Below are 42,585 nucleotides of genomic sequence, written 5' to 3'. Positions count from 1 at the left end.
CTTTAGGGTACGAGTCGGCTCATCATTTTGAGCAACTTTACTACAAAAGTCAGCCGGCCTAATACAACGGTTGTTCCTTGATTTTGTGTCTACGCTATTGACAGAAGTGCAATTTTATCCAATTTAGGCGCAATCGGCTAAATAAGAGTCCCGAGAGACTCCTATTTGAGTGGAAAGTGCCAGGATAGCAAAAATAGCAGTCTCTAGAGGCTCTTATTTGATCAGATTTCATCCAATTAAGCTCAATCGGCAAAATAAGAGTCCCGAGAGACTCCTATTTGAGTAGAAAGTAGCAGAAAAGCAAAAATAGCAGTCTCAAGAGGCTCTTATCTAATCAGATTTCATCCAATTTAAAGCTCAATCTGCCAAATAAGAGTCTTCAGAGACACCTATTTGAGTGGAAAGTGCCAGAGCAGCAAAAATAGCAGTCTCTAGAGGCTCTTATCTAATCAGAGCACACAAGAGCCCCCGGCCCAATAACGGCCGGGGGCTCTTCAAGCGGCACACTAGCGGTGCCGCAAAGGTGCGCAGCTGCTACACAGTCGCTGCGGTCAAATCAAGCCATGCCAGCTCCTGCGCAGATAGCACAAGCTGCGCGCCGTCACGGCATGAGTGCATTTCGGCTTCGCTGCGCGGACCAATAAGCGCGCATGCCGGGAACGGCTGGCTCAGCACATAGGCGAGCGCGATTTGGATCGCGCTGACGCCTTTTTCCTGCGCCAGCTGTTCGGCGCGGCGCAGCCGCGTCCAGTTCTCGTCGCTGTAGAAGACGCGGACGAGGTCGGCGTTTTCGCGGTTCTCCGGCGTGAACCGTCCAGTGAAAAATCCGCGTGCCTGCGAAGACCAGGACAGCAGCGGAAACTGCTTGGCTTCGTGCCAGCGCAGCGCTTGCTCATCAGTAGAAACGCAGCCGGCCCAAAATGGCTCGTTCGCCTTAGCGAGGCTTAGGTTGGGGCTGCTGAAGCTGAACCCGATTAAACCATGCTGCTCGGCATAATCTGCTGCTTCTTGCAGACGTTCATGTGTCCAGTTGGACCCGCCAAAGGCGCGGATTCTTCCAGCTTCCACATGTTCATTCAGCGCTTCGAGGATAACGCCAACCGGTGTAGCTGGATCATCGCGATGAAGCGCATAGAGGTCAATATAGTCAGTGCGAAGTCTCTCGAGGCTAGTGAACAGGTCACTGCGAATCGCTTCCGCATTCACTCTGGGCCCGTTAGCATCATGATGTGCGCCCTTGGTAAAGATATTGATGTCATCGCGATTGCCCATTTCATCCAGCCAAATCCCAAGCGCTTGCTCACTCTGCCCACCACAATAGATGAAGGCTGTGTCAATCGTATTTCCGCCGATAGCTAGATAGTGCCCGAGGATATCGCTGACTTCTTGACCATTATCCAGTCTAAAAAAGTCGGATCCCATGATCAGTTTGGATACTGGTTTATCTAATCCTTTAATCTGAATGTGCTTCATATGAAATCATCCCTGCTTTCTTTTTATTAATGATTATTGATTAATCACAATTCGTGAGCGCTCTCTAGCTGATTTCAGACAAGCATCAATCAATCTCATGTTGTTAATAGCATCACTCGCAGGGAAGCGAGGTGCTTTCTCACCCCAAGCGGCATAAGCTATGTCGTCCGCTTGCAGCGCGTATTGGTTGAGAAAAGGAACCTTTTCTTCAAGGCGTTCATTTTTAACATGGACGATAAAATTGCCGGATTCCTCTGTTGGCGTCACAAACGCAGAAGGGACTTCAATACGTCCATGCGCGCCAACGATTTCGAGCGTATTACGGAAACCCGCCCACATGCCGCAATCGAATGTTAACGCGACGTTGCCGCTGAATTCAACTAAACCGGACATCATCATGTCAACATCATCATGCTCAGGCGAGAAGAAGGCGTGAGTGGTTACAGCCTCTGGTTCCCGACCCAACAGCATTCTTGCAGCACTTAGGGGGTAACATCCAACGTCATAGGCTGAACCGCCACCCCATTCACGAACGTAACGAACATTTTTACTATCACCAGGGTTACTAAAGGTAAAAGCACCATGGATGCCTCGAATGTCACCGATTTCTCCGGAGGAGATAATTTCTTTGATCCGCTCGTAGCGGGGATGGTGTCTATACATGAAAGCTTCGGCAAATACCACACCTGCTTGTTCGCATGCCGAGACCATTTCTTGAACATCATCTGCCGTAAGAGAAGCAGGCTTCTCGCAAAGTACATGCTTACCAGCCTGGGCAGCACGGATCGTCCACTCTTTGTGCAGATGGTTCGGAAGCGGTATGTATAAGGCATCAATATCTGGATCCTCGATCAATTCTTCATAACTTCCGTAAGCCTTAGGAATATCTAGCTTAGCTGCAGTTTCTTGTGACTTTTGCAAATTGCGGCTGGCAATAGCGCTTACAATTCCAGTTTGAGATTGCTTGATGCCAGGAATACAAGCCCTTATGGCTATACTGGCGCAACCTAAAATCCCCCAACGAAGCTTTGTCATTACAGCATTTCTCCTTTTGTAAAATAATTGATAACGGTATATTGTTATTATAAAACGAGTTATTTAAAATGAATATGATAATATATTGCACCCAGTATCGGAATATTGTCATTAGAAGAGGAGGCGTAAAGATGCAAAGGCAAGTCATGCTGCCAAGGCTGCAGCAATCTTCTTATTTCATTTTTCCAGAATCTGTTGGCTGGTATCGTGATTTCCCCAATCATTCTGTCTATCGATCCGAAAGGTTATGCGAGACTTTTAGCTTGCATTTCATCGTTTCAGGTAAAGGGTACGTCGAAATTGAGGGGGAACAGTATCCCATTCAAAAAGGGGATGCATTTCTGTATTTTCCGTATCAAGAACAAAGATACTACAGCTCGAAGGAAGATCCCTGGGATGTCCGGTGGTTTCATTTTTATGGAAATCATATAAAGGAGTTTATGCTGGAACGAGGATTTCTACGTACCTTGTGGACGTTAAAGCGATGGAATGAGCTTGAAGAAGCGTTTCACGAGCTGCTGCTGGAAGCAGAGACGAATAGCATTCTTCGGACAACGAATCTCTCGACATTGACGTATAAGATATTGTGCGAATTCATGAGCTATGCGGCGCCTTTAACGGGAAATCGGGGGATGGAATCCGTGGATCGCATTCTCGCCTTACTTCCCTCCATGCAGCAAAAAGCCTGTGAACCGTTCATCTTGGAAGAATGGGCGGAGCTCACAGGCGTAAGCACATACTATTTCTGCAAATTGTTTCGTAAAGCCATGTCGATGACACCGCTCTCCTTCATTACACTTTGCCGTATTCAATTTGCTAAGCAGCGTTTAATTGAAAAGGAGAACTGGCCGATCAAAGACATCGCCAAGGAATCAGGTTATGCCAGCGCGAGTTATTTCAACCAGCGTTTTCAAGAACATGAAGGAATGACGCCTAGCGAGTTTCGAAGCTTCTATTCCAAAAGCTTATTTGGATAGGCGAGAGCGAATCGGTTTCCCGTCCCAGATGATTTCGGTCACGGCTTGGCGCGCTTTCACTTCCGGTTCTTCCAGCAGGAGGAAGAAATTTTTCGTAGGCAATTCACCGAGTTGATGTTTAGCAGAGAGCATGTCCAAATAGGGACGCATGTTGTCTAATTGACCCGACATGTTGCTGCTGCCTTGCTGTGAGAATGCATAGAGTACACTGGCGATTGGCGCACGTTTCACGCGGAATTGTTCGGCAGCCCGTAAGAAGAAATCCCAGTCCCAATAATGAAATACGTCCGTATCAAAAGCACCCAAAGCGTTGATAACCTCGGGACGAAATATACAACCGGAAGAGAAGAAGGTGGAAAACCTGCGCATTGCAGGTACATCGAATTCATAAGCAAAAACGAACCGATCTGTGATGGAACGGGCGTTATTTTCATAGATATAATCGAAAATTTCTACGTCTGGATAGACGAGATCATAGCCTTCTATTTCTTGCAGCATACGCTCGATATGGATCGGGAGCAGCAGATCGTCGTCATCACAGAGCATGATGTAGTCGCCTTTCACCTCTTGCAATCCGCGGTTGCGCGCATGAACATGTTTCAAGTTTTGCGGCATATTGACGATCTGAATAGCCAGCTCTGGGTACAATTCCTGAATGAAATCGACGGAGGGGCCGCAATCGTTAACGATGATGATTTGTAGGTTTTTGTACGTTTGACGATATAATGATTCTGCGAGCTCAGCGAGTTCAATTCGGCGATTATACGTAGGGATAATGATGGACACTAATGGCTGATAGGACATGAAAAAGCGCACCTCCGAATTATGGTATTTTAAGCTTACCTCAATTTTGGTGTACTTCTCAAATATAAGTGATAAAACAAAACTCTAAGATTACGCTTACGAAGCCAGTTTTGCTAAAGCAAAACTCTAAGGAGGTTCCTAATGCTGGAGGTACCGCATACAAGTATAAGCTTTACTGATATTCATTTATGGAAAAAGGATTGCTTTCTAAGCGGTTTGATTGGCGAAATCGACGCAATTGAGCTGCTCAGCTTGGATATTTTCGATACGCTATTATTTCGTACATGTGCAAATCCCTCTGATGTTTTTGTTCTTGTTGCTGAACATGCACACCGTATTGACTGCCTGAAAGCATCTATATCGCCAGCTGCATTCAAAGAGATGAGGATTCGTGCTGAGAACAATGCTCGTGAACGGCAAGTTGCCGTAACGGGCTTTGGCGAGGTCACTTTGGAACTCATTTATGCGGAGATGCCGGAAGGGACCTGTAACAGGGACAAGATGGCTCAGATAGAAGTCGAGATCGAGGCGGAAGTTTGCTATGTGAACCCGCACGTGGCGTCATTGTTAGCTGCTTGTAAAAGCAAGCAGATTCCGGTAGCGCTGTTATCGGATATGTATTTATCCTCCGAGCAGTTGCGCTGGATTCTTTCGTCGGCAGGTCTAGATCTATTAAGCGTAGATACGCTGCTTGTTTCTTCGGAGGAGCATGAAGGGAAGTCATCGGGGCATTTATTCGCTCGCTTGAAGGAATTTTACCCTCAGATCGAGAGTCACGCAATTGTACATATTGGCGACAATATAGCCGCAGATGTGGAAGGTGCCTCCAAAGAAGGAATAAGGAGCGTACATTACAACGTCGTTCCTGAACATTTCGAAAGCTTGCATCACTGGGAATATGTTAGACACGGACATGTGCTGCCGGAATGGATGTCCTTGCGAAAGCTAGCTGAAGCCTCGGATATGACGGTTGGAATGGGCGAGTTGGACCAGGTGTTTTATAAGATGGGTACCAGTGTAATAGGACCGTTCTTACAAGCCCTGTGTGAGTGGGTCATTGATCAATGCGTGGATGAGGGCATCCGGACTGTACATCCTTTAATGAGAGAAGCTTATTTGTTAGCGCCGATGCTTGAAAATGCTGCGCGAATTCGAGGTGTTGACCTCCAGATAAAGCCGATCTATGTTTCCAGACAAGCTACTTTTTTGGCGGGACTAGAGAGCTTTGGTGATGATGAGCTAGCGTTTTTGCTAGGCATTCACGGTTTGAAAATAGGCGAGCTATTCGAGGTGCTCGATATCAGCGAGGAAGGCGTTCATTTTGAAGCGTTTTTGGAGGAAAGAATTGAGAATTGCAAGTATATAATAGGTGAAAATGGAAGCTCAATCTATGATCGAGTTGGGGGTTTTCTACGAAGTGCACCTATACAAACTAAGATTATGGCGTCTGTGCAGCGGCATAGGCAGCTTTTTGTAAGTTATTTGAAGCAAGAATTTGGTTCGCCTGAACGGTTGGTAACGGTCGATATTGGCTTTCATGGAACCATTCAGAAATCACTAGAAAAAATCGTAAGCTTATCGGGACATAAGCCGCAAATGATGCATTTGCTTGCTGTTGGCGCTAATCGGCTGGATGAGCTGAGCATGCGTGGTATGGATATCCGTAGTATGCTGCGCTCGGGCAGCGGGGGAAGTGATGAAGGGAAACGTATTGCAAGGACGCCAGCCTTTTTGGAGGAGCTCATGATGGGCGATTTCGGTTCGACACTGCGTTATGCTGAAAATGAGCTCGGTCAAATCAGGCCGATTACGGCAGAGCTGAAACGTACTGACGAAGAGTACGCGATGAAACGGGCGTGTCAAGAAGGAGCATTGGCGTTCCAAGGTTACTATGCCTATTTGCTGCAGCAAAAAGAGGGGCGTTTGCAGCGAGCATCATCACAGCCAGTAGAGTGGAGCAAGCCGCTGCACCGTGTTCTCGATATGCCGAGGCCCGAGGAAGCGAGATTGTTGGGGGATTTGACGCATCAGGACAATTTCTGTACCGAGTACATTGCACCGATTTGTGAAGATGTGGCCGAAGAATGGTTCGTGCAAGGGCCGGAGGCATTTTTGAATTGCTGTAACTATGGGCCCTCGATTTTGAATGCGAATTGGCCGCAGGGTCTTGTGACCAGACGATTTCCGTATTATTTATATAAATTCTATTTGCGACTTCAAGATGGGTTCGGCAGCCAGGTGATGCTGTTTGAAACGATCCAAAGGGTGAAAGAGGATGGTATATGTGCCATTCATCTTTATGGAACGGGGGCTTTTGCCGAGCAGGCCTTGAAAATGGCTTGGTTTCATGGACTTCAGATTCGTTACTGGATTGATCCGCATGTGGGGTTGGACGCTGCTCCTTGGGGGCGGTTTGCTTATGTTACTTTGGAGCAGGTGAGGGATGGGCGGAGTAAAGCAGAGATAGGGACAGGGACAGGTACAGGTACAGGTACAGAAATTGCTTCTCACGCTTTCTTGATCGCGACGTTATCTGATATGAAGGAATATAAGAACCATATTTTGCATGTATATGAAGGTAGTGGGGTAACGCCGATCTTTTACGAGCTTCGTCCTTAGGAAATTACACCTTAAGTTATTGAACCAAATCGATGGATGGAACATCTTAATTAGTGATCTTTTAGCTTGCAGGATGATCCTATTTTTGGTTGAAAAAGGAAGGTGAATGGGATGAAGCAAAAGTTACTAAGCTTGTTTCCCGTGCTTTATCGTTTGCGAATTGCTCAGTTGAGACTTAAGCGGCACTTCCTGAATTTAAATCCATCCATTACCTACGCGAAGCATAGAGTTGTCGATTCGCTTCCCTATACTTGCAAAAAGCACCAATCCTTACTGCGAAGAAAGCTCGGTTTCTCCGATCCTATTTTACAAGAAAACAAAATTACAAATCTAAGGATCAGCGTTGGACGTATGGATGGTATTGTGATTCGACCGGGTGAAACTTTTTCCTTCTGGAAATTAGTTGGGAAAACAACGTCGGCTAAAGGCTACATCGAAGGCCTGCTGTTATCGCAAGGTGGTGTGAAGCGAGGCGTCGGAGGTGGGATATGCCAGTTGGGCAATTTGCTGTTTTGGATGGCTTTGCATACCCCACTTCAAGTCGTGGAACGGCATCACCATAGCTTTGATCCATTTCCGGACGATCATCGGGTTCTGCCTTTTGGGAGCGGAGCGAGTGTATTTTACAATTATATAGACCTGCGTATGTATAATCCTACCCAGCATACTTTCCAGTTCCGGTTGTGGCTGACTGATGAACATTTGAAAGGCTCTGTACATTGTGACGTGCTTTTACCGCATGCCTATCATATCGAGGAGAGAAATCACCGTTTTCTTGAGAAAGATGGCCGGAAATATCGTGAAAATGAGATTTGGCGCAAGGTGATCGATAAAAGAACTGGAAAGACTGCAGCAGAGGAGCAAATGATACATAACTTCTCGGAAGTGAAATATGATTTGTTCAATACGTCTTAAGAAGGTACTAGTTGAAGTTAGTACTTTTGGAAAAGATAGTGGCGAGGTAACCTGAGTTTATAGGAAAGAACAAGGGGGACTAAACCATGCAGACCTTTTCATTCACTAAAAATTGGTTTTTGCAATTGATGATCGTTCTGTACGTAGGGATATGGATTTGGCTGGCGGTGGATCCTTATAGCAGGTATGACTGGGTACTGGAAAATCTACTGATTTGGGCAGCGCTAATTGGACTTGTAAGTACTTATAAGTTTTTTTCATTTACAAATCTGTCTTATGCATGGATTGCTTTGTTCCTGATGCTACATACGTTTGGGGCTCATTATTCGTATAACGAGAACTGGGTGGATGTTTGGTTGAAGCTAATTTTTCACTCGGAACGTGATCATTATGACCGCTTGGTGCATTTCAGCTTTGGATTGCTGCTCGCCTATCCGATTCGGGAAGCGATGAGTGCATGGACGCGGCTAGGCAGTAAATGGCTTTATGTGATTACTTGTGTCATCGTTTTGGCAATGGGGGCCTTCTATGAGCTTATTGAAATGTGGGTGGCGCTACTTGTGGCTCCTGAGATTGGAACGTTGTTCCTCGGAACACAAGGTGATCCATGGGATACGCACCACGATATGGAGCTTGCTCTGTATGGGGCGGTGATTGCTATGGTTGTTACTGCGGTTTGGCGTAAGGTGCGGGTGGGGAGTAAAGTAAAAGCAGGATTATGAGATTAAGTAGGGAAATGTGAGAGTAGGTAAATGAGATTAAGTACGAGAATAGAAAGACATGACTAATGAGGTCAAGTACGAAAGTAGTAAAGCGGGATTTATGAGAGCAAGTAGGAAATGAGCACAGTAGAAGTGACACTATTTATAGCAGAAATCGCTATCGTGGAGGCTGGTTGCCAATGTCAGTAGGAGAACAGAAAGAATTGTTTGTCTATGTGGGTTCCTATACAGATGAGCGCAATGCAAATGGGATTTCATTGTACGCGTTCAATCCTTTGAGCGGAGAAATGAGGTTGGTGGAATCGTACTCCGATTTGCCAAATGCTTCGTTCCTTGCTCTGAATGATACCCGGACGATTTTGTATGCCGTGAGTGAGACAGCAACGTACAACGGTCGTTTTGGAGGCTCCGCGGCAGCTTATGCGATAGAAGCCGGCACCGGTAGGCTGGAGAAGTTGAATCAACAGCCTACCGACGGATCTGCTCCTTGTTATGTCAGCTTGAACAAGACTAACCGAACGGTCTATGTAGCGAATTACTCAAGCGGCAGCGTGACTGTTTATCCGGTAGAAGCGGACGGGCGGCTTGGTGAGCATGCACAGTTGGTGAAGCACGAAGGCCCATTGGGGCCACGTGCGGATCGCCAAGAGGCTCCGCATGCGCACTCGATTGTACCGGCACCGAACAATCGGTATGCGATTTCAGCCGATCTGGGCCTTGATCGGCTGGTGGTTAGCAGCATCGACGCGGAGAGCGGCTTGCTTTTGCCGCATGGAGATGCGGCGATGAAGCCGGGCGCAGGCCCGCGGCATTTGGCTTATAGCGCGGACAGTCGGTACGTGTACGCGATCAATGAGTTGGACAGCACGGTTACTGTGCTGGGCTATGAGGCAGACGCGGGAGTTTTGACCGCGCTGCAGAGCATTTCGACGCTGCCGGAAGGCTTCAGCGGCGAGAGCACATGCGCGGACATCCATCTCTCCGAGGATGGCCGCTATGTGTATGCATCTAACCGCGGACACGACAGTATCGCGGTTTATGGGGTTGACCGACAAAGCGGCACGCTGTCGGTCGTGGGTTGGCAGGCGACGCTCGGGCGGACGCCGCGGAACTTTGCCCTGTCGCCGCAGGGGGAGTTCCTCCTCGCGGCGAACCAGGATTCGAACAGCATTACGGTATTCCGCATCGATGCGGAAACTGGAATGCTGCGTGAAACAGGGCAAACGGTAGCGGTATCGCGGCCGGTTTGCATCAAGTTTCTCTAGGACATAAAGAGCGAGTACCCACGCAGCGTAGGCTGTTTGGGTGTTCGCTCTTTTTTTGTCCTGCTAGGCAGGGTGCCAATAGGCGCATTTCGAGCCAATTCACTTAAGTTACATTCCTCGTGACTGCCGTAAGCACGGAAATCGACTTCTCAGCCTGCTTATACCAGCTAACCACGGCTTTTGCTCAGAAGTAGGCTCCGAAAACGCGCTTATTTCAAGTCAAGTCTAGAAATAGGCGCGTTTTCAGCGCTTATTCACTTAAGTTACATTCCACGTGACTGCCGTAAGCACGGAAATCGACTTCTCAGCCTGCTTATACCAGCCAACCACGGCTTTTGCTTAGAAATAGGCTCTTAAAACGCGCTTATTTCAGTCAAGTCTAGAAATAGGCGCGTTTTCGGAGCCTATTCATGTATGCTTCATTCCTCACTATTGCCCGACAGCTCGGAGATTGCTGAACGGCCCTGACGGGACTTCTCTACCTCACTTTAGTGATGTTTTTCATCGCTAAAGTGAGGTAGAAGACCAATTTTGCCCTCATAGTGATGAAAATCATCCTTATAGATGGCGCTTTTACGTATTTTGACCAAAGAGATGGTCTGAGACGATGTTTTTCATCGTTAAACGCATGAAAAAATGAATTCAAGTCTCGTTAGTGATGAAAAACATGCTTAATGCCTCGGAGTTACCTATTCCAACTAAAACTCACTGATATAGCAGCAAACTTAGTAAGCAGCCTGCAGCAAAGTAGGCTATATTTTTTTAGTTTTAGGGTGTAGGGTGTAGGGTGTAGGGTGTAGGGTGTAGGGTGTAGGGTGTAGGGTGTAGGGTGTAGGGTGTAGGGTGTAGGGTGTTGGGTGTTGGGTGTTGGGTGTAGGGTGTTGGGTATTGGGTGTTGGGTGTTGGGTGTTAGGTGTTAGGTGTTAGGTGTTAGGTGTTAGGTGTTAGGTGTTAGGTGTTAGGTGTTAGGTCTTAGGTCTTAGGTTTTAGGTTTTAGGTGTTAGGTTTTAAGTTTTAGGTGTTGCTCTTGCTCTTAATATCGCTCTTGTCCTTGGTCATAAATTAGGCCTCAAAATTAGTTGCACATGCAACTAATCAGGCGTATGATAAAATAGTAGCAAGTGCAACGATTCGGAAAATCACTACTATTTTGCTCAAACATAGGAGACATGTTTATGATCGAAAACAGAAATTCGATACCAAGGTGGGTCTCACTCATTTACCGTTACGGACAGATGTATATTGGTGAGCATTTGAAGAAATACGACATCGGCAGAGGGCAGCATATTTTCATCAACGCGCTGTATAAAGAAGATGGTCTCACGCAAGAAGAGTTGGCGGATTATTTGAAGATTGATAAAGGTACGACAGCAAAAGCGCTTAAAAAGTTAGAAGAGCAAGGGTACATAACCCGCACGGTTAGTAAAAAAGATAAGAGATGCAACGAAGTTCATCTGACCGAGAAGGCGCTGCTGATTAAGGGTGATGTGCGGAAGGTGCTGACGGACTGGCGAGAACGTCTAACGTTCGGTTTAACGGATGAGGAGAAACAACTGGCTTTGACTATTTTGGAGAAAATGGGAGATAATGCGTCCCGTTTCGCAGAGGAGCAGGTGGAGCCATGAATATGAAGCTTGCAAGTTCGCTGTTTATCGATAAGCATTTTCATGCTTTAACGCATCGTAATTATCGGTATCTTTGGTTAGGTCAGTGTGTCTCGCTCATTGGAACGTGGATGCAAAATATTGGGCAGTCTTGGCTCGTTCTTACGATCACTGGCTCGCCTCTTAAACTTGGGATTGTTGCGGCATGTCAGTTCCTCCCCATTCTCTTATTTTCCTTGTTTGCAGGCATTATCGTCGATAAGTTTCCAAAGAAGAACATCCTGCTTGTTACGCAAACGGTTGCGATGATTCTAGCCTTTACGTTGGCTATACTCGTCCTGACGGATACTGTAAAGTACAGCTATATCATTGTGCTAGCGCTGCTGCTTGGGCTTAATAACACGCTGGATATGCCTACGAGACAGTCGTTTAATATAGAAATCGTGGGAAAAGAAGATCTCATGAATGCCATAGCTCTCAATTCAACGACATTTAACATGGCAAGAATCGTTGGTCCAGCGATTGGTGCGGTGATGATGGCTTGGCTGGGTGCTGGGTGGTGCTTTTTGCTCAATGGGGTTAGCTTTTTGGCTGTTCTGTATGGTTTGTTTCATATTCAAGCTGCACCCTATGTTCGGAAGAAGAGCTCGCGCGATGGCATGATGAAGGAAATTAAAGATGGAATTGTCTACATTGCGAGAGATCCTTTGCTAGCACAGACTGTTCTGCTCGTAACAGTGATCGGCACGCTTGCTTTTAACTTTAATGTACTCATTCCGGTTTTCACTAAAAGTGTGCTGCACATGGGAGAGACGACGTATGGCACGTTAATGTCATGTCTGGGTGTGGGTTCTTTCGCGGGGGCTCTTACGATGTCTTTTCGCAGTAAGCAAGGGCCAATACTGAAATTAAGTATTATTGCTAGTTTAGTCGTTGCGGTTTGTTTGGTCTTAAATGGACTAAGCACTTCCGTTTGGGTCTGCGGTGGATTGTTAGCACTTACCGGATTTTTCAACATCATATTTGCAACGAATAGTAATTCTTCCCTTCAGATGCATGCCAAAGAGGAGTACCGCGCGCGCGTAATGAGTGTGTATTCACTTGTATTTGCGGGCTCCACGCCGATAGGAAGCATATTTGCTGGTTTTGTCGCAGATCGATATGGTGCGAATGGGGCTTTCGTCTGTTGTGGAGTGTTAACTGGTGTGCTTTGTCTGATTATTATTTGGAATTATAGGAAGAAAGCCGCTAAAAAATCACTTGGTGAGATAGGTACTGCCTCATAAATGAGAGGGAATGTTATTTTTTATTGCAAAAATAACCATTTTTTGGATTGTCAATTGTTGGTGTATCCGCTACAATATGATTTATATTCATGTCGTTATTGGGGAGGGAATCTTGTGCTGGGATTTTTGAAGAAATGGATGCATACACCAAAGCAGGAACCTACGAACGCTGTGGATTATAAAACGATGGAAATCGACGTTGTTATCAAGTGCTTTGTGTCGGATAAAGACAAGCCGTTTCGTGTGATTTTTAAAGTGGAGAAACAAGGCTCATTCTTTTCCAAAGATATTTTCGTGAAAAATGTGGATATTAAGACACCCTACGAACTGGTTTATAACTTCTCCACACTTGGAATGAACTATGAAGAGCTGAAGAAGTACGAAAGCACAGATCATGCTGAGTACAGCTTCGCGACTTTGGAAGAAGCCAAAAAGGTGAAAGATACAACAGTCGACTACATACGCTTTCTTATCCGTGAGCATCAACAAGAAACACTCGCAAAAATTTCATAGGATTCGACCAAAAAGGAGCTAGCGAGAATTCTCGTTAGCTCCTTTTCTGTATAACCTCGAGGCCGCAGTAGTTTGGTATAACATCGCCTTAAGGCAGGTTTCATTATTTTGCTGATTCTCCTGCAGCTGCTTCCGTTTTGTGCTGCTGCACGATTTCTTTCAGTCGGAATTGGCGAAGCTTCGTAATCGATGCAAATTTGGAATCAGCACCCCTGATTTCGAAAAACACTTTGCCATCCTGAATCTGTAGAATTTTTCTTGTATTCACATAGCAATCCGTGTTGACCTTGAAAAAGGAGCTATTTGTTGTAATTTCTTGAATTTGCTCAGTGGTCATGCGTTTTTTAATGTGATAGTTTTTCCCATGGAAAGAGACGAGCCCATGTTCTCCGACACGGAAGTACATAATATCCTTCTCCAGTGCGAAATCCTCATAGGTGTTTCTTGTTTCGAGCGCTACATTCATTTTGTAATCCCCCTTTTAAAATGATAACGCTTACATTTAAATCGTTTTCATCTTACCATATTTTAAAAGAGATTTAAAGTAGTTTTAACCGTAAAATTACCAAAGGACCTAACTCTAATGAGTTAGGTCCAATAGTTAACAGCAGTTTTTGACGAAAGAAATCGTATTTCCCCGGAAATAATTTAAACGACCACGTTACGTGCCACCCAGACGCCTGCAGCTCCAGCTTGGGCCAAGCCTCTTGTAATTCCAGCCCCGTCACCGCCACAGAACAAGCCTTGTATCTCGGTTTCGAAACTTTCACTAAGTTTAGGACGAGCGGAATAGAATTTCGCTTCAACCCCATAGAAAAGAGTATGCTCTGAAGCTATACCTGGCGTTACCTTTTCAAGCGCATGAATCATTTCAATTAAACTCTTCATTGTATTGTAAGGAAGAACAAGTCCTAGATCACCAGGAACAGCTTCGGTTAAAGTCGGCTCAAGGAAGCCTTCGCGAATCCGATCAGCCGTTGACCTGCGTCCGCGCATAATGTCCCCAAATTTCTGCACGATAACACCGCCGCTGGATAAGTCATTCGCATGTTTACATATTTCCCGCGCATATTCATTAGGCTTATCGAAAGGTTCAGTGAATTTATGAGAAACGAGCAGGGCGAAGTTCGTATTACTGGAACCTAGGGCTGGATCCTTGTAAGAGTGGCCGTTCGCTGCCATGACGCCGCTGTGATTCTCGACCACAACATGACCGGATGGATTGCTACAGAATGTACGTACTCGTGTACCCACCGATGTAGTATAAATAAACTTGCCTTCATAAAGATGCTCGTTGATTTCGCGCATAACGACATCCGACGTTTCTACGCGGACGCCTACGTCGACTTGATTGTTATACATTTTGAGTCGACGCTTTCTGAATACTTGCGTTAACCATGCAGAACCATCTCTACCCGGAGCTAACATCACTTGTTTACTATGAATTTTCAGTACCATCCTTCATACGAATGCCTTGGATGACATGTTTGTCTTCCCGTTTGAAAGTTAGGATATCTTCAACTTCAGCTTTGAACTGCATATCGATATGTGTTTTCAAATGTTCATAGATGGATTTCAAAATCATCAAGTTTTGCTCGGTTCCCAGATGTCTAACCTGAGCGCGAAGCAGCTTTAGTCCTGCAGCATAGGAGCGCTGTTCAATATCTTTTACAGCCTCAGTCGTAGGGTCCGTAATATTCTCGGTTGCTCCATGTTGTAGATTAATGCCATCCACATAACGAATCAAATCGATCACTTTGGTTGGTGCCAAATAATCCGTCATCCAACCGCCGAATTCGGTGGTGATGTTGAATTTGCCGTCGCTATAAGCGCCCGCGCCTCCGAAGCCAGCCGTAATGGAACAGGCAGGAAGACAACCAGAGAAGTCCTTTTTGCCTGCTGGGGGAGGACACAGTTTGATTTTACTTTCCAGGATCGGACAACTGCGATGGTAAATATCATGGCCTTTGTCTACGAGCAATACTTTAGCGCTAGGGTGAAGCAATGTCATTTCATAACAAGCAAAAATACCGGCAGGTCCTGCACCAACAACGATAAAATCATATGTTTTCATTGCAATCTCCTCTGGATCATTCAATTTTGGACACAAAAAAACCCAGCCACACGGGTATGCGAAAGCAAGTACCCGTCGTAGCTAGGAAGTTATGGCTCCCTCTAGAGACCCTTAAGCCAATCCTCAAGGATATACGAACGATTTATACGAATGTGGCTATTAGTTACTGACTTGATTATCATAATACGAACATTAAATGATGTCAATTAGATAATGTTCGTGTAATTTCATTTATACAACAATGGAAATCGTAAAGCTGGTTTCGGTTTCTGAGCTGATGACATGAAGGGTTCCGTCATACTTGTCCACTAGTTTTTTGACAATGCTCAAACCTAAGCCGGCGTGGAGTCCTGTTTCTTGTTTCGTAGAGAAGCCAGGCTCGAATATACTTTCTAGACGATCGCTTGGGATAGGGTCTCCGTTGTTGATGACCTTGAATGAAAGTCGATTTCCTTCCAAAATGCCAACTAAACGGACTTCTTTGTCCTCTGCCTTTTTGGAAATAGTAACGGCATCAAACGCGTTATCGATTAAATTGCTGATAATTCGAACCAAATCTGTCGCTTTAACAGCTCCAAGGTTGATCTGATTTAAATTACTGACTTCATGGAAGAATGTAATTTTGCGCTCAACGGCCTGTATAACCTTAGATTGTACAATCGCGCACAAAGCGGGCACATTAATTTGAATAATGTCATTCAAAGCGGTCGTTTCACCAATAATCTCGGTGGTGTAACGATCTAATTCCGTATATTCTTTTAAATGAACGAGGGAATGTATTGTAGCCACATGATTATTGAAATCATGGCGCTGTTCTTTCATGGAACGGAACAGTGAGCCGATATGATCAACGTAAACTTCTTGGATGCTTTCCGCGGTCGCTTCACGATTCCGATTGATAAAGCGGATGCTCAGAATGACTAGGATGAATGCGATGAGTGCGGTTGATCCGATCAGAATGAGCAGGTTCACTTGCTGTTGTTGAATTGATTTTTGCACGGTTTCATAATCGGCTGTCAGACCGATAACAACAGGGGAATCCAGTTGAAGCGGAAAGAACATTTTGAGATACGTTTTTCCATCAATCGTGGTGATAAGCTGCTTGGTTTGCTTCGATTGCATTACGGATTGAACCATTTCTTGATCCCGATCATCTTTCATAGTATAGGACCCGAACAATATTTCCCGATCTGTGAACCATGTGTAGCCTTCCTTTTTATACTGTTCCTGCTGCTTTAGGAAAATCGGTGTATTATAGACGGCAATTTCTTTGGCGCCATGGTTAGTATAGCCATGAATCATTTCATTAATAACAGCATCCACGCCGGTTTCCCGTTGATAGTCTCGGAAGAACGTATCATGCACGTAAGGGTCGAGAATATAATTCGTACGGCCATCGTAATAATAGCCCCATTTGTCAACAAATTGAGGGTTCGTCATGGACGTATTCATGGGTCCTGACCAGTAATGAGGCAGCGCTTGGCCGCTTTGTACATTCGTTTCTTTGGTGTCTAGAAGCTGATTGAACGCTTGGAACCAATCTCTGCTCCAGGTTTTGGTACTCATATTAATTTCCTTGGGCTCGGAGGATTTGTAGCCAATGATGTCATCACCGCTTCGCTTCATTAGTGTAATATGATCGATCATTAACTCCTTACTGAGAACAGTAAGCTCTTCATTCGTCACTTTCTCTATGTCAGGATCGAGTCGGTATTGTGCTGCTAAAGAGGCAGTACGCAGATTTTGACCGATTAGATTTTCAACATATTTCTCTCCCGTTTTGGAATGTTTAATGGAAATGGCGACGTTATCGGCGATAAGCTGCAGCTTGGTTTCAAGCTCAGATGTTAGCATTCTCTTCGTATAATAGTAGAATACGCTATCCGTAAGTAGTACAATAATTAAGGAAATCATTAGGATAAAGATCGAGGAGCGAAGGTGGATTTTCGGTTTTGGTTTGTGTGGTCTGTTCATGTTATCCTCCTAAAAATGGCCATATCTATCAACTATCATAGTATAAAAATACATAGATTACACACGGAACATGGAGGTATTTATGAAAGTAACATTTCTGGGTTGCGGGGACGGTTTTAGTATCGAGCAAGGGCATAATAGTGCTCTTCTTACTTTTGCAGATACGAATTTATGTATAGATTTCCCGGAGTCTAATCATCTTGGGCTGCATCAATTGGGAATGAAGCTCAATCAGATCGAGCATATTTTTATCACTCATCTGCATGAGGATCACGTGAATGGCTTGCAGAAACTCGCTTTGTATCACCGCGTGTACCCAGGCAGAATGAAGCCGAAGCTTTATGTACCTACTGGTTTAAAAGACGATTTGTGGCAAATCTTGCGCCATGGATTGGAGCTGACAACGCGGGGCAAGCGCGTGTTTGAGGACTATTTTAACGTCGAATGTGTGGATAATGCGTTTGTGGTAGCGGGTGTGAAATTCGAACTTGTCCCTACCTTGCATGTGCCAGACATGCTGAGTTACGGTCTTCTATGCAAGCCGTTTTTTTACTTTAGCGGGGATACTAGATTGGATGAAAGCTATATTCGAAGTATCGCCGATGAGGTGAAAACCATTTATCACGAATGTCATATGCAGGATGATCAGCTGCCGTCGCATACGTCACTCGAAGAACTGCTGACGCTGCCGGAATCCATTCAAGCGAAGATGATTCTAATGCATTATGTGGATGATTATTTGGAGGCGGATCAGCGAGAGAAGTTTCATCAGGTGTATAAGTTACGGCTGGCTGAGCCTTTGCTAGAGTATTCGTAGAGTGTATATCTTGCAGCTATTACAGGACCTCCCTTATAATAGTTCTTACAAGGGAGGCGGTAAATATGGCAAATCAATTTGCCGGAATAAGTAACGACTCATGCAAAGCCTTTCATTAGGGCGATCTTTGCATGGGGTGATTGGGAAGTCGTGATCGCCCAAGAAAGCTTAAATCGTTTCTAGTAATGGGGCTTTGCAACTTATTTTATTTTCATCAAAAATAAGGGGCTGAAAAGCAATGAATCAACCATTCATTAGAAACCATCAATATAATGATATTAAGAAGCAGGTCGGTCTGCTGCAAAGTACCTGTAACTCCGTTTCCGATCGGAAAGTGGTAGAGTCGGTGCGATATAACGCGCAAGCCAAACTGAACGAGGTGTTTCCGGAAGCGAATGAGCTGCAAAAGCAAGCACTGGGAAATATAACGCTACTGCAAACAGCCGAAGAGTTTCAGCGCTATTTGCGTTCCTTGGAGCCTTATTTGGCGGAATTTGCGCACGTGACGGAAAATCAGCTGAAGAAGCTTTTTCCCAAAGTCAAAAAATTGAAGGTGCCCGATTTAACGGCCATCGACTATCGGTACGTAACGTATCTCGGCTGGATCGATATCGCGACGAATAAATTGTTCCTCGTTTATCATCTGAATGGGAAACTCGTTGGAATAGAAGGGAAATATACGCCGACGAATAAGAAAGGCGTTTGCTTTGTGTGTAATCGGCATGAAGAGGTTGCGTTATTTACAGCGGTGACCAAATGGAAGCCGGCAAGCGCTACGCCTGATTACTACAGAGCAATCGGCAATTACTTGTGTGTGAACAGCGAAGCTTGCAACAAGAATATAACCGATGTTGCCGTGTTGGAGAAATTCATACAGGGCGTGTTGATTGGTCCGTAATTGCCGTGCTGTATACGAATATCGGAGCGAATTAGATTTAGGAATAAGGATCAGCGTTGGCACAAGTGCCAGCGCTTTTTTGTGTTTGCATCTGCGTTGTCCTACAGCACACTGGGCTGATTTCTCCCATATGTCATCAAAATCCTATCTTTGCAAAAAGAAATGCTGCATCATGCAGGCAATTGTAATCAATAAACCATACAGGTCAACAGAGTTCTATATACAGTTTTTTGGTGCTCGCTCTAAGATGGGGGTATGTCGCAGATGAGAGGGAGATGCTAATAAGTTGTTGAGGTTAGGAATGAGATAAGAAGAAAGTTGAGACAGAATGACAGGATATCGGAGAGGGGGAAACCGGAGTTGTGAACGGAGTATCGCTTAAAGGAATCAGCCGAAATTGGGAATTGTATGTATTAATTTTGCCTGCCCTCGTGTATGTCATTGTATTTGATTACATTCCTATGTATGGTGTTCAGATTGCATTCAAGGACTTCAATGCCGTACAGGGAATATGGGGGAGCCCCTGGGTGGGCTTACAGCATTTTGAGCGCTTTTTTCAGGGGTATTATTTCGAGAGGCTGCTAACCAATACAGTATTGATTAGTGTCTACTATTTAATCATTAGCTTTCCTTTATCTGTGATGTTCGCTCTGTTGATTAACGAAATCAGGCTGGTTATGTTCAAAAAGACGATCCAGCTCGTTACTTATGCGCCTCACTTTATTTCGACAGTTGTGCTGGTAGGCATGATGGCGATTTTTCTCTCGCCGAAGACAGGGTTGGTGAATCAATTTTTCCAATGGACAGGGGGGACCGCTATTGATTTTATGGTGGAGCCGTCATGGTTCAAGACACTCTATGTCTTCTCTGGCGTATGGCAAAATATAGGGTGGAATTCCATTCTGTTCATTGCGGCGCTCGCCGGTGTTGATCCTCAGCAGCATGAATCAGCGACACTGGAAGGGGCAAGCAAGCTTCAGCGCATCTGGCATATCAATTTGCCGGGCATTATGCCTACCGTGATGATCCTATTTATTTTACAATGCGGACAAATTATGGCGGTAGGATTCGAGAAGGTGTTTCTGATGCAAAATGATGTAAATATCAGTGCTTCGGATATTATTTCCACTTATGTGTATCGATCGGGTGTATTGGGAGCTCAGTATAGCTTCTCTGCGGTGGTTGGGCTGTTCAATTCGGTCATTAATTTATTGCTGTTAATCGTAGTGAATCGCATTTCCAAAAGGCTCACAGATACAAGCCTATGGTAAGGAGGGATCAAAGGTGGGCAGACTTGCGCAAACCAGAGGCGATCACGTATTCGATGTAGTGAATTATGTTTTATTAAGTCTAGTAACTATACTGGTTCTCTATCCACTCGTATTCGTGCTCAGTGCATCGTTCAGCAGTCCGGCAGCTGTTATAGAAGGTCAGGTATGGTTGCTGCCGAAGCAGGTTAACGTGCAATCCTATATCCGTGTTTTTCAGGATGACGGGATTATGAGAGGATATATCAATACTTTGATTTATACATGTGCGGGCACAGCCGTTAACATGCTGCTGACCATTGGCGCCGCCTATCCCCTGTCACGTAAGGATTTCGTGGGGCGTCATATGCTGACGATGATATTTGCTTTTACCATGTTTTTTAGTGGCGGGCTGATTCCGACCTATTTGCTGGTCAAAAACCTCGGCTTGCTCAATTCCATCTGGGCGATTATTTTACCGAGTGCCGTGTCGATGTGGAATATTATTATTATGAGAACGTTTTTTCAGGGTATTCCGGTTGAGCTTCAGGAGTCGGCACAGATAGATGGGTGCACGAATCTTCGTATGTTGTGGAGCATCATCCTTCCTTTGTCTATGCTGGTTATTGCCGTTATGCTGTTATTTTACGGAATAGGCCACTGGAATTCTTTTTTCAATGCACTTATATACTTGTCGGATTCTCAGAAATACCCACTGCAATTAATTCTTAGACAAATTCTTTTGCAAAATCAGATGGGGAGCATGGTCAGCGGCTCAGAAACGTCGGTTGACCAACTTATGCTGACGGAGGGCTTGAAATATGCCGTCATTATCGTCTCAAGTCTGCCTGTCTTATTACTATACCCATTTCTTCAACGTTACTTCGTTAAAGGAGTTATGATTGGAGCTATCAAAGGCTAAATTAGGGGGATCCATACGATGAATACTATTAAATCTATGAAAACAGGTTTTGTCGTCATTTTGGCCACGTGTGTGTTGGCTGCTTGTATGAATGTAGATAAAGCACCGCAGAAGGATAAAGCTAAAGAAGAGAATAAAATTCTGAATGAAACGGGCATGCCTATCGTGAAGCAGCCAATTACACTTCGTATGATGGCGGGCCAATCGCCGCTTCAAGGGGAATGGAAGGATAAGATTCTTTGGAAGGAAGCAGAGAAAAGAACGGGCATTCACATCGATTGGAACCTAGTACCGCAAGCAAGTCTGGAGGAGAAGAAGAACCTCCTTCTGGCTACCAATGATATTCCAGATGCCTTCTATGGCGGAGGGATTAATTCGCAGGATATGATCACTTATGGACAGCAAGGTTTGTTTATTCCATTGAATGATCTGATCGATAAGTATGCACCTAATTTCTCCAAAATCCTGAAAGCGAATCCGGAAGTGCTCAAAGGGATCACCGCTCCTGATGGCAAAATTTATGGACTTCCTAAAATGTCTTCGAATATCACACACCGAATTGGTACTAAAATGTTCATCAATCAGAAATGGCTGGATGAAGCAGGGAAGAAGATGCCTTCGACAACCGCTGAGCTCTACGATGTGCTCAAAGCGTTTAAGGCAAAGGATCCGGAACGTATTCCGCTGAGCAGTACAGATATTAACAATACATTGCGTTCTTTAGCAGGAGCCTGGGGACTTTACAGTCGTGGCAACGCCAACCCTTACGTCGACTTTGATGATAAAGCGGGGGCCATGCGTTTCATGCAGACAGATCCGAAATACAAGGATATGCTGACATACATGAACAAGCTGTATGCGGAAGGCTTGCTGGATAAGGAGATTTTCACCAACAATGCAACTATTCTTACCGCTAAAATAGCCAAAGGGCTTGTGGGAGGATTCTCAAATATTAATGTCGTGCCTGCAGGTCAATTGAAAACGAATTATGCTGGATTGGGCGCTGCTCTGAAAGGTCCCTTCGAAGATCAGAACTGGGGAGGCATTAGCCCCGTCCTGCAAAATCAAGGAGCATTCGTCATCACCAAAAATAACAAACAGCCGGAAGCCACGATGCGCTGGGCGGATTACTTTTTGGATGGGGACGGAGCTGTTTTATACTGGATGGGCATAGAAAACAAGACCTTCGAGATGAAGGATGGTAAATATCGATTTGTACAGGATATTGTGAACAATAAGGACGGCTTGACCCTGGATCAAACGATTTCACGTGAACTTGTTTCGCCGTTCTCTGTGCATCCGATTGTTCGTGAAGAGCGCTTTGCTTGGGATACCGGGGAAGGAATGCCTGAGGTTATTGATGCAGCCAACAAACTGAAGCCGTTCGTGCCTAAAGAAATTTGGCCTGCGTTCTTGTTTACCAAAGAAGAAAATGATCGTTTAAAAGCTTTGAGCAACGATATCCACACCTATGTGGGTGAGATGCAGACGCAATTCATCATGGGGAAAGCACCATTCTCCAAATGGGATGAGTATGTCGCGACGATCAAGAAGATGGGACTGGATGAATATATGAAAATTCATAAAGACGCTTATGATCGCTACAAACGCAATTAGGCAGAAAGAGAGGAAGCGCCATGAGGCCTAATTTTGATTTAGCGTTGGAAGGGGCGGCGGTTCAGCCCGTGAACAGGGATTGCTACCGGGTTCGCCAATGGCAGGGTATCCCAGGTATAGAATGCGCCCCGGACAACAGGTTGTGGGCGGCATTCTACAGCGGGGGCAAAGGTGAAGGCCCCAGCAATTATGTCGCTCTCGTCAAGAGCGAGGATCGCGGAAAGACCTGGTCTGATCTGCTCTATGTAATCGATCCACCGGAGCAGGTGAGAGCCTTCGATCCTTGCTTATGGAGGGACCCTTCGGGACACTTATGGGTATTCTGGTCCCAAAGCTATAGTTGGTACGATGGGCGCTGCGGTGTATGGGCTTCGGTTTGCGCGGATCCGGGAGCTGAGGCGCCAGTATGGTCTAGTCCTAGACGCATTGCAGATGGTATTATGATGAATAAACCGACTGTGCGGAAGAATGGAGAATGGCTGCTGCCGATTGCCGTATGGGCTTGCCATGAATCACCGCTGAATGAGCTGCCGGAGCAAGCCTTTTCGAACGTTTACGTTTCGACGGATCAGGGAGCAACCTTCCAGTTGAGGGGTTCTGCAGACATTCCAAATCGTCACTTCGATGAGCATATGCTAGTCGAGCGCGAGGATGGCAGCTTGTGGATGCTGGTCAGAGCCTTCTACGGAATCGGGGAAAGTGTCTCTCAGGACGGCGGACGCACCTGGTCGCTTGGCAAGCCGACTATGCTTGGCGGCCCCAGCTCTCGTTTCTTCATCCGTAGACTGCAATCAGGCCGTCTGCTTCTGGTTAATCACTATGGGTTCAAAGGGCGAAGTCACCTGACTGCGATGTTGTCCGAGGATGATGGCCTTACTTGGAAGGGCGGACTAATCCTTGATGAAAGAGGAGATGTCTCCTACCCGGACGGTGTCCAAGATCAGGAAGGTAATATCTATGTGATTTATGATAGGGAACGGGACAAAGCAAAGGAAATATTGATGGCGGTGTTCACGGAAGAAGATATCGAGGCAGGAACATGTGTATCCGAGCATGCTGTCTTACGGCAAGTGGTTAATAAGGCCTGCAATTAAGAAAGTCCGGTAAAGGAGAAAGACGACTTATGAGCACAGGAAAAAAGCAGAGAACACCTCAGGTTTCACGACTTATCACTTACTTTTTTTCCTATTTGTTCGTGGTCGTCTTTCTGTTAGCGGCCATCGGAGGCTTCGTATATACGAAGTTTTTCGATACGCTTACGGGCATTGTCGAGCAATCGAATATCACCTCATTAAAGCAAATCCGCGACCAGATCGATCAGCGGTTTAATGAATTAAGACAAATGTCTTTGCAAATTTCCAGTAATCACAAGCTGATGCGTTATACGTTCTCTGAAGGGGGCTACGAGGCGAAGCAGGGGATCCAGGAACTTAAGTCATATGGCTCGACGCATTCCTATTTGCTGGATATCGGCCTCTATTTCAATGAAATGGAGGATCGCAAGGTTTATGCAGCAAGCGGCGTCTATGATCTTGACACTTTTTTCGATAAGGTTTACCCTTTCGAGAACTTGAACCATGATCAGTTTGAGAAGCTTGCAGCGGGATTGAAGGAGCCTTATTTATTGCCAGTACAATCGATAAACTTGAATGGAGCCAATAAGCTTGATGCGGCTATCTACATGTTTCCTCTACCGGGCAATGGCGTTAAGCCCACACAGGTGATTCTCTATATGATCAGTGGTGCGGAAATGAAACGGGCCATTGGCGGGAGTATTAAGGAGTTTGAAGGAGAGGCATTCATTATTGACAAAGAGGACCGAATTATCGTATCCGCTTCTAGTGGGAGAGATGAGGGTAAGGACGCGGCCAGACTCCTTCAATGGCTGCCGGCTGATAGAACTGCTTCCTTAGTGAGCAGCCTAAATTTGCCGGAAGGTCCTCACTCTTCGGTTCAACTTGCATCCGGATTTATGCCCTGGTCCTACTATGTGGTAGTGCCGACTGGCCAGTTTCTTACTGTTGTTAGGCAGACTCAGACTATTTTTTATGTCATCGTGGCTTCGGTGCTGCTGCTTGGGATCGGGTTGTCGCTGTTCCTTGCCAGACATCATTACAAGCCGATCAAAAAATTGATGGATTCCGTTCGGAAAAACCATGCTTCAGAGGAACACCGGCAAAATAATGAGCTCGATTGGCTAAGCGAAGCGTTTGAGCATATGAATCTGGAGAATAACGACCTGCGTTCACATCTCAAAACGAAATCGGCCGCTTTGAAGGAAAAAGTGATGGCAGATCTAATTAAGGGCAATGTGAGATCCCAGGATGAGCTTGATGAATTATTGGGTAAAGCGGGCATGCAGCTTGCTTATGAACGATTTGCCGTATTGCTTATTCGGATCGATGATTACCGGAATTTTGAAAAGACCAATACCCCGATCATTCAGAATGTTCTCAAATACAGCATTGTGAACGTGTCTGAAGAGATCTCCATGGAGGTAGGCCATGGCTATGGCATTGATCTGACGGAGAACCGAGGCATAGCGTTATTAGCAGGCATAAAGGCCCAGGAAGGAACAAGCTGTGAGGAGATGCTTCATGAGGCTGCGGGAAAAATTCGTGATTTTTTCGAGCGGCTTTTTCCATTTACCGTAACGATCGGGATCAGCGAGCTGTTTCATCATGTTTTGGATACGCCAGTCTACTACAAACAGGCGGTTGAAACGTCCCATCGCCGTTTCTTAGAAGGGGAAAATGTCGTTTTGCATTATCAAGACGCAGCACTCAAAGCAAGCTCCCCATATGAGTTTTTGGATGAAGCTGTATCGAAACTAGTTAAGGCAATTAAGCTAGGAGACAGAGAATTGGCAGGGGCTGTGATTGCCGATGAGATCAACGAAATCCGCAGCAGCTTTTTGACGCCTGGATCCGCGCGGGCCATTTGTCAAGGTATGAGTATAGCTGTATTCAAACTCGCTAAGGAGATTTCCAGAAAAGAGCAGGACCCGTACTTAGACGAGACGTTGCAAGCTTTTGCTTTTGAAACTATGGAGGAGTTTGAGCGCATCTTCATTCGTTACTGCATGCGTTTTGCCGATGAGATGAGCAGTAAGAAGGAAAGTCGGAATTTCGAGCTGCGTGATAAAATTGTGAATTACGTATCGCAGCACTATGCGGACGTTACCTTGAATTCAAACAAGCTTGCTGATATCTTCGACGTCTCACCCTCCTATTTGTCACGGTTCTTCAAAAATCAAACAGGGACTACGCTTAGCGACTTTGTGGAAGAAACTCGTATGAATCAGGCGAAGGAGATGCTGCAGGCCAAGTCGATGAGCGTCAAAGAGATTGTTGAGCGCGTCGGCTATACAGACCAATCTCACTTTATCCGTAAGTTTAAAAAGCGAGAAGGAGTCACACCTCAGCAGTACAAAATGCTGTTCCCTAATGTAAGGGAGTAACTGAGTAATTTCTGTAAACTTTTGTGTACGTGCACTTCTAGGCATTCCCCCACATAGACTAATAGTAATCTCTAAGCGGAGGCTACCGAAGCAGTCATGCTCCGCAATACGCTCAAGGGGGTAGCTGGAATGCCTGGATTGTTTGGTACAATTGCTTTGTTGATCAAGCAGCTAACGCTACTTGTGTCCTACGTCAAAAATAACGCGTTTCCACAACCTCTCACAGAGGAAGAAGAAGAAAAGCACTTACGGTTAATGGCTGAGGGGAACGACAACTCACGTAATAAGTTAATTGAACATAATTTAAGACTCGTTGCGCATATTGTTAAAAAATTCGACAATACAGGAGAAGATTTAGAGGATTTGATCTCGATCGGGACCATCGGATTGATCAAGGCCATCGAGTCGTTTTCGCCGAACAAAGGGACCAAGCTCGCGACTTTTGCGGCTCGTTGTATCGAGAACGAGATCTTGATGCATCTGCGTTCATTGAAGAAAACGCGTAAAGATGTTTCCTTGCATGATCCCATCGGAACGGACAAAGAGGGGAATGAAATCACGTTGATCGACATCCTCGGAACGGAAGCGGATGATGTCGTTGATAAGGTTCAGCTTAAGATAGAGAAGAGCAAAATCTATCGCAATCTGGAGATATTGGACGATCGCGAGAAGGAAGTCGTCGTCGGGCGCTTTGGGTTGGAACTTGGAGGGGAAGAGCGTACGCAGCGGGAGATTGCGAAGGAGTTGGGAATTTCGCGTTCGTATGTGTCAAGGATAGAGAAAAGGGCGCTCATGAAGCTATATCATGAGTTTTATAAGGCGAAGCGGTAAGGTCGAAGTTCTTTAATCGCATTCTTCATTTATTTGGCATCAGATAATGGAGGCGAAGACAATGACAGCCTTAATCCAAATTGAGCATGTTAGTAAATTTTACTATATGGGCGGAGAAACCATTCGGGCGTTGGATGACATTACGTTAGACATCGCGCAGGGTGAGTTTGTCGCTATTATGGGTCCATCGGGCTCAGGAAAGTCCACGCTTATGAACATCATTGGCTGTTTGGATGTTTCGGACGAAGGGCTATACGTCCTCGACGGGAAACAGATTCACGCCATGAGGGATTCACAGCTGGCAGAGATTCGGAATCGGAAGATCGGATTTGTTTTCCAGAGCTTCAACTTGCTGCAGAGATTAAGCGCCTATGAGAATGTGGAGCTCCCGTTGATCTATCGTGGCATGACGAGGAAACAGCGTGAGCCGCTTGTCTTGCAAGCGTTGGAAGCCGTGGATTTGTTGGATCGAACGAAGCACTTTCCTTCGGAGCTGTCTGGAGGGCAGCAACAGCGTGTGGCGATTGCACGGACATTGGCGGGTGATCCGCCGATTATTTTGGCAGATGAACCTACAGGAGCATTGGACTCGAAAACAGGCGTGGAGATCATGGATATTTTCAGACGTTTGAATGAGCAGGGACGGACGATTATTGTGATTACGCATGATCGGCAGATTGCGGAGCAGGCGAAGCGGGTAATAAAGTTTAGAGATGGTAGGTTGGTTTTTTGAAGTGAACAATGCTAGTAACAAGTTTCGGCCTTACGAGATAAATCGTAGGGCTATTACTTTCTTTAGGATGAAGAAAAAGAAGCAACAATAATTCTATTAGACAATGGAAGATTGGGCGACGGAGCTGAATTATTTGTTATCACAGGGATGGAAGTGGTTAGTAAAAAGTTCTTTGGGACGAGCGTCCGTGAGCCCATTTCGGGAGCATTTGGGCAATTGAAAAAGAGAGCTAATGTAAATCATGGTTCTCTTTTTCTCTTACCAAATCATAGATGACATAAGGATTTATAGAATCGGATAGGAGGAATCAGGATGAACACGAAGACAAGTCCTACAATTCGGGCTGTTTTGTTCGACTTCGATGAAACACTGTCCACCCTGCGAGCGGGCTGGGAATACATAATGGCTCCATTTATGAAAGAAATTATCCTTGGCCTCCATAGGCTGAATGAGGAAGAGGAGAAAAGATTAGAAGCGGAAATTGATGCGTATATTCAGCAATCTGCTGGCATCCAAACTGTGCTTCAAATGGAATGGCTTGCCCAACAAGTACGGAACAAAGGTTGGAATCCAATCGATTGGAATGCCTGGGATTTCAAAGCCGAATTTAACTGTCGGCTGCTCGAGCAGGTGAATGATCGCATTCGTAAGCTACAACAAGGCAAGCTAAGTGCAGAGAATTTTTTGATGAAGGGGGCAATCCATTTTCTAATTGAGCTTTAGAACCGACAAATTGAGATGTACGTTGCAAGTGGGACCGACCATCCAGACGTCCTTCATGAGGCGGAAGTGCTTGGAGTTCGGCAATTTTTTAAAGAAATAGCGGGGGCCCCTGTCGGTCGGGCTGACTGCTCCAAGGAAAAGGTAATCAAGGATCTGCTGGAAGTGAAAGGATTTACGGGAGGCGAGGTGGCTGTAATCGGCGATGGGAAGGTGGAAATCCGTCTAGGCAAAGAGAAAGATGCACTGACCATTGGATTGGCTAGCGATGAGTATAAACGTGAAGGGATCGATGCGATTAAAGAGGAACGGCTATTGAAAGCGGGAGCCGATCATATTGCAGGTGATTATTTAGATCTTAGTCATTGGTCGATGTGGCTGAGATGGTAATCGAATCAACACACGACGGCGAAATTAAAGCGACCCCACTGGTATGCGTGGGATCGTTTTTTTTTGACTTAGCCGTCTGTACCTGTGGAACCTGCTTGCACACCTAGAATACGGGGGCAATATGACTTTTTGCATCATAGCGGAGAAATGAATCAAGGTCCAAATAGCGGAAAAACGGTACTTTTAACACCAATTTGGGTATTCAAATGCTCAAAAATGGTGTGCTATGATCCTCGTGTTAGCAAACCAAATACATGGGAGGAATTATTCGATGAAATCAAAATAGGGGATTATGGCGATTCACTGATTGTTATGTAAACGTATACACACGCAAGAAAGCAAGCGTTAAAGGGTATTTTTTATTAACAATATGAAAGGACGTGACCCTGTTTGAAGAAGATGAAACGTTTAAGCCTCTTATTGTCTCTAAGTTTAGCTTTTAGTATGTTTGGCTCTGTAGTTGCGGATGCAGCAGCGCCGGAAGGCATTACCCATTCTAGAATGATGCCCGTCGACACTCTTGCCAATCACGGTTCTACTATGGTGGAACTGCCAGATGGCTCGCTCTTCTCTGTGTGGTTTAACGGAAATGGCGAAAGAGATGGGAATTTAACTAAACTAATCGGTTCTCGCTCGAAAGATGGTGGTAAAACTTGGACAGAACCATTTGTTGTTTATGATACATGGGATTTCCCAGATAACAACCCGGTTCTTTTTGTAGATAGCCAAGAAAGACTATGGTTGTTCTACGGCGTCATTTACAATGGACAATGGGTATCTACTCAAACTAAGTTTATGTATGCCGATAAGGGCAGCTATGAGTATGACGTTCGCAATGGCGGAAATGCGAAGTGGCACTATCCACAGCCAATATACACCAATGTTGGTGAAGGCATGTTTGGCGAAGGCTTATACAAAAATGGACAGTGGACCTATGGCATCAAGGGTGCTGATATTAAGTTTGTAAAACCAAGTTCAGTGACTGCCAATAGTCCTCTGGACCCGTCAAAGTATGTACCAGTAACTTCAAAGTTTGACGCTGCTCCTCGTTATATTACAGACAGCTTTGTTGTCTCGATGAGAAATAAATATGATCAGTACATTTCATATTTGAATTCCGCAAAGCCTTACGATGATGTATATGAAGGTAGAACAGCTGAAGTCGTCAATTTGCTTACCACTGGAGTCTTTACTCCGAATGGTACTGGTGGTTATACCAAATATGAGCCGCCAATTATTAAAAATTCAATTGAACGTGCTTCTGGTGCAGATAATAACGTTAATACATGGGGACCCATTTACCGCAGACTTGGATGGCAAACCAAAAATAAACCGATTGAAGTAACACTTGCAGATGGCGTAACCAAAAGATTAATTTTGCCGTTATATTCTGATTCATTGTCAAATTCAGTTTGCGCATATACCGACGATCACGGCAAAACGTGGAAATTTAGTGACCCTATTGTAGGATCAGGTACGATTCAGGGCTCGCTGATTCGAATGAATAATGGCACGATTCGCGGTTACTTTAGAAGCGGTAAGTTAGACGGCAGAAACGGACGCATGGCATGGCACACTACATACTCAGAGTCAACCGATAACGGAGTAACATGGAGTGTTCCGAAAGTCGATCCTTACTTGAAAAATGATGGCGGCTTTGAACTTTCCAAGCTTCCAAATGGCGACTGGTTGATAGCTACAAATCAAGAAACCGCACGCGGCATAGTTAAGCCTACTCAAGACGGTAATAGAAGTTCTTTCAGTTTATTGATTTCTTCCGATGAAGGATTGCATTGGAAGCCGATCATGATTAAGGATGGCATGAACAATGGTGAAACCTATGAATATCCATCGGTTGTCGTTGACAGTGCTGGGAACGCTTTGATGAACTACACTTATAAAACACCATCTGGCCCAACGATTGGCTTCTCTAAAATCGCAAACAACGAGATAGGGACGTTATTTAGTTCTGTTACGACAGCAACTTACGGCGCTGGACTTACACCGACTGATGACAGTGTTACAAAATTGCCGACAATTGTACTGAACGTAGGAGAAACTACGTCACTCAAGTACAACCTAACAATAGGCGGAGAATCTTCCGATGTAGCAATCAATACACTTACTTTGACTTCAGATTTGGCTGCTGTAGCTACTATTAACTCCACGACCGGGGTCGTGACTGCACTTAAAGCAGGAACTGCAATGATAACTGCTGTAAGCAACCAATACGGAACAATTTATAAATGCATCATTAAAGTTAACTAAGTTACCCATTGAAAGGAGTAATGTAGATGAAAGGGAAATTCAAGTTACTAACTACACTGACTGTTTGTGCAGCGATCTCTGTAACAAGTATAGTTCCTGCTGCCTTGGCTGCTCCTACGGGAACATTTAGCTATTCTGATAAAGCTGTAAGTATTTTCAATCCAATCAAGGATAATGGTGCTACAGGCGACCACATACACGGTTCCAGCATTGTAGAATTGCCAAGCGGAGAGTTGTTATGTGTATGGTTTCAGGGAAATGGTGAACGAGATGCGACTACGACACGGATTATGGGAGCACGATCAACGGATGGTGGAAAAACGTGGTTGACACCGTTTGTAATGACCAATGCACAAGATATTGCTGATATTAATCCTGTCGTATACGTTGATTCCGGCGACCGTCTCTGGTTTTTCTGGTATCCCGTGTTGGCGGGCAGATGGCAAACTTCTCAACCTAGATATGCTTATGCCGAAAAAGGCAGCTATGAGATTGCACAGATTGGCAACAATGTGCCTAACTGGACATTTTCTGAAAATGTTGGGATTAAACTCGGTAAAAACATTGGCGGTACAGTCGATCCGAACAGCCCAGACGATCATATAAGTCTGTCGCTCGATGATAGACCTGGAGCAACATCAAGACCTTCTTGGGCCACACGACCTGTTGTTGCCCGTCCAGAGTTGGCAAAAGGTTTCGTGAATACGATAAAAGCCAAGCTTGCTGGGCAAAAAGAGTATTTGTTCAAACCAGTTGCAGATGGCGGAGCAGGTATGAGCCGTAAAGTAAATGAAGCTGGATTTGATGGTCTAGTCACCCAGATTATGCAGCTCAGTGGCGGCGACCCAACTCAATATCTGTACGCTCCGACAGTAGCGGACAAAATTTATGAGCCTCGTTCAGGTTATCCGTTAGCCCGTCGGATCGGCTGGCAGACCAAAGATAAGCCGTTTGCGGTAGATCTTGGCAACGGCAAAGTTCGTTTGCTTCTGCCCCTGTATTCGGATGTCCTGGAAATGAGCATTATGGCATTTACAGAGTATGATCCTTCCAAACCTCTTGAGGACAACTCGGTTCGTTGGGAGATGAGCGAGCCTATATTAGGCGTCGCCAACATTCAGGCCACGATGGCTCAAAGAACAGACGGCACTATCGTAGCTTATATGCGTGATAACGGTCCAAGACCTTATCGAGTGGTGTCTTCCGAGTCCAAAGATAAGGGATTGACATGGTCAACGGTCAAGGACGTTCCTGAACTGCAGGATCCGGGTGTAGGACACGATCTTCTGCAGCTTGAGAGCGGCAATTGGGTGTTCGTTCACGTAGATACGGAATCGAGCCGGAACACGTTGGCTGTTGCTCTTTCAGATGATGAAGGAAAGACATGGAAATATAGAAAGCATCTCGTCCTGGATACAAGAAGCAGTACGGGAAGCTATCATTACCCTGCTGTAACGCAAGGCGAGAATGGGGATATCCTGATCAGCTTTAGCCGGTTTTTCTCATCTCTGGATAAGGACTCTGTTAATCAATCCTTGGGCAATTATAAGAATATTGCATTTGCGAGAGTTACCGAGGACTGGATTAAGCAGGGGGATACTGTAAACATTATCAGGGAATATGAAAGCTTCGATCGTGAAATTGCAGTTCCTGCATCTTTCAATATCAGTACTGCATCCGATAGTGCGATTAAAGCCCTGTTCCCATCTACAATTAAAGCATATACCTCCTATAAACCGGGGGCAGAGAACGGTGTGCTTCCTTCAGTTGATTTGCCAGTAAATTGGGATTTTGCAGCTATTAAAGCGAATTATAAACTTAATTCTTTAATTAGCAACCTTACCGGTGTTGTTGATGAGACAAAGCTTCCGCAGGGTGTAACAAGCGATATGCTGCCGTTCTTCAAAGCACCATTGAGAGTATATTTGTACGTTGATCCGGCAGCGATTGCTGCGCAAACGGTGGAGCTTGAAAAGAAAAATATTGCAATAGGCATAGGCAACTCTGAACGACTTGTTGCAACCGTATCTCCTGCCAATGCAAGCAATAAAACAATTTTGTGGATTTCCAGTGATTCCAGTATTGCCATGGTAGATGAGTTAACAGGTCTGGTTACAGGTGTAAGTAAAGGGAAAGCGGAAATTACTGCGACAACGCTGGACGGCGGCTTCGTTGCAACAACGAGAGTCGTTGTTGTACCAGGTAATGCTAGCAGCAAGTAGCCGAACATGAAGGTGGTAAACTGCTTGTAGGTACGATGCCGAAGATCGGTATTTGACCCGCTGACTACCGGGCTTGTACACAATTGAGGCCGTTATATAAATAATATTCGAGAAGAAGACCGCTTCCCTAGCTGGGAGCGGTCTTCTTGTGTCACGAAGGCTACTCCGACCTTGCAGGTTGATATTCTTGGTGACTGGCGCGAAGAAGTGCTCCTGCCTACAACGGATAGCTCGGAATTGAGAGTTTGCAGCACGAACATCATCAGGGATAGGTTTATGGATGAGTTACCGTGATTTTTTATTGTGCAATATGACTTTTTGCATCATAGCGGAGAAATGAATCACGATCCGAATAGCGGAAAAACGGTGCTTTAAACGCCAATTTGGATATTCAAATGCTCAAAAATGGTGTGCTATGATCCTCGTGTAAGGCAATCCAATTACATGGGAGGATTTATTCGATGAAATCAAAAAAGGGGATTATGGCAGTAACTGGTTCATTACTAGTGCTAACAAGTGTGCTTAGCGGTTGTGGAAGCAGTTCAACGACTTCAACGAATACTTCGGCGACTCCGGCAACTACTGCTGGTGCGGCAAGCACGCCGGCGGCGTCTGCCCAACCACTATCGCTGACATGGATGAGGTATGAACACGCTTCGCAAGCAATCGTGGCCAATTCAAAAGCCGTTCAGGAAATTGCAAAGCGTAAAAATGTTAAACTAAATCTTCAAAGTGTCCCTCAAAGCAACTACGATGATAAAAAGAAAACGTTGATCGCAACGAATACCCTGCCTGATGTGATGCTTGTCAAACAGGATGATATTCAGAACTTTGCCGACTCGGGAGCATTCCTTGATTTGACTCCTTATTTGGACAAAATGCCAAATCTGAAGAAAGTCATTTCCCAGCAGCCTGAGATCAACAAAAACAAAATTGACGGTAAGCTTTATGGATTCCCTCTTGTAGCGAATTGGCAGGGTGTTGGAGGCCAGCTTTCGATGATCCGTACGGATGTGCTTGATAAGCTAGGTTTGAAAAAGCCAACTACTTATGATGAATTGCATCAAGTGATGAAGAAAATGAAAGAAGCGAATCCGGATTCTTATCCTTTTACTGCTCGTGCTGCAAATGGACTTACAGGAACAGAAAATCTAATCAATCCGATTTCATTCGCATTTGGAAGCGGATACACAACCTTTAACGGAACGAAAGTATACTACGAGCCGAAAGAAAAACAATACAAATTCGGACCTGCTATGCCAGAGTTTAAAAGTGCTATCACATTCTTGAATAAACTCTACAAAGATAAGCTTCTTGATCCGGATTATTCAACGGCTACATCGCAAATTTGGCAAGAAAAGCTAAATGCAGGAAAATCCTTCTATTTCCAGGATAATAATGGTTTCGCAGGCACGTTTAATATTAATCTGCAGAAGAAGGATCCGAATGCTAAGTTTGATATGTTGGATACCATGACATCACCGAGCGGTGCGAAGCGTAACCTTATCTATGCACTTGGCCACTTGTCGGAATCGTACGTAATTAATGCGAAAGTAAAGAATCCTGAACAAGTAGTTCAATTCATGGACTGGTTCTACTCCCCAGAGGGAATTGAGGTTACAAACTTCGGTATTAAAGGCGAAGATTTCACTGGCGAAAACGGCGATTACAAATTGACTGACGCTGTTGTCAATAAGTATAAGGACAGACAGCCAAGCGCGATTTATGCGCTGCAATCTGAGTATGGCACGGGCTATCTGGGACTTGCTATAGATAATGACGATCATGCTGGATTACCTTTTAACTCCAAGGAATGGGTAGATTGGAACACGAAAGCATCTAAAGCTTTAGCTGCAGGCGAAAATGTTCAATTCGTTAACGACCCTCCATTTACAAAAGAAGAGCGTGAGAAGCTGAAACAAATCCGTACACAGCTTGACGCTCACCTGGCTCAAAACATGGATAAATTTATTGTGACAGACGGTGCACTCAATGATTGGGATAACTTCGTTAAACAACTCAAAGCAAAAGGTGCAGATGATATCGTCAAAATCTACAACGATGCCTTAGCCCGCGTGAAGTAAAGATCAAAGTTCATGCAGTGAGAGGGCAGGTTGCTAAGACACACTGGGCAGCCTGTCCCTTTATTTTCCCGAAAGGAGTGGAGATATTTGATACCAGTTGTTGAGATTAAAAAAAATACACCAGTTGTTGAGATTAAAAAAAATATCCGTAAGAGCATGCCACTGTATCTCATGTTTCTATTACCGTTTGCCTATTTTGTTATTTTTCATTATGCACCTATGGTTGGGAATTTGATGGCATTTGAAGATTATTCGATCGTCAAGGGTTTCTTTCATAGCCCGTGGGCAGGGACGAAGTATTTCCGCCAATTTCTAACGGATCCGTATTTTTGGCAAGTGGTTCGCAATACAGTGCTAATCAACCTCTATTCACTAATTTTTTATTTCCCATCTTCTCTCGTGTTCGCTTTATTGTTAAACGAGCTGCAACAAAAATTTTTCAAAAGGTTTATTCAAAGCGTCACGTATGTTCCGCACTTTCTGTCTACCGTTGTAGTCGTAGGTATGCTGGTTAACTTTCTCTCCATCGATGGTCTCATTAATGAAGTGATTAAGATTTTTGGCGGGGAACCGAAGACATTCATGTCCATGCCGCAGTGGTTTCGAACCATTTATGTCGGATCTGAAGTTTGGCAAAATCTTGGTTGGAACTCCATTATTTATTTGGCGGCATTGACAGCTATCGATCCGCAACTGTATGAGGCGGCGACGATGGACGGGGCAAATCGATGGCGCAAATTGCTGCACATTACACTGCCTGGGATTTCAACCGTCGTCACGATCATGCTGCTTTTGACTGTGGGTAAAATGCTTTCGGTCGGATTTGAGAAAATTTTATTATTGTACAGTGGTCCCACTTATGAAACCGCAGATGTTATTCAAACATTTGTTTATCGTCGAGGGTTGATTGACAGCGACTTTAGCTTCGCAGCTGCTGTAGGTATTTTCCAATCTGTACTGGCCTTTGCGCTCGTTGTATCAGCGAATCAAATTGCCAAGAAAATAAATGGATCAAGATTGTTCTAGCGGAGGGGATTGAGATGCAAAGTCGAAAGTTTTCTTTTTTCGATACAATTAACATAATTTTTATGCTGGCTATGATCTTTATTACCCTGTATCCGCTTTATTATATGGGAATCATATCGATTAGCTCCGGGTCATCGGCTAGCAGCGGTGAAGTATTTTGGCGACCTATAGATATTAATTTTAAAGCCTATAGTGTCATTTTAAATGATCCTGCCATTGTGCGCTCCTACGCAAATACCTTTTTTTATACGGCCGCTGGTGTGCTTATTAATTTGGCGATGACGGCTCTTTGCGCATATCCTTTGTCGCGAAAGCATATGTATGGGCGCTCATTTTTTGCTTTGTTTGTTGTGTTCACCATGTTCTTCGACGGTGGTCTCATCCCGCGTTATATGGTGGTTCATGCGTTAGGAATGGTCAATACGGTTTGGGCAATATTAATTCCGACTGCGATCAATGTTTTCAATATGATCCTTATGAGAACATTTTTTGAAGATATTCCAGAAGCACTGCACGAGTCTGCGATCATGGACGGCGCCGGAGAATTTCGAGTTTTCACAAAAATTGTCCTGCCACTTTCTTTGCCTGTCATGGCTACAATGTTTCTTTTTTACGCGGTAGCTCACTGGAACAGCTTCTTCCCTGCACTCATTTACTTAAATGATAAGGAACTGTACCCGATGCAAATCATTTTACGTAATATCGTCATTTCGGGAGATATGGCTTCACAATCCGCACAGCTTGGCGCTGCAGAAGCGGGGCTGGCCGTCATGACAGAAAATATTAAATACGCCTGTGTCTTCGTTGCCATCTTGCCCGTGCTTGTCATTTACCCGTTTGTACAAAAATATTTTGTGCAAGGAGCCATGCTGGGATCTGTAAAAGGATAGAGGCTTTAAAATTATCAAAATGCGTGATGGGGGATAACATGACAGTTGAAACGAAGCTTCATTTAATTGGAAATGCTCATTTGGATCCGGTTTGGTTATGGCGCTGGCAGGAGGGGTATGCGGAGATCAAAGCGACTTTTCGTTCTGCTTTGGATCGATTGAATGAGTTCCCTGATTTTGTATTTACATGTGCTTGCGCGGCATATTACAAATGGGTTGAAGAGAATGCACCCGAGATGTTTGCCGAAATTATGCAGCGTGTTGCCGAAGGTCGCTGGGTCATTACAGGCGGTTGGTGGATTCAACCGGACTGCAATCTGCCATCAGGCGAATCATTTGCTAGGCATAGCTTATATGGACAACGGTATTTTATGGAGAAATTCGGTGTAATGGCGAAGGTAGGCTACAATGTAGATTCTTTCGGTCATCATGGCATGATGCCACAGTTATTGAAGCAAGGCGGAATGGATTACTACGTCTTCATGCGTCCTGGGGCGCATGAGAAGACATTGCCACACGATTTATTCTGGTGGGAATCGGAAGATGGCAGCCGTGTTATGACATTTAGGCTCGCCGACAGCTACGGCAATTGGGCGAGCAATGGCATGGAAGATAAGATCATAACCCACAGAAATGTGGCCGTAGCAAGCGGTCATGCCTTTATGTCTTTCTATGGCGTTGGTAATCATGGCGGGGGTCCGACCATTGAGAATATTAAGCTCATTCATGAGATCCAGAAGCGGCCAAATCTGGACGATATTCAGTTGAGCTCTCCGAATCATTATTTTGCAGCAATGAAGAAGATCGATCCGGATATCCCTGTGATTAAGGATGAAATGCAGATGCACGCAGTCGGTTGTTACTCAACCCACTCGGAATCCAAGGCCACGAACCGCCGAGTGGAGCACAGGATGCTGACAGCGGAGAAATTTGCTACACTAGCCAATTTGACGCTAGGTTTACCGTATCCGTTTGAAGCACTTAATCGGGCTTGGGAAAACGTCATGTTCAATCATTTTCATGATATTATGGGCGGCTGTAGTATTAAGGAAGCTTACGACGATGTTCAGGAATTTTATGGTGAATCGTTAAGCATCGGGGCAAAAGCAATAAACGCTGCTCTTCAAAAGATTTCCTGGTCGATTAATACGATGAAACCAGGTGTGACATCCTTAAGCAAGGAGAAGGACTGGCAGCTTTGGGAACAAGATGACCTTGGTTCACCTCTTGTGGTATTTAACCCATTATCGTGGGAAGTGGAGGCACCGATTGGTATTAACAAGAAGCTGGCTGGCGTGACCGATGCTGCAGGCAATCCCTTGCCGATTCAAACGATCAGAGCATCACGGACAAATACCAGTGATAAATGGGATACGTTAATCACGGGGCGAATTCCGGCTTTTGGTTATCAGGTGTTTTGGGTATACCGGGATAAAGCTTGCGATCCGATGGAGCCAAAAGGTGCCGCTCGGGCTGAGGGTTGTTTCTTAGAAAATAATAAGCTTTTCGTTGAGATCGATCCTGATACTGGATATATCCGACATGTCATTGACAAGCTTCATGGTTGTAGAGAAGTACTGGCTGGAGATGGAGCGGTGCCAATCGTCTTGGATGAGAGCCATAGCGATACATGGGGACACGGTCTAACACATTATCGTGAGGAATGGGGACGCTTTTGTAACGCAGAGGTGAAAGTACTTGAAACGGGTCCTCTGAGAGCGACAATTAGAGTAATTAGTCATTTCGGAAATTCTGTCCTTAGTCAGGATATAAGCCTATTACATGACAGTTCCGACTTGCATGTCAAGGTGAAGCTTGATTGGAGAGAACAGCATAAGATGCTGAAGCTTGCCTTTCCTATTAATGTCGAGCAGCCTCGTGCCGTGTTTGAAATTCCGTATGGCTTCATTGAACGTCCTACGAATGGAAACGAGGTGCCCGGACAAATGTGGGTGAATATATCGGGTAATGAACCTAGTACAGCTGAGGGAATTGAACCGTCAGTAGTGTTCGGACTATCTCTGATCAACGATACCAAATACGCTTACGATGTTCTAGACAATGAATTGAGGATGACTGTAGTGCGAAGTCCGATTTATGCAGATCATTTTGGCGAACGTGATGAACAATCGGAATATATGGATCAGGGTGTGCAGGAGTTTATCTACATACTCTCGCCTCATGCCGGATCGTGGCAGGATAGCGGCGTTGTACGTAAGGCATACGAATTGCATACTCCGCTGCAGCAGGTATGGGAAACGTACCACGAAGGTAATTTACCGCAAGTTTCCGAGGGAATTGTGATTTCTGCTGAAAATGTGGTAGCTGTGGCCTTTAAACCAGCGGAAGACGGGAATGGCTGGATTCTACGCTGTAATGAAACTTACGGAAGAGAAGTGGAGACAAATCTATGCATTCCAGTCTTAAATCGCAGTTGGCGAAGTACCTTTGGCAAGTGTGAAATTAAAACGTTTTTTATACCTGCAGAACAGCACGACCCCATCATGGAAGTGAATTTTTTGGAATTGAAAAATAATATCAATGAGAGAGAGATGTCAAATGAAGATTAATAACCCTAACGGCGTATGGCCAACCATGATTACCTTATACAAGGAGTCTGGAGAAATTGATTTTGATGCGATGGGACGTATGGTTGAATGGTTTATTCAAAACAAGGTTGACGGTTTATTTGCTGTATGCCAGTCTAGCGAAATGTTCTTTTTAAGTTTGGAAGAGCGTGTGAAGCTTGCCGCTTTTGTCGTGGAGAAGGCAGCGGGAAGGGTTCCTGTCATCGCCTCGGGGCACATTTCCGACTCGCTTGAAGACCAGGCTCGAGAATTGACAGCGATGTCAGAAACGGGCGTTGAGGCCGTAATCCTGATTTCGAACCGATTGGCAGGAGCGGATGAGTCCGATGACGTGTGGAAGGCTAACGCTCAGAAGCTAATCAAACAGCTGCCGGATCATATTGCGTTTGGTATTTATGAATGTCCATTTCCATATAAGCGTCTATTAACACCATCTGTCTTGAAGTGGTGTGCGGATACCGGAAGATTTTTCTTCTTGAAGGATACTTCTTGCGATGTGGAGATGATCAAAGAAAAGCTAGAAGCGATTAAAGGAACTTCATTAAAGCTTTACAACGCCAATACAGCTACGCTTCTGGAAACATTGAAGCTTGGCGTTGATGGTTACAGTGGAGTCATGGCTAACTTTCATCCAGACCTGTATGCATGGCTTCTACATAATTGGGAGAAGCAGCCTGAAGAAGCGCAGCGTTTAAGTGATTTACTGAGTGTAGCTTCATTTATTGAGCGGCAGTTGTATCCGATAAACGCTAAATATTATCAGATGAAGGAAGGAATCAGTTCGAATTATCGCTCACGTGCGAGAAATCAGGATGAGTTTACAGCCACGAATAAAGCGGAAGTCGATCAGCTATACCGTCTTTCCAAGGAGTTATCTAAGCAATTCTCAGCTGTTGCGACTAAGAATTAACAGAGGAATGAGGAATGAATACCCATGCTCCCCAAAAGCATTCATTTAGCTGATAAAAAGTTGGAAAAACGAATTTCCGAATTGGAGCAGTATCGATATATCGATCATCTGCCGATACCTAGCTATCAATTTTGGGAGGATCAAGAAGCGGCAGTAGCGGCTAAGCCGCCAGAGAACGCGGAGGATTCTGACGAGTGGATCGTTCGCTGCTACGAATATGCTGGTTCGCGTGGAGCAAGCGATGGAGTATACAGGCAGACGCTTTGAAGCCTAATTCAAACCGTATGAACTGAAAATTCTTTTGGCCTAGGTTATCAATTCAGGCAAAAATAGAAAAATGAAGGCCACATGAAGTCACTCTACGCAGTAGGCGATTTTATGTGGCCTTAGTTTGTGCTTAGTCGGTTACCTGATTCCTTGCAGGGATGATTTAACAACGACAACAGCAGCGCGGCGGAGCAGCTAGTAAAAGAAAACATTAATGTATAGCGGGAGGATTTCATATAGAAAGATCCGAATAATACATAGATAATAATTGTTACAAAGTTCCTCAGCCAATACATGATTTGGGATTTGTGGGAACAGGAGGGGGGAGTGAACTTGAATTGGAAGCATCTGAAGCAATCATTGAATAAGAACAGGCTATTCTTTAAGATTCTGCTATATTTCATCTCATTATTAATTCCAATTGTCATTATTGGAATCATCTCTTATTTTAACGCAGATCAATTAATTAAGAAGGATGCCTCTGAGAAGCTTACTGATAATTTGATTTCATCCTCCAAAACAATTGATATTTATCTAAATATGGCGCAGGCAACCAATAACAGCTTGCTGCTTAGTGAGACGATTCAGCAATACTTACGACCGGATTCATTACTTACGGATGATGAGAAAATCAAAATGCCATCGATTGTGAGATCAATTGCGGGAAATCGCAATCCAATCAGTCATTTTGTTGATAATATTTTTATTTTTGTGGATGATAAACGCGTGTATTTAAGTGATGGTATCGTTAATTTTGACATTTTCTTTGACAAATTTTATAAATTTGATGAGTATAATAAAGACTTCTGGCGTAAGCGCTTACAGCAGAGCAGCTTATTCGAATTATTGAAGCCTACCAAAGTGGTTAACGCTGATATGAATTCTTACCGCGAGGTTATCCCGAGTATTACGACACAATATTTAAATGGACATTTGGCAACGATGGTGACAACGATATCGATTCCTACGATCAAGGCTACACTGCAAAACAACTCGATATTCGCGGCTACCCACTATCTTGTACTGGATAAAAACAATCAGATCATTCTGCAAAGCAGTGGGTTAGATGAGAAAGCGAAACAGGAAATCATTGCTGGATTTTCTTCGGAGGAGCGAAGTAAAGGGGCGATTCGGATTGGAGAAGAGCAGAACTGGCTAGTTCAAACCACGTCCGATTTTGGGTGGAAGTATTTTTCAATTACCCCTGTGAGCTCATTTAACCAAGAGTCTGCAAGTATTTTTAATTTGATTATCTGGATATGCATTAGCTTACTTATTATTGGCGTAGCTTTTTCTTTTATATTCAGTGTTCGCTTATATAATCCGATCAAAAATATTAGAGATATTTTACAAAAAACGGAAGAAGCGGATGAATGGAACAATGATACACACCACAGCAGCGAACTTCAAAGGATCGGAAATAGCGTCAATCAA

At 44.8% G+C, this 42,585-nt stretch carries 35 protein-coding genes, 1 pseudogene and 1 riboswitch (1 of these 37 cut by a window edge); of the genes and pseudogenes, 30 read left to right on the top strand and 6 right to left on the bottom strand.

Annotated features, from left to right (window positions below; all coding sequences use genetic code 11):
- Positions 1-534: 534 nt before the first annotated feature.
- Together AC58UU_RS19160 and AC58UU_RS19155 are read right to left on the bottom strand one after the other, a co-directional pair.
- On the bottom strand, positions 535-1,473 hold the full coding sequence (locus tag AC58UU_RS19160; RefSeq protein WP_497318294.1) for an aldo/keto reductase: 939 nt from the start codon (positions 1,471-1,473) through the stop codon (positions 535-537).
- Positions 1,474-1,506: 33 nt separating this feature from the next.
- Positions 1,507-2,508: a Gfo/Idh/MocA family protein gene (locus tag AC58UU_RS19155; protein WP_497318292.1), complete on the bottom strand. Its 1,002-nt coding sequence runs from the start codon at positions 2,506-2,508 to the stop codon at positions 1,507-1,509.
- A gap of 131 nt (positions 2,509-2,639) precedes the next feature.
- On the opposite strand from AC58UU_RS19155, the gene AC58UU_RS19150 reads away from it, so the two are divergent.
- Positions 2,640-3,485: a helix-turn-helix transcriptional regulator gene (locus AC58UU_RS19150; RefSeq protein ID WP_497318290.1), complete on the top strand. Its 846-nt coding sequence runs from the start codon at positions 2,640-2,642 to the stop codon at positions 3,483-3,485.
- Here the strand turns inward: AC58UU_RS19150 and AC58UU_RS19145 are convergent.
- Positions 3,474-4,289, bottom strand: a complete 816-nt coding sequence (locus AC58UU_RS19145) for a glycosyltransferase family 2 protein (protein WP_497318288.1) — start codon at positions 4,287-4,289, stop codon at positions 3,474-3,476. The two genes, AC58UU_RS19150 and AC58UU_RS19145, sit on opposite strands and share 12 nt — an antisense overlap.
- A 141-nt stretch (positions 4,290-4,430) precedes the next feature.
- Here AC58UU_RS19145 and AC58UU_RS19140 point away from each other — a divergent pair, with 141 nt between their 5' ends.
- The 7 genes from AC58UU_RS19140 to AC58UU_RS19110 all read left to right on the top strand — a co-directional run bounded on the left by AC58UU_RS19140 (position 4,431) and on the right by AC58UU_RS19110 (position 13,213).
- Entirely contained in the window at positions 4,431-6,908 is a 2,478-nt protein-coding gene (locus AC58UU_RS19140; protein ID WP_497318286.1) for an HAD family hydrolase, read from the top strand.
- Between the two features lie 111 nt (positions 6,909-7,019).
- A complete protein-coding gene (locus tag AC58UU_RS19135) occupies positions 7,020-7,823 on the top strand; it encodes a VanW family protein (RefSeq protein ID WP_497318284.1) in 804 nt (267 codons plus the stop codon).
- 86 nt (positions 7,824-7,909) lie between these two features.
- Positions 7,910-8,545, top strand: a complete 636-nt coding sequence (locus AC58UU_RS19130) for a DUF2238 domain-containing protein (protein WP_497318282.1) — start codon at positions 7,910-7,912, stop codon at positions 8,543-8,545.
- A gap of 179 nt (positions 8,546-8,724) precedes the next feature.
- Positions 8,725-9,810: a lactonase family protein gene (locus AC58UU_RS19125; RefSeq protein WP_497318280.1), complete on the top strand. Its 1,086-nt coding sequence runs from the start codon at positions 8,725-8,727 to the stop codon at positions 9,808-9,810.
- Positions 9,811-10,985: 1,175 nt separating this feature from the next.
- A complete protein-coding gene (locus AC58UU_RS19120; RefSeq protein ID WP_307446301.1) occupies positions 10,986-11,435 on the top strand; it encodes a MarR family winged helix-turn-helix transcriptional regulator in 450 nt (149 codons plus the stop codon).
- On the top strand, positions 11,432-12,700 hold the full coding sequence (locus AC58UU_RS19115; protein ID WP_497318277.1) for an MFS transporter: 1,269 nt from the start codon (positions 11,432-11,434) through the stop codon (positions 12,698-12,700). The genes AC58UU_RS19120 and AC58UU_RS19115 overlap by 4 nt, the downstream gene beginning before the upstream one ends.
- 114 nt (positions 12,701-12,814) lie before the next feature.
- On the top strand, positions 12,815-13,213 hold the full coding sequence (locus AC58UU_RS19110; protein ID WP_056836124.1) for a hypothetical protein: 399 nt from the start codon (positions 12,815-12,817) through the stop codon (positions 13,211-13,213).
- A gap of 103 nt (positions 13,214-13,316) precedes the next feature.
- On the opposite strand, the gene AC58UU_RS19105 is transcribed toward AC58UU_RS19110, so the two are convergent.
- The 3 genes and pseudogenes from AC58UU_RS19105 to AC58UU_RS19095 all read right to left on the bottom strand — a co-directional run bounded on the left by AC58UU_RS19105 (position 13,317) and on the right by AC58UU_RS19095 (position 17,261).
- Positions 13,317-13,679, bottom strand: a complete 363-nt coding sequence (locus AC58UU_RS19105; RefSeq protein ID WP_497318275.1) for a LytTR family transcriptional regulator DNA-binding domain-containing protein — start codon at positions 13,677-13,679, stop codon at positions 13,317-13,319.
- Between the two features lie 182 nt (positions 13,680-13,861).
- A pseudogene (locus AC58UU_RS19100) lies at positions 13,862-15,287 on the bottom strand (NAD(P)/FAD-dependent oxidoreductase).
- Between the two features lie 58 nt (positions 15,288-15,345).
- A riboswitch (purine riboswitch) is annotated at positions 15,346-15,444 on the bottom strand.
- Positions 15,445-15,518: 74 nt separating this feature from the next.
- A complete protein-coding gene (locus AC58UU_RS19095; protein WP_497318273.1) occupies positions 15,519-17,261 on the bottom strand; it encodes a sensor histidine kinase in 1,743 nt (580 codons plus the stop codon).
- A gap of 82 nt (positions 17,262-17,343) precedes the next feature.
- Here AC58UU_RS19095 and AC58UU_RS19090 point away from each other — a divergent pair, with 82 nt between their 5' ends.
- The 22 genes from AC58UU_RS19090 to AC58UU_RS18985 all read left to right on the top strand — a co-directional run.
- The gene (locus AC58UU_RS19090; RefSeq protein ID WP_497318271.1) at positions 17,344-18,078 is read left to right on the top strand and encodes an MBL fold metallo-hydrolase; all 735 of its coding nucleotides are present in this window, start codon (positions 17,344-17,346) and stop codon (positions 18,076-18,078) included.
- Positions 18,079-18,316: 238 nt separating this feature from the next.
- Positions 18,317-18,976 (top strand): FusB/FusC family EF-G-binding protein, encoded by a 660-nt coding sequence (locus tag AC58UU_RS19085; protein ID WP_497318269.1) that lies wholly within the window; start codon positions 18,317-18,319, stop codon positions 18,974-18,976.
- 362 nt (positions 18,977-19,338) lie between these two features.
- Complete coding sequence (locus AC58UU_RS19080) at positions 19,339-20,247, top strand: ABC transporter permease (protein WP_497318267.1); 909 nt, start codon at positions 19,339-19,341, stop codon at positions 20,245-20,247.
- Positions 20,248-20,260: 13 nt separating this feature from the next.
- Positions 20,261-21,145, top strand: coding sequence for a carbohydrate ABC transporter permease (locus tag AC58UU_RS19075; protein ID WP_497318265.1), 885 nt, complete (start codon positions 20,261-20,263; stop codon positions 21,143-21,145).
- Positions 21,146-21,163: 18 nt separating this feature from the next.
- Entirely contained in the window at positions 21,164-22,762 is a 1,599-nt protein-coding gene (locus AC58UU_RS19070) for a type 2 periplasmic-binding domain-containing protein (protein ID WP_497318263.1), read from the top strand.
- 20 nt (positions 22,763-22,782) lie between these two features.
- The gene (locus AC58UU_RS19065; RefSeq protein ID WP_497318261.1) at positions 22,783-23,856 is read left to right on the top strand and encodes a sialidase family protein; all 1,074 of its coding nucleotides are present in this window, start codon (positions 22,783-22,785) and stop codon (positions 23,854-23,856) included.
- A 29-nt stretch (positions 23,857-23,885) separates the two neighbouring features.
- The gene (locus AC58UU_RS19060) at positions 23,886-26,222 is read left to right on the top strand and encodes a helix-turn-helix domain-containing protein (protein ID WP_497318259.1); all 2,337 of its coding nucleotides are present in this window, start codon (positions 23,886-23,888) and stop codon (positions 26,220-26,222) included.
- Between the two features lie 129 nt (positions 26,223-26,351).
- Positions 26,352-27,053: an RNA polymerase sporulation sigma factor SigK gene (sigK, locus tag AC58UU_RS19055; RefSeq protein ID WP_057306034.1), complete on the top strand. Its 702-nt coding sequence runs from the start codon at positions 26,352-26,354 to the stop codon at positions 27,051-27,053.
- Positions 27,054-27,114: 61 nt separating this feature from the next.
- Positions 27,115-27,786 (top strand): ABC transporter ATP-binding protein, encoded by a 672-nt coding sequence (locus tag AC58UU_RS19050; RefSeq protein WP_497318257.1) that lies wholly within the window; start codon positions 27,115-27,117, stop codon positions 27,784-27,786.
- A gap of 312 nt (positions 27,787-28,098) precedes the next feature.
- Positions 28,099-28,509 carry a hypothetical protein gene (locus AC58UU_RS19045; RefSeq protein WP_497318255.1) on the top strand — a complete coding sequence of 137 codons (411 nt, stop codon included), beginning with the start codon at positions 28,099-28,101 and terminating at the stop codon, positions 28,507-28,509.
- Between the two features lie 15 nt (positions 28,510-28,524).
- On the top strand, positions 28,525-28,896 hold the full coding sequence (locus AC58UU_RS19040) for an HAD family hydrolase (protein WP_497318253.1): 372 nt from the start codon (positions 28,525-28,527) through the stop codon (positions 28,894-28,896).
- A 147-nt stretch (positions 28,897-29,043) separates the two neighbouring features.
- Complete coding sequence (locus AC58UU_RS19035; protein WP_497318251.1) at positions 29,044-29,214, top strand: hypothetical protein; 171 nt, start codon at positions 29,044-29,046, stop codon at positions 29,212-29,214.
- Positions 29,215-29,397: 183 nt separating this feature from the next.
- A complete protein-coding gene (locus AC58UU_RS19030) occupies positions 29,398-31,164 on the top strand; it encodes an exo-alpha-sialidase (protein ID WP_497318249.1) in 1,767 nt (588 codons plus the stop codon).
- Between the two features lie 26 nt (positions 31,165-31,190).
- Entirely contained in the window at positions 31,191-33,386 is a 2,196-nt protein-coding gene (locus AC58UU_RS19025; protein WP_497318247.1) for an exo-alpha-sialidase, read from the top strand.
- Between the two features lie 96 nt (positions 33,387-33,482).
- A complete protein-coding gene (locus tag AC58UU_RS19020; protein ID WP_497318313.1) occupies positions 33,483-33,680 on the top strand; it encodes a rhamnogalacturonan lyase family protein in 198 nt (65 codons plus the stop codon).
- Positions 33,681-33,847: 167 nt separating this feature from the next.
- Complete coding sequence (locus AC58UU_RS19015; protein WP_497318245.1) at positions 33,848-35,470, top strand: extracellular solute-binding protein; 1,623 nt, start codon at positions 33,848-33,850, stop codon at positions 35,468-35,470.
- Positions 35,471-35,557: 87 nt separating this feature from the next.
- Complete coding sequence (locus tag AC58UU_RS19010) at positions 35,558-36,496, top strand: ABC transporter permease (RefSeq protein ID WP_497318243.1); 939 nt, start codon at positions 35,558-35,560, stop codon at positions 36,494-36,496.
- A 14-nt stretch (positions 36,497-36,510) separates the two neighbouring features.
- The gene (locus AC58UU_RS19005) at positions 36,511-37,386 is read left to right on the top strand and encodes a carbohydrate ABC transporter permease (protein WP_497318241.1); all 876 of its coding nucleotides are present in this window, start codon (positions 36,511-36,513) and stop codon (positions 37,384-37,386) included.
- 38 nt (positions 37,387-37,424) lie between these two features.
- The gene (locus tag AC58UU_RS19000) at positions 37,425-39,956 is read left to right on the top strand and encodes an alpha-mannosidase (protein WP_497318239.1); all 2,532 of its coding nucleotides are present in this window, start codon (positions 37,425-37,427) and stop codon (positions 39,954-39,956) included.
- Complete coding sequence (locus tag AC58UU_RS18995; RefSeq protein WP_497318237.1) at positions 39,946-40,884, top strand: dihydrodipicolinate synthase family protein; 939 nt, start codon at positions 39,946-39,948, stop codon at positions 40,882-40,884. Before AC58UU_RS19000 ends, AC58UU_RS18995 begins: the two co-directional genes overlap by 11 nt.
- Before the next feature lie 24 nt (positions 40,885-40,908).
- Complete coding sequence (locus tag AC58UU_RS18990; RefSeq protein ID WP_497318235.1) at positions 40,909-41,151, top strand: hypothetical protein; 243 nt, start codon at positions 40,909-40,911, stop codon at positions 41,149-41,151.
- A 333-nt stretch (positions 41,152-41,484) separates the two neighbouring features.
- Positions 41,485-42,585, top strand: the 5' portion of a protein-coding gene (locus tag AC58UU_RS18985) for a helix-turn-helix transcriptional regulator (RefSeq protein WP_497318233.1). The gene runs 1,236 nt beyond the window's last position; only the first 1,101 of its 2,337 coding nucleotides appear in the window; its start codon is at positions 41,485-41,487; the stop codon falls past the right edge of the window.

The sequence above is a fragment of the Paenibacillus sp. JT22N1 genome, from assembly GCF_059692155.1.
Note: the sequence above shows the minus strand (reverse complement) of the source record. Positions and strands in the feature narration are given on the sequence as shown.

Excerpts from the sequence above, each read along its gene's own strand:
- AC58UU_RS19160 (WP_497318294.1), bottom strand. The coding sequence starts at position 1,473 with ATGAAGCACATTCAGATTAAAGGATTAGATAAACCAGTATCCAAACTG.
- AC58UU_RS19155 (WP_497318292.1), bottom strand. The coding sequence starts at position 2,508 with ATGACAAAGCTTCGTTGGGGGATTTTAGGTTGCGCCAGTATAGCCATA.
- AC58UU_RS19150 (WP_497318290.1), top strand. The coding sequence starts at position 2,640 with ATGCAAAGGCAAGTCATGCTGCCAAGGCTGCAGCAATCTTCTTATTTC.
- AC58UU_RS19145 (WP_497318288.1), bottom strand. The coding sequence starts at position 4,289 with ATGTCCTATCAGCCATTAGTGTCCATCATTATCCCTACGTATAATCGC.
- AC58UU_RS19140 (WP_497318286.1), top strand. The coding sequence starts at position 4,431 with ATGCTGGAGGTACCGCATACAAGTATAAGCTTTACTGATATTCATTTA.
- AC58UU_RS19135 (WP_497318284.1), top strand. The coding sequence starts at position 7,020 with ATGAAGCAAAAGTTACTAAGCTTGTTTCCCGTGCTTTATCGTTTGCGA.
- AC58UU_RS19130 (WP_497318282.1), top strand. The coding sequence starts at position 7,910 with ATGCAGACCTTTTCATTCACTAAAAATTGGTTTTTGCAATTGATGATC.
- AC58UU_RS19125 (WP_497318280.1), top strand. The coding sequence starts at position 8,725 with ATGTCAGTAGGAGAACAGAAAGAATTGTTTGTCTATGTGGGTTCCTAT.
- AC58UU_RS19120 (WP_307446301.1), top strand. The coding sequence starts at position 10,986 with ATGATCGAAAACAGAAATTCGATACCAAGGTGGGTCTCACTCATTTAC.
- AC58UU_RS19115 (WP_497318277.1), top strand. The coding sequence starts at position 11,432 with ATGAATATGAAGCTTGCAAGTTCGCTGTTTATCGATAAGCATTTTCAT.
- AC58UU_RS19105 (WP_497318275.1), bottom strand. The coding sequence starts at position 13,679 with ATGAATGTAGCGCTCGAAACAAGAAACACCTATGAGGATTTCGCACTG.
- AC58UU_RS19095 (WP_497318273.1), bottom strand. The coding sequence starts at position 17,261 with ATGAACAGACCACACAAACCAAAACCGAAAATCCACCTTCGCTCCTCG.
- AC58UU_RS19090 (WP_497318271.1), top strand. The coding sequence starts at position 17,344 with ATGAAAGTAACATTTCTGGGTTGCGGGGACGGTTTTAGTATCGAGCAA.
- AC58UU_RS19085 (WP_497318269.1), top strand. The coding sequence starts at position 18,317 with ATGAATCAACCATTCATTAGAAACCATCAATATAATGATATTAAGAAG.
- AC58UU_RS19070 (WP_497318263.1), top strand. The coding sequence starts at position 21,164 with ATGAATACTATTAAATCTATGAAAACAGGTTTTGTCGTCATTTTGGCC.
- AC58UU_RS19065 (WP_497318261.1), top strand. The coding sequence starts at position 22,783 with ATGAGGCCTAATTTTGATTTAGCGTTGGAAGGGGCGGCGGTTCAGCCC.
- AC58UU_RS19060 (WP_497318259.1), top strand. The coding sequence starts at position 23,886 with ATGAGCACAGGAAAAAAGCAGAGAACACCTCAGGTTTCACGACTTATC.
- sigK (WP_057306034.1), top strand. The coding sequence starts at position 26,352 with ATGCCTGGATTGTTTGGTACAATTGCTTTGTTGATCAAGCAGCTAACG.
- AC58UU_RS19050 (WP_497318257.1), top strand. The coding sequence starts at position 27,115 with ATGACAGCCTTAATCCAAATTGAGCATGTTAGTAAATTTTACTATATG.
- AC58UU_RS19045 (WP_497318255.1), top strand. The coding sequence starts at position 28,099 with ATGAACACGAAGACAAGTCCTACAATTCGGGCTGTTTTGTTCGACTTC.
- AC58UU_RS19040 (WP_497318253.1), top strand. The coding sequence starts at position 28,525 with ATGTACGTTGCAAGTGGGACCGACCATCCAGACGTCCTTCATGAGGCG.
- AC58UU_RS19035 (WP_497318251.1), top strand. The coding sequence starts at position 29,044 with ATGAATCAAGGTCCAAATAGCGGAAAAACGGTACTTTTAACACCAATT.
- AC58UU_RS19030 (WP_497318249.1), top strand. The coding sequence starts at position 29,398 with ATGATGCCCGTCGACACTCTTGCCAATCACGGTTCTACTATGGTGGAA.
- AC58UU_RS19025 (WP_497318247.1), top strand. The coding sequence starts at position 31,191 with ATGAAAGGGAAATTCAAGTTACTAACTACACTGACTGTTTGTGCAGCG.
- AC58UU_RS19015 (WP_497318245.1), top strand. The coding sequence starts at position 33,848 with ATGAAATCAAAAAAGGGGATTATGGCAGTAACTGGTTCATTACTAGTG.
- AC58UU_RS19005 (WP_497318241.1), top strand. The coding sequence starts at position 36,511 with ATGCAAAGTCGAAAGTTTTCTTTTTTCGATACAATTAACATAATTTTT.
- AC58UU_RS19000 (WP_497318239.1), top strand. The coding sequence starts at position 37,425 with ATGACAGTTGAAACGAAGCTTCATTTAATTGGAAATGCTCATTTGGAT.
- AC58UU_RS18995 (WP_497318237.1), top strand. The coding sequence starts at position 39,946 with ATGAAGATTAATAACCCTAACGGCGTATGGCCAACCATGATTACCTTA.
- AC58UU_RS18990 (WP_497318235.1), top strand. The coding sequence starts at position 40,909 with ATGCTCCCCAAAAGCATTCATTTAGCTGATAAAAAGTTGGAAAAACGA.